This is a genomic window from Priestia sp. SRI_019 (genome assembly GCF_057586255.1).
Genome location: NZ_JBYCZN010000004.1, coordinates 171,188 through 228,858, shown reverse-complemented (window position 1 = coordinate 228,858; position 57,671 = coordinate 171,188). Strand labels below are relative to the sequence as shown.

The window sequence follows — 57,671 nt, the reverse complement described above, 5'->3', positions numbered from 1 at the left end:
AAACGATATCTTAGGAAATGACCCACGCATTCATTTAATTGAACCGTTAGATGTAATTGACTTCCATAACTTCGCTGAGCGCGCTCATATTATTTTGACAGATTCGGGCGGTGTTCAAGAAGAAGCTCCTTCATTAGGCGTACCTGTATTGGTACTTCGTGATACAACAGAGCGACCGGAAGGAATTGAAGCAGGGACGCTCAAACTAGCAGGAACGGAAGAAGAAACAATTTATACGCTAGCAAAAGAGCTGTTAATAGATGAAGACGTATATAAGCAAATGTCACAAGCATCGAATCCTTACGGAGACGGCTTAGCTTCTAAACGTATTTGTGATGCTATTAGCTACTATTTCAACCGCCGTGAAAACAGACCGGAAGCTTTTAATCCGCTTTCGTAAGATTTCTAAACACCTTTCACATGAAAAGTGTCTCTTTGAGACACGATAGTGTGAGAGGTGTTTTTTATGTGGATTAAATGGTTAATGATTAGCTTTATATTAGGAAGCGGGGGAGGACAAATGTCACTCAATCCGACATTTCCTTCTATAAAACAAGAAATGAATCATCAGGAAAAATCAATAATTGTCATGATTGAAAAAGAAAAATTCGCAAAATTTAAAAGTCAGCTACAAAAAAATTATCCTAATATAAAGATTAAGAACGAATTTCATACAGTGTTTACCGGACTTTCATTAAACGGCTCCATCTCGGATTTGGAAAAACTATCTCATAATCCTTCTATTATTGGTTCACATTCTGTTAAAAACTACCAGGTTGCAGAAGAAAATAGCGTAACCTTCATTGGCTCAGAACAGGTAAGGGGCTTATTTGATACTTATAATCAGCGCTTAACAGGAAAAGGAATCAAAGTAGGCGTCATCGATACGGGTGTTGATTATTCTCATCCCGATTTAAAACAAACCTACAGGGGAGGGTATGATGTAATAGATAAAGATTATGAGCCGATGGAAACCACTCGCGAGCAAGGAGAGCCTACTCTGCATGGCACTCATGTAGCTGGTATTATTGCAGCAAATGGAAATATTAAAGGTGTAGCACCTCAAGCGGAGATCTACGCATACCGAGCTCTTGGACCTGGTGGAGCTGGAACGTCTGAAAGTGTTATTCTAGCTATCGAAAAAGCAATTCAAGATGATGTAGATATTATTAATTTATCATTAGGAAATGATGTGAATGGCCCTGATTTACCAACAAGCTTAGCGTTAGATCGAGCTGTTGAAAAAGGAATTGTAACGGTTACATCCAGCGGCAATTCAGGTCCAGGTTTATGGACCGTGGGCTCTCCAGGTACAGCGGGAAAAGCTATTTCTGTTGGCGCTTCTGTTTCCCCGACAACAGTTCAATTTCTAACAATCGGATTTAATAAAGACAAGATTATGATGGCGCCAGTAGAAGGGTCGCGCCCGTGGACGTTTAATCAAACGCTCCGTGTAATAAATGAACAATACTCCAAAGAGCAAAAGCATGCATTGGGTAACGTCATTTTGCTAAAAGCAGAAGGAAATGCCGTTGAAAAAAAGATCAAACAAGCTGAACAGGCAGGCGCAAAAGCCGTTATTTTATATAGTCCGACTGAAAAAAGCATAATCGGTAAACTAAAAGAGTCAGTAAATATTCCAGTGATATGGGTAAGTAAAAAAAGCGGTGATACCATTAATCAACACATTCAGTCTCAACAACCATATTTACGCACTGGCAAGCAAGTGGTGCAAGACTTGCTTACATCTTTCAGTTCAAGAGGGCCTGTAACGACTACTTGGGGAATCAAGCCGGACGTCGTCGCACCTGGTTACTTCATTAATAGTACAGTTCCCGGCGGATATGAACGCATGCATGGCACAAGTATGGCTGCGCCCCATGTAGCTGGAGCGTGCGCTCTTATTTTACAAGCTCACCCGAACTGGTCTCCTGAACAAGTCAAAGCTTCATTGATGAACACAAGTAAAGTAATGCACCAGCTAAACGGTCAAACGTATCGCGTATATGAACAAGGAGCCGGGAGAATTCAACTAGCAAAAGCTGTCACAGCAGACTCTTTATTTTATCCATCTTCTTTATCTTTCGGTATTTTTACGCGCCCATCAAAAAAAGTCTTATCATTTAAAATTGATAACCAGTCTGATAAAGCAAAAACGTATCGCTTAAACGTTCCGAAAAGGGATGAAGGAGTGAACTGGGATATTCCATTACCCGTCACGGTGCAGCCCCATCAGACAAAAGAAATAGCTGTCACTTTATCGGTGCAGCCCCGTTTTAAAAATAAAGGTATATATGACGGATATTTGGAAATAAATGATTCACGTGAAACATTTTCGCTTCCTTATATGTACATGGTTAGCATTCCAGATTATCCTCGTGTCATGGGATTGCAAGTAGCAGCGGAAAAAGAGAAAAATACGTATAGCTATGAACTGTTTTTGCCTGAAGGAGCAGATGAGTTAGGCGTTGCTCTTTTTGATAAGCAGTCTTTACAGTTTATATCGTATTTAGATGTTGACGTTGATGTAGAAAGAGGCATGAGAAAACGAGAAATAACGATTGATGAATCGCTTGTACCGGGGGCGTACCAAATATTTGCATTTGTGAAAAAGCATAGACAAGAGCAGGTTGTACACAGTACAATAACGATTGAATGAACCTCTTTAAATGTTTTCATTTGAAGAGGTTTTATGTGTGGCAGAAATGTGAACAATAAGAAGAGATTGTGAAGTTTTTAGCTTAAACACATTGACATTAAATATACGCTATTGTATGCTTACAGGGAATATAAATGATAAGGTTTTCAACCTGTGAAAACCGTTGATATTTCTGCGTATTTTATTAGCTGTTTTTACCTTTTTTAGCAATTTTTTTTGCCTTTCTATCATATATTGAGCTATAACAACGATAGAGAATTCGGAAAAAAGAAAATTTTGCAAAAGGGGTATGAGCTTATGAAAGATCGCAACCGTCATCCTTTGCAAGCGATGGCATTAGTGTCAATCATTCTATCACAGTTAGCAGGTTCAGTCTTAATTGGCTTATTCTCTGGGAGATGGGCTGATCAATGGCTTGATACCGAACCACTATTTTTGATTTTAGGCCTTCTTTCAGGGCTAGCAGCAGGTGTTTTTATGATGCTGCGGACAGTCCACCATTTTTTTTCAGGAGATTAATAATTCATGCAGGATTTGCAGCACGTTTTTCCAAGACTTCGTTCATACATATTGTATTTGTTAGCATTATACGTTCTCGGCTGGGGATTTACAAGTTATAAGGCTGTTTTTGCAGGTTTAATTTTAGGAACCGCCCTGAGTTTGTATAATTTGTGGAACTTGGTAAGAAAGTTTGAGCAGTTTGGACAGGCGTTGGATGAGGGGAAAAAGCCCCGTTCAATTGGGACTGTTGTAAGATTTGCAACAGCTGCTCTCGCAGTTGTGATTACCATCTCTTATCCAAAAACCTTTCATATTATTAGTGTAGTTGTGGGATTAATGACGTATTATGTTGTCATTATCATAGATTTAGTTGTTCAAAATATGCGTAGAAGATAGAAAGAGAGGTGAACACAGTTGGGTCATGAATCACCAACTATAGAGTTTCTAGGCCTTACTTTTAGTCAAAGTAACTTGCTTATGGTTACCGTAGCTTCTGTTATTGTATTCTTAATTGCAGTTTTATGTACTCGTACTCTTGCTATGAAGCCAAGCGGTGCACAAAACTTTATTGAATGGGTCTTAGATTTTGTTAAAGGACTCGTTAATAGCAATATGGATTGGAAAACAGGTGGCCGCTTTTTGACGCTAGGTGTAACTTTACTTATGTACATTTTTGTGTCAAATATGTTGGGTCTTCCATTTGCCATCGTGATTGACCATAACTTATGGTGGAAATCGCCAACCGCTGATCCAGCAATTACGCTGACGTTAGCCGTTATGGTAGTTGTACTATCACATTATTATGGTATTAAAATGCGAGGTTTCTCTGCATACACGAAAGATTACTTCAAGCCAATGGCATTTTTATTCCCGCTTAAGATTATCGAGGAGTTTGCCAATACGTTAACGCTTGGCCTTCGTCTTTACGGTAATATTTATGCTGGGGAAATTTTGTTAAGCTTGCTAGCTGGTTTAGCAACAACAGGCTTCTTAGGTACAATTGGAGCTGCTATTCCAATGCTTTTATGGCAAGGATTTAGTATTTTTGTAGGCGCAATTCAGGCCTTCATTTTCACAATGTTAACGATGGTTTATTTATCTCACAAAGTGAGTAGCGACCATTAATTTATAAAGCTTTGTTCAAGTAATACCCAATTTGGACAAAACAAAACTTAGTTAAACAAAATCATATATATTAAGGGAGGACTTTATAAAATGGGTTTAATAGCATCTGCAATTGCGATTGGTTTAGCGGCACTAGGTGCTGGTATTGGTAACGGTCTTATCGTTTCTAAGACGATTGAAGGCACAGCTCGCCAACCAGAAGCACGTGGTACATTAACTTCAATGATGTTCGTTGGGGTTGCCTTAGTTGAGGCGCTTCCAATTATCGCCGTAGTTATTGCATTCATGGTACAAGGTAAATAATAATGTGTTACATGTGGCGAAGATCATTCAAAAGAACCTTCGCCATTACTTTATGTCTTTAATAAGTAAATTATATATGTGGAGTCTCTGAAGGGAGTGAACATGGCCGTGTCGAACATGTTTGTGTTAGGAGCAGCAGGCATTAATGGTGGAGATATTCTTTTCCAATTAGTGATGTTCCTTATCCTACTTGCGTTACTTCAAAAATTCGCGTTTGGTCCTGTAATGGGAATCATGAAAAAACGTGAAGAGCATATTGCCGGTGAGATTGATGAAGCAGAAAAGCAAAATGAGGAAGCGAAGAAGCTTGTTGAAGAGCAGCGTGAAATCTTAAAGCAATCTCGTCAAGAAGTGCAAGTAATGATGGAAAACGCTAGAAAGTCTGCAGAAGATAAAAAAGAAGAAATCATTGCGGCAGCACGCGAAGAGTCTGAGCGTCTAAAAGCTGCAGCAAAACAAGAAATCGAACAGCAAAAAGATCAAGCAGTTGCTGCGTTACGTGAGCAAGTTGCTTCATTATCTGTTTTAATTGCGTCGAAAGTTATTGAAAAAGAACTTTCTGAACAAGATCAAGAGAAGTTAATTCATGAATATATCCAAGAAGTAGGGGATGTACGATGAGTCAACCAGCTGTAGCCAAGCGCTATGCACTAGCTCTTTTTCAATTAGCAACAGAAAAACAGATGATCGATGAAATGCAAGACCAGCTACAAATCGTTGAAGAGGTGTTTGCTAAAACACCTGAATTAATGGATGTATTAACTCATCCAAAAATTACAATTGAGCGAAAAAAACAGTTTGTAAGTGAGGCATTTGCTGAACTTTCATCAACTGTTCAACATACGGTTCTTCTATTATTAGAGCGTCACCGCATTCAAATTGTTAGCGAAATGGTACAAGAGTATCGTTTCCTAGCGAACGAAGTACGTGGCGTGGCAGATGCAACTGTTTATTCTGTCAAACCTTTAAGTGCAGATGAGAAAAGAGCAATCTCGCAATCATTTGCTTCTAAAGTTGGAAAACATACGTTAAATATTTCAAATATAGTAGATAAAAGCCTAATCGGCGGCGTGAAGCTTCGCATTGGTAATCGTATCTATGATGGCAGCATTAGCAGCAAATTAGAAACGATCCAACGAGGACTTCTTGCACACAGATCGTAGATAGGGGTGAAATTCATGAGCATCAAAGCTGAAGAAATTAGTGCGCTGATCAAGCAGCAAATTGAAAACTATCAGTCTGAGATTAAAGTGAGTGATGTAGGTACTGTTATCCAAGTTGGGGACGGTATCGCACGTGCTCATGGCCTCGACAATGTCATGGCTGGAGAACTGGTTGAATTTTCAAATGGTGTCATGGGAATGGCACAAAACTTAGAAGAAAACAATGTAGGTATCATTATTTTAGGACCATATACGGAAATTCGTGAAGGTGACGAAGTTCGCCGTACAGGACGCATCATGGAAGTTCCAGTAGGGGAGCAGTTAATCGGTCGTGTTGTTAACTCATTAGGTCAGCCAGTAGACGGATTAGGCCCAGTAGAAACAACAAAAACACGTCCAATTGAAGGTGCTGCACCTGGCGTTATGGATCGTAAATCAGTACATGAGCCGCTTCAAACAGGTATCAAGGCGATTGACGCACTTGTGCCGATCGGTCGTGGACAGCGTGAGTTAATTATCGGTGACCGTCAAACGGGTAAAACATCGGTAGCAATCGATACAATCTTAAACCAAAAAGATCAAGATATGGTATGTATCTATGTAGCGATTGGCCAAAAAGAATCAACAGTTCGTAACGTAGTAGAGACATTACGTAAACACGGTGCTCTAGATTACACAATCGTTGTAACAGCATCAGCTTCACAACCAGCTCCACTATTATTCTTAGCGCCATACGCTGGGGTAACAATGGGTGAAGAGTTTATGTATAACGGTAAGCACGTACTTGTTATTTACGATGACTTAACAAAACAAGCATCAGCTTATCGTGAACTTTCATTACTATTACGCCGTCCTCCAGGTCGTGAAGCGTATCCAGGGGATGTATTCTACCTGCACTCTCGTTTATTAGAGCGTGCGGCAAAGTTATCGGACGCAAAAGGTGGAGGTTCATTAACAGCTCTTCCATTTATTGAAACGCAAGCAGGAGACGTATCTGCTTATATCCCAACGAACGTAATTTCGATTACAGACGGACAAATTTTCTTACAGTCAGATCTATTCTTCTCAGGCGTACGTCCTGCGATTAATGCTGGTCTTTCTGTATCACGTGTAGGGGGATCTGCACAAATTAAAGCGATGAAAAAGGTAGCAGGTACACTGCGTCTAGACCTTGCATCTTATCGTGAGCTTGAATCGTTTGCTCAGTTCGGTTCTGATCTTGACCAAGCAACTCAAGCAAAATTAAATCGAGGAGCGCGTACAGTTGAAATCTTAAAACAAGGTTTACACAAACCGCTTCGCGTAGAAAAGCAAGTAGCTGTGCTTTACGCATTAACAAAAGGTTTCTTAGATGATGTTCCAGTATCAGATATTACACGCTTTGAAGACGAGTACTTAACATGGTTAGAATCAAACCGTAAAGAAGTACTTGAATCAATCCGTACAACTGGTGGCCTTCCTGAAGCTGGCGTATTCGAATCAGCACTTGAAGAATTCAAGAAAACATTTATTGCATCTGAATAATATATTGTCAGCATGGTATGTTAAGACAATCTTTCAATAAGGTGAAGGTGAACATTTGTTCACCTTTCATACCACGTGATCTTCTAAAACAAGGTGGTGAAACCTTTGGCATCATTACGTGATATACAAACTCGAATCACATCGACGAAAAAAACGAGCCAGATTACGAAAGCAATGGAAATGGTTTCAGCTGCAAAGCTGAATAGAGCGGAACAAAATGCAAAATCGTTTGTTCCATACATGGAAAAAATTCAAGAGGTAGTCTCAAGCGTAGCCCTAGGCAGCAGAGGCGCTTCACATCCAATGTTAACTGCGCGCAGCGTGAAGAAGACTGGTTATATCGTAATCACTTCAGATCGCGGTCTAGCAGGAGCATATAACAGTAATATTTTGCGAAAAGTATCTCAAGCTATTGAAGAACGCCATCAATCACCTGATGAATACGGTGTGATTGCAATTGGACGAGTAGGGAGAGATTTCTTCGTAAAACGCGGTATTCCGGTTTTGCTTGAAATCACAGGCCTAGCAGATCAGCCAGCTTTTGCTGACATTCAAGGAATCGCTTCACAAACAGTTCAAATGTTTGCGGACGGTACGTTTGATGAACTTTACTTATACTACAATCACTTTATCAATACGATTTCACAAGAAGTGACGGAGAAGAAGCTATTGCCTCTAACAGATCTTCAACCTTCTGGTAAACTTGTTGGTTATGAATTTGAACCATCACAAGAAGAGATTTTAGAAGTATTACTTCCTCAGTATGCAGAGAGTTTAATTTACGGCGGCCTGCTTGATGGAAAAGCAAGTGAGCATGCTGCTCGTATGACAGCGATGAAAAGTGCAACAGACAACGCAAAAGATCTTATCAACAATCTTACATTGTCATATAACCGTGCACGTCAAGCGGCAATTACCCAGGAAATTACGGAAATTGTTGGCGGAGCGGCAGCGTTAGAATAGAAAGTTTAATGGAAAAGCAAGTTAGGAGGGAACACGATGACAAAAGGACGCGTTACTCAAATCATGGGTCCGGTTGTAGACGTAAAGTTTGACAACGGACACCTTCCGGCAATTTATAACGCCCTTAAAATTTCACATAAACCGAGCAGTGCAAGTGAAGTTGCAATCGAATTAACATTAGAAGTTGCGATTCACTTAGGTGATAACACAGTTCGTACAGTAGCAATGTCATCCACTGACGGCTTAGTTCGTGGATTAGAAGTAGAAGATACAGGTGCAGCAATCTCAGTACCAGTTGGTGACGTTACGTTAGGTCGTGTATTTAACGTATTAGGTGAAAAAATCGACTTAGACGCCCCAATCGATGCAGGTGCACGTCGTGATCCAATCCACCGTCAAGCACCAAAGTTCGAAAATCTATCTACACAAGCTGAAATTCTTGAAACAGGTATTAAAGTAGTAGACTTATTAGCTCCTTACATTAAAGGTGGAAAAATCGGTCTATTCGGTGGTGCCGGTGTAGGTAAAACAGTATTAATTCAAGAATTAATCAATAACATTGCTCAAGAGCACGGCGGTATTTCAGTATTCGCTGGTGTAGGTGAGCGTACGCGTGAAGGTAATGACTTATACCATGAAATGACAGATTCTGGTGTTATTAAGAAGACGGCTATGGTATTTGGACAAATGAATGAGCCACCTGGTGCACGTCAACGTGTTGCATTAACAGGATTAACAATGGCAGAATACTTCCGTGACGAACAAGGTCAAGACGTATTATTCTTTATTGATAATATCTTCCGTTTCACACAAGCGGGTTCAGAAGTATCAGCATTACTTGGCCGTATGCCATCAGCAGTAGGTTATCAGCCAACATTAGCGACAGAAATGGGTCAGCTTCAAGAGCGTATCACGTCAACAAGCGTAGGTTCTGTAACATCGATTCAAGCGATTTACGTACCAGCCGATGACTATACGGATCCAGCTCCAGCGACAACATTTGCTCACTTAGATGCAACAACAAACTTAGAGCGTAAATTATCAGAGATGGGTATTTACCCTGCGGTAGATCCATTAGCATCTACATCTCGCGCTTTATCTCCTGAAATTGTTGGAGAAGAGCACTATGCAATTGCGCGTCAAGTTCAACAAACGTTACAGCGTTATAAAGAGTTACAAGATATCATTGCAATCCTAGGTATGGATGAGTTATCTGATGAAGATAAACTTGTTGTACAACGTGCTCGTCGCGTTCAATTCTTCTTGTCTCAAAACTTCCACGTAGCAGAACAATTTACAGGTCAAAAAGGTTCTTATGTTCCTGTAAAAGAAACTGTTAAAGGATTTAAAGAGATATTGGAAGGTAAATACGATCATTTACCTGAAGATGCTTTCCGTTTAGTTGGTCGCATTGAAGAAGTTATTGAAAATGCGAAACGTATGGGAGTAGAAGTTTAATTTAAGGGACATAGGAGGTTTTTTAAATGAAGACAATCCATGTCAGTGTAGTGACTCCTGATGGCCCAGTTTACGAATCAGAAGTGGAAATGGTAAGTACCCGAGCACAGAGCGGTGAGCTTGGTATTTTACATGGCCATATTCCGATGGTTGCTCCTTTACAAATTGGAGCCGTCCGCTTGAAGAAAGCAAGCAGTACAGAACTTGTGGCTGTTAGCGGAGGATTTCTTGAAGTAAGACCTGACAAAGTAACAATTCTTGCACAGGCTGCTGAAACAGCTGAAGCGATTGACGTAGCTCGTGCAGAAGAAGCGAAAAAGCGCGCTGAAATGCGCCTTGATAGCAAACAAGACGACGTTGATGTTAAGCGTGCTGAAATTGCCTTAAAACGGGCAGTCAATCGTTTAGATATTAGTCAACGTAAGTTCTAAAAAAAGCCCTCTCAAACGAATGAGAGGGCTTTTTTGCTCTATTATACAAAAGAGGAAGAGCAAATAGCAGTCATCTATGATTATATATTCCATTCAACTAAGCGCATCCATCTTCTTTATTTTGCTCAATAGTGGAAAAGGATCTTAAAATAGGGAATAAAATAAATGTTTTTCATGTTACCGTTTACGAATTTGCATAAGTGTGCTTTAATATGAAAAGAAGAGACGATGATCGTCTCTTCTTTTCATATGGTGTTTAAAAGGAGTGCTTTTATTGTTTGGAGGAATTGAACAGCAAACGTTACTAACCATGATTTCACATTTGATTTTTATTGTGATTACTTGGTATGCTTTGCAAGGCTTTCAAATTGAAAAGCTGATGAAACCTAATCATGTGTTTCAAGCAAAATTAATGCTTATTTTATTGACCATTACGATTTCATCAACAGTAAGTAATTTCTTTTTGGATTATTTATTTTGGTCACAGCGCATTCCCTCATTTTTTCAATGATTGGCCAGCTATGAGTCTATGATAAAATAGACGTTCATTCATTGAAGATATACGAATTTATACGCTAATGTATGTCGCTATGTCTAAATATGACGACCCTTTTCATGTATGTATCATCGCCTTCTGGAAAGACTGGTGAGTACGGAGAGGGAGTGGCGAAATGTTTAAAAAAATTAGTGTCTTTTTGGCTATTTTCATTACTGGCTTATTCGTATATCATGGAAGTTATGTGAGCAATGCCCAAAACAATGAAACTACTATTGAGAAGATTGTTCACACCTTAAATAAGCAGCATGTTTCGTTAACTGAAGTATCGTTGTATGCAAGAGAAGAAGTAAAAGCTGTCACTGACCAAAAAACCTTTGATTCGCAAGCTAAAATTATTAAAAGTAATTTTAGAGGTTTTAAATGGGAAGTGAAGAGGGAAAGAGACCTATGGAAAGCAATAGGTACACGCAAAAGTGAAGATGTGAACGAAGTCATTCTGTTAACTTATGCGATCGATGAACACAGCAATGCGTACATATCGTATCATGTAACGGGACAAGGTTTAAAAGAAAAAAATATGACCCATTTTCAAAATGTATTTCAGACAAATTATGAAAAAATTTTCCTATCAGAACCCATAATTTTCTCTTGTGCAACAGGGGAAATCAATGATAAGATGGAAAGTGTTTTGTCTGTTGAAATTCAAGACCTATTACGAGCTTTCAATGCTAAACCAGTGGAATCTCTAGTGGAAGAGTCATTTACCTCTGTTTCAGCATATACTGGACTGTGGAAAGAAGCTCTTCAAACGAAAAAGCAGGAAATGAACTTACAAATTGCATTACGCAAGACAAGAATGGGCGGTCAAACAACCATAGTTGTTGGCACACCTATCATTACGTCTGAATATTAATATAGAGAAAATGGACGCGGAGGGGAATACCTTGGAAAAAATCATCGTCCGCGGTGGAAATAGATTAAGCGGTACAGTTAAAGTTGAAGGAGCAAAAAACGCCGTTTTACCTATTATCACTGCAACCTTATTAGCTAGTGAAGGAAAAACAATTCTAAATGATGTACCAGCTCTCTCCGATGTATTTACGATTGGCGAAGTTTTAAGACATCTGAATGCAGAAGTAGATTTTGAAACAAATCGTGTAGTTGTAGATGCATCAAGAGAGTTAAAAACAGATGCACCTTTTGAATATGTAAGAAAAATGCGCGCTTCAGTACTTGTAATGGGTCCTTTATTGGCGCGTACAGGTGAGGCTCGTGTAGCTTTACCTGGCGGATGTGCGATTGGATCAAGACCGATTGACCAGCATCTTAAAGGCTTTGAAGCAATGGGTGCTAAAGTTCAAGTAGGAAATGGTTTTATTGATGCAAAAGTTGAAGGAAGACTAAAAGGTGCTAAAATTTATTTAGACTTCCCAAGCGTAGGTGCCACAGAAAATATTATGATGGCAGCAGCATTAGCGGAAGGCACTACAATTATGGAAAACGTAGCAAAAGAACCTGAGATTGTCGACTTAGCAAACTTCTTAAACGCAATGGGCGCTAAAGTTCGCGGTGCAGGAACTGGTACGATCCGTATTGAAGGTGTTAATAAATTATATGGTGCAGAACATGCAATTATTCCAGATCGTATCGAAGCTGGAACATTCATGGTAGCAGCAGCTATTACAGGTGGAAACGTACTTGTACGCGGTGCAGTAGCAGAGCACATCAGTTCACTTGTTGCTAAAATGGAAGAAATGGGTGTTGAAATTACTGAAGAAGGCGACGGCTTACGTGTTGTAGGACCTGAAAAGCTAAAATCAGTAGATATTAAAACAATGCCTCATCCAGGGTTCCCTACGGATATGCAATCTCAAATGATGGCATTATTATTAGCAGCAGAAGGCACAAGTATGATTACAGAAACAGTTTTTGAAAACCGCTTTATGCACGTAGAAGAGTTTCGCCGCATGAACGCTGATATTAAAATTGAAGGGCGCTCTGTTATTATTAACGGACCTTCTCAACTACAAGGCGCTGAGGTAGCAGCAACAGATCTTCGTGCAGCAGCAGCGTTAACATTAGCAGGACTTGTAGCAGACGGCTATACGCGTGTAACGGAATTAAAACACCTTGATCGTGGTTATGTAAATTTCCACAATAAATTAGCCGCTTTAGGCGCTGATATTGAACGTGTAAATGACGAAACAAAGCAAGTAGAACAAACTCAACAGGCTTCAGACGTGAAGTAAATAGGTCACAAAAAAAGCATCTCATAGAGAGATGCTTTTTTTGTCGTTGGACGACCCTTATGGCCGGTTTGCTGTCATAAAAGGTTGTCCACCTCCATACATATGGAATATAGGGATATAGGTGTTCCTTGTCAAAATAATAGATATGGAGGCTAGGCGTTCATGAAACAAGCAAAGCCAATCGTCGTACTAGGAGTCATCTTTTTTTTCGTTGTGTTACTCATCCCAACACTTCTCGTTGTTCCTTTTACTGAAAAGACAGATGGAAAGCTACATGAAAATGTCAAACAGACCCCACAAACCGAAAAACTACAAAAAGTGACAGCGTCTCCTCTTGACGTCAGTGTTTATCGTACGGAAACGAAAAAAGTAGAAAAACTGCCGCTCGAAGACTATCTTGTAGGGGTAGTAGCAGCTGAAATGCCTGCTACTTTTGAGCTTGAAGCACTTAAGGCTCAAAGTTTGGCAGCCAGAACCTATATTGTGCAAACTATGATGAATGGAAATAGTCATCTTCCCCAAGGAGCGGATGTGACTGATACCGTAGAGTACCAAGTATATTTAAATAAAGATGAGCTAAGAAGCAGATGGAACAAAGACTATGATTGGAAAATCAAAAAAATTCAAGAAGCAGTGAAGGACACCCAAGGTCAAATTCTTACGTATAAAAATAAGCCAATTAATGCTACGTTCTTTTCTACCAGCAATGGTTACACTGAAAATTCAGAAGCGTATTGGAAGAATTCCATTCCTTATCTAAAAAGTGTAGCTAGTCCATGGGATAAAAAGTCCCCTGAATTTACAAATCAGAAAGTAATGTCTGTTGCTAGCTTTGAACAGAGGCTTGGAGTGAAATTAACAAACAGTGGATCAGTAGGTGAAATCGTCTCTAGAACGCCGGGGCAGCGAGTAGATTACGTAAAGATAAACGGTAAAGAACTGTCGGGGAAAGATGTTCGGGAAAAACTGGGTTTATCGTCAGCCGACTTTCATTGGACAAAAAAAGGTAATGAAATTGTCATCAATACAAAAGGATATGGACATGGTATTGGGATGAGTCAGTACGGAGCAAATGGTATGGCACTGGAAGGAAAAACGTATAAAGATATTGTTACTCATTATTATACAGGTGTTGCGATTACCCCTAACGATCAGTTTGTTGCACAATTGACAGCTAAACGCTAATTCAAAGACCCTTATAGCAGGGTCTTTTTTTATGGTTTTCACTTTTTTTAAATAAAATGTATATTTTAGATTCATCTGTTGAAAAATAATCGAAAAAAATTTTTTATCGCTGTGTATATATTCATTCAATTGTGTTCAGACTGATTGCTGAGGTGATGATATATGAGAGAGGAAGAAAAGAAACGTACTTCTCCAAAATCGAAAGTTCAAAAATTAGTTAGAAAGCGTTGGGTGTTCCCGGCTATCTATTTAGCGAGTGCAGCAATTATTCTTACAGCAGTCCTTTGGTTTCAAGCTAATGGAAACGATATTAGCAAAGAAGACAAAAGCGGCTATAGCCAAGACGGTACGGCTTATCGAGACGACGCTGTAGAGGTAAATGCTTCGCTTGAAAATTTAAAAATGCCAGTTGCTAGTGAAGCATTAGCTGTCGTGAAAAAGCCTTTCTACGACGATCAAGCATCTGAAAAACAGCAAGAAGAAGCACTAGTTTTCTACAACAATACGTATCATCCAAACACAGGTGTTGACTTAGCTGTTAAGGGAGATAAATCATTTGATGTTGTAGCAGCAGCTAGCGGTACAGTAACAAAAGCAACAAAAGATCCTTTACTAGGTTATGTAGTAGAAATTGATCACAAAGATGGTTTAGTAACACAGTATCAATCTCTTGAGAAAGCTGATGTAGAAGTAGGAGATATTGTTAAACAAGGCCAAACGATCGCAAAAGCTGGAAAAAGCTTATATAATCAAGAAGCAAAAACACATGTGCATTTTGAAGTTCGTAAAGATGGTGTAGCGATTAATCCAAGCAGTTATTTTGGAAAATCTGTTAGTTCTATCAAAGAAGTCAAAGCAGCTGAAGTGACAGAACCAAAAGACGACTCTTCTTCTGAAGAATCAAAGGATAGCGAAAAGTCATCTGATGAAAAGACTAAAGAAGATAAAGATTCAAAACAACCTTCAACAGATACGTCTAAACCAAATGCATAAGGCAAGACCATAAATACGAAAAGAAGCTGGATAAAATCGAGCTTCTTTTTTTATGAATTTTTCTAAAATGAGATGCATTATGTTAAAAAAGTAAATAAAAAACACTAAATTTTCAAAAAAATATAAGAAATCACTTGTCCTTACTGACTTTTCTAGCATATATCTGCACACAAGCTAATAAACTGTTACAAACCTATAAAGAGAATGTTAGAAAAGGGATAATATATACATTCCCTTGGATACTTCTCATATCCAATTTGGGGAGGGCGAGTAGTGTGCACGATTACATCAAAGAGAGAACTATCAAGATTGGAAAGTATATTGTAGAAACAAAGAAAACAGTTCGTGTAATTGCGAAAGAATTTGGCGTTTCGAAAAGTACTGTCCATAAAGATTTAACAGAGCGTCTACCAGAAATAAATCCTGAGTTAGCAAATGAAGTAAAAGAAATTCTTGATTACCATAAATCTATTCGGCATTTGCGTGGAGGAGAAGCAACAAAATTAAAGTACAAAAAGGAAGAAGAAACTGTAAAATGAAAAAATGCCCAATATTGCCTTTTTTATAGAGGTAGTATAGGGCATTTTATTTTTTGGATAAAATAGGTATATAATAAATATTTTTGCTAATAACAACATACATATACAAATTGTGATAAAATAGTAAATTAGGAAAAAAGAATGGTTATCATGCAAAGATATGTAAATAGAAGGAGGATTTAAGGTATGTTAGCAAAAGACATTGGTATCGATTTAGGTACAGCTAACGTCTTAATTCACGTTAAAGGCAAAGGAATTGTGTTAAATGAACCGTCTGTTGTGGCGATTGATAAAAATACAAATAGAGTGCTAGCAGTAGGGGAAGAAGCGAGACGTATGGTAGGAAGAACGCCCAGTAATATTATTGCCATTCGTCCCTTAAAAGATGGTGTTATCGCTGACTTCGAAATAACAGAGTCTATGCTCAAACACTTTATTAACAAATTAAATGTAAAAGGTTTTTTATCCAAGCCTCGCATTTTAATTTGTTGTCCAACAAATATTACTTCTGTTGAACAAAAAGCAATTCGCGAAGCTGCTGAAAAGAGCGGTGGGAAAACCATTTATTTGGAAGAAGAACCAAAAGTCGCGGCTATTGGCGCTGGAATGGATATCTTTCAGCCGAGCGGAAATATGGTCGTAGATATTGGTGGAGGTACAACCGATGTGGCCGTCCTTTCAATGGGCGATATCGTAACAGCAGCTTCTATTAAGATGGCTGGTGATCGTTTTGATGCCGAAATTTTGCAGTACATTAAGCAAAAATATAAGCTCTTAATTGGAGAGCGTACAGCAGAAGAAATTAAAGTGAAAATTGGTACGGTGTTTCCTAAAGCGCGTAATGAAGAGCTAGACATTCGAGGGCGAGACATGGTTTCAGGCCTACCACGTACGGTTACTGTTTATTCTGAAGAAGTAGAGGAGGCACTTAGAGAGTCTGTCAGCGTCATTGTACAAGCTTCGAAAAGTGTATTAGAGCGTACACCTCCCGAACTTTCTGCCGATATTATAGACAGAGGCGTTATTTTAACTGGCGGTGGAGCATTGCTTCACGGTATGGATCAGCTGTTAGCGGAAGAATTAAAGGTGCCTGTGCTAATTGCAGAAAATCCAATGGGTTGTGTAGCTGTTGGAACAGGTATTATGCTCGATAATATTGATAAACTATCTCGTCGCAATATTGTTTAAATAAATGAAGACTCCTCTATTGGCTCGTTTCATACAGAGGAGTCTCTTCTTTTATCTATTATACTCTGTGAACTAGCTCTAACGAACAACGTTTACTTGTAAGGAGGATGAAGTATGTTTAAAGGGTTTTACACGGCAGCAGCCGGTATGCTGTCTCAACAGCGTCAAACTGACTTATTAACGAATAACATAGCAAATGCTAATACGCCAGGATTTAAAGCAGATCAAGGTACGTTAAAGGCATTTCCTGATATGTTGCTGCAGCGAATGGAATCTGAAGATTTACCTACTGAACGTAGCATCTCTGTTCAGAACAAAAAAGACATAGGTGCGATTAATACAGGCGTGTATATGCAAGAAACAGTTCCAAATTTTACACAAGGTGATCTTCAGCAAACATCTCAATCAACTGATATTGCATTGATGGAGCAAAATATGCCTACAAAAGAGGGCGGACTATTTTTTGTGGTACAAAGCCCTGATAATACGCCTCAATACACAAGAAACAGTAATTTTACATTAGATCAGGAAGGTTTTTTAACTACGTCTACCGGAGCTTATGTATTAAATACAAATAATCAACCGATTCAACTAAAAAGTGAAAACTTTACAGTTGATTCACAAGGTAACGTAACAGAAAATAATCAGCAGGTTGCACAAATCGATATTGCTTATGCTAGTGATTTACAAACGATTAAAAAGACAGGGAATGGATTGTATGAAACGCTGAACAATCAGTCTTTGCCTTCAGCAAGGAATAACCCAGGCATTTCTTATCAGTTAAAGCAAGGATTTGTTGAACGTTCCAATGTAGATGCTGCTCAAAGTATGACTGATTTACTAACGGCTTACAGAGCTTTTGAGGCAAATCAAAAAATAATGCAAGCTTACGATAGGAGCATGGATAAAGCGGCAAATGAAATTGGGCGTGTGCGCTAAAAGTAACAGGGGAGATGAGAAGGATGAACCGTACAATGATAACAGCGGCCAATACGATGGGACAGCTGCAGCAGCAGCTTGATGTCATTGGTCATAATCTATCTAATACAAATACGACAGGATATAAAGCGAGAGATGCTTCATTTAATGATATGCTGTATCAACAAGTAAACAATCAAGAAGACAAGGGAACAGAAAAGCGGCTTACGCCAGCCGGAATTCGGCAAGGCACAGGAGCTTATTTAGATCAAACGAGCCTGAATATGACGCAGGGTGCTTTTCAGAATACAGATAAACTATTAGATGTAGCTGCATCTAATCCAAACGTTTATTTTCAAGTTGCCGTAAAAGATTCCCAACAGCCTGTACAATATACGCGAGATGGTTCTTTTCATCTTAGCCCCGAAGGCCCGAACAATGTTAAATTAGTAAACGGTTCTGGTCAGGATGTGCTGGGGGAAAATGGTCAAGCTATTATTTTCAGTAACGCGCTCAAAGATATACAAATTGATGGAAGTGGAACGATAACGGTTACTACGAATACGGGCGTTGACCAGTTTACCCTTGGGTTAACAAATGTCCAAAAACCGCAGGTGCTAGAAGCTAAAGGAGAAAATCTATTTGCCTTTCCAGCAGGGATGAACCAACCGAATATGTTTACAGATTTGACTGGAAAACCTCGAGAAACAGCAGGCGTAGAGCAAGGAAAACTGGAACAGTCAAATGTAGATTTGAGCAAAGAACTCACTGATATGTCCATTGCTCAACGTGCGTATCAATTTAATTCCCGCTCTATTTCAATTGCAGATCAAATGATGGGCTTGGTTAATGGAATCAGAGCTTAAGCAAGTAGTTGCTTCTCAATTGAGCATTCTGTATATTGATAATAGTATCGTATGTTACATGCGGTTTGAAAGGAGACTTATTTATGCTTGATATTGAACAAATTAAAGAAATTATTCCACACCGATATCCATTTTTATTGGTCGATCGTATTTTAGAAGTGGAAGAGGGAAAAAAAGCAGTTGGTTTAAAAAACGTATCTGCCAATGAAGAATTTTTTAACGGGCATTTCCCTGACTATCCTGTGATGCCAGGGGTTTTAATTGTAGAAGCTTTGGCTCAGGTAGGAGCAGTAGCTATGCTAAAAAAAGAAGAAAATCAAGGACGTTTAGCATTTTTTGCAGGCATTGACAACTGCCGTTTTAAAAAGCAAGTAAGACCTGGTGATCAACTGCGTTTAGAGGTTGAAATTGTACGTGCGCGTGGATCTATTGGCAAAGGAAAAGGTATCGCAACTGTAGATGGAGAGTTAGTCTGCGAAACAGATATTATGTTTGCTTTAGGCGATAAAAAAGAATAGTACATAAGAGCTGCTGATGCAGCTTTTTTTATTGGCGCTGCAAAGCAGAAAAAAGTTTCCTTAATAAAGGTATAATATCCGTTAGCAACTCTTTTTGAAGTGTTGGTGACAGAGATGAAAATTGTAAGAGCACATGTTTCAATAAGGGCTGTTTATCTATGAGGGTTAAAATGGTATCGTCTTGTGAATCCGATTCACATTTTCTTGTTAAGTAAAGAAGTTGGAAGTCATGTAAATGATCTTGTTTATAAGAGGAAGGCTCAATAAGTTGGTCCAGCGTAATTTGAAAACAATTACATAGAGATAAAAAATCAAAAATGGAAGGCGTTTGTTTCGAACATTCCCATTTTGAAATAGTTGTACGAGAAACATTCAACTGATTTGCTAATTCTTCTTGTGAAAATCCTCCTTTTAGTCTGAACTGTTTAATTCTTTCTCCAAAATCCTTCATATGCATCACCTGATTTCGTAAAGATAAATATATGTCTTATTGTTCGAATGTAGTTCATATTCTTTATAACATGCTGAATTCGCACAATATGAAACATATACACTTTACCTTCTGCAATAAAGGGAATAAAACCTGTTTTTATTTCTTTTTTTTCTCTAAAAAGATTCATTTTTCTGCATGGATATAAAAAAAAGAACAAAAATAAAGGTTTTTATAGTAAAAAAATCCTATTTTTTGTTCGGTATATTGAAAAAAATGGTTGAATAACGGGGAAAAATGCATTAATATACGAATTACAAAGAAAAAGGAGTGAAAAAATGACAAATTTTTATTTGAAAAGGCAAGGCGCTCGCATAAGAGATAATCGTTTCAAACGTTCTAGTTGTGCTCATTTATTTTTAGGAAAAAAAGAAAGGTACCTCTCCAGTGAGTTCTCTTTTCTTTACCCTTCTCATGGACCAACGAAAAAGACCGCAAACAATAATCCTCTCTTTTAAACCCAGACACCTTGAGATGACTTGACTTATTTTTTAGATGTACTTTTTATCGGTCTGTTTCGAAGCTGCAGTTTGAACTGTTGAAGTAAATCTTGACCTGATAACCCTTGGTTAATTAAATCCTCTAAGAGCATTTCAGCATAATGAAGTCTCCGTTCTTTTAAAACACCTTTCATCAACAAACTAATACGATTTTCACCAATTGAAGTAATGGAAGCCACGGTAGCTATAAAGGTAGCCGGATCATTTGTTTCTTTCGTAATTTTAGCTTCTACCGTCATTTTTTGTTTATCTTTCAACAAAACATGAAATTCATCGTACCATTTCTTATCGATAACTGCTTCTAAAATCCAGTTATTTTCGCCGTCTTCTTTATTAATAATAAGGCCATTAGTGAGTGAGACAGACTGACGCTTTTCTTGATCATCAACAAATTGAAATGACACAAGTTTAAATGTTTTCATTGATGTTTCCTCCTTTACGTAAATAGTAGGTTATCCATATTATAACATGAATGAGCTTAAAGATTCCCATTATTCAATCAGTTGGAGTGGTAGACTATGATTAACCATATTGTTCTTGTAGGAAGACTGACAAAAAAGCCTGAGCTTAGATATACCCATGAAGGGATTGCAGTATCTACTATTACTTTAGCAATTAATCGAACGTTTCGAAATGTTGAAGGTGAATATGATGCTGATTTTGTCAACATTACTCTGTGGAGAAAAAATGCAGAAAATACGGCTGCTTACTGTGATAAAGGAGCGGTTGTAGGTGTAGTGGGGCGTGTACAAACGCGCACATTTGAAAATAATCTTCAGCAACGAGTATATATGACCGACGTTGTGGCTGATGCTGTTAAGTTTTTAAGTGGAAAGCCATCCGATTCTTCTTCATTTGATTCAAATCAGCAAGAAGAATGAAGTTATCTAGCATGAAAGGGGGTGATTAGTTCGGCTAAGGTTCTAAGTCCTCTTATCTATCATAATAGAAGATAGATCCTCTTTAAGAGCAACAAGGCTCTTTCTATATTCTCAAGAGAGAAAATTAAAGTATTTACTATCCCCGAACTATTCCTCTATTTCAGCCGTTAAATCATTTAACGGTTTTTTTCTGTATATAAGAGATTGAGACGTAACTGAATCAATGCAATCTAAAGACAAACAAATGGGGTGAGCTAGTATAGGTCACTTGTTACACCACTGTTGATTTCCGTGCAAGACTTCGCTTTTCGCAGACGGCCGATGAGCCTCCTCGTCACTTGCGCACGGTCTCAGCTATTCTGCTTTTCTCGCAGGAGTCTTCGCTTTGCCCTCCACTCAACAGCTAGAAAACCTACGTCCACCCTACCAATGAAAAGATCCGAACGAGTTTGATTCTCCATCAAGAATCAAACTCGTTCGGATCTTCCTTTAACTAACATAATTTTGTTTCAGCTTTTATCAATTATTTAGAAAATCTTTTTGCACCTAAGTAGCGCTTGCTCCAGTAGCTGTTATCTAGGCTTGCAATGGTTACACCCGTAGAAGATCCAGCATGAATAAATTGACGATTACCAAGGTAAATGCCCATATGCGTAGGACCGCTAGAATATGTATTAAAAAATACTAAGTCTCCAGGCTGTGGATTACTGACAGATGTTGATACACTCCAATAACCAGCCGTCGTATAGCGCGTTGTAGAAATTTGTTGTTTCGTTACGTAATAAATGAATCCGCTGCAGTCAAAACCAGAAGGAGTCGTGCCACCCCATTTGTAAGGAACACCTATATAACGTTTTGCATCTGAAATCATTTGCGATACATTTAATTTTCCGTTAGAAGTTGAAGGTGTGGATGTACTTGTTTTTGTTGTTGTTGGCGTAGTTGTTTGGCTACTTTTTGATATCTTTAATTGTTGATTTACATAAATCGTATTAGACGTTAATCCGTTTATTTGTTTTAGCTCACTGACGCTTATGTGAAATGTCGAAGCTATTTTAGATAAGCTATCTCCACGCTGAACTTTGTAAGTTCCGTTTGCATCCTTAGAAGGAGTTTCTGCTGGTTTACTCGTAGTTGGAGTCGGTGCGCTATTGCTTCCATTTACTTTTAACGTTTGGTTAATATAAATAATGTTAGAAGAAAGAGCGTTTAAACGTTTTAATTCTTCTACGCTCATATTAAAACGAGTAGCAACTTTCCAAAGGGTATCGCCGCTTTGAACTTTATAGGTCGAACCAGTAGCAGGAGCTGAAGGCTTTTCTTCCTTATTAGATGGTTGAGAGGTTGAAGCAGAAGGAATCGATAACGTTTGTCCTATGTGAATTGTATTTGAAGATAACTTATTTACGCTTTTTAAAGCGTCTACCGTTGTATGGTATTTGGTAGATAATGACCAAAGTGTATCTCCAGCTTTCACTTGAACAGTTGAAGCAGATGCTTCAGCTGAAGCTTGATATAAGAATGTCCCGCCAACAATGGCGCCTAGAGATAAAGCGAGCTGCCTTTTTTTCATTAATAAATCCCCCTAATTATGTAAATGTTTCGTGTTTATTTTTCCAATATGTCTATTAAATTACAAAAATATTATATGTATAAATATGCTGGAATTTAAAGAGAAAGTAAAGGGTCTTTTTCGCTATAAAAATACCTTTTTATTCAAAAAACGCTATTTATTGCGCTTTTTGTATCTTTATCAGTAGCTGTAGAATGATTTACACTTATTTTTTTGTGTCGAATGATCTAATAAAAAAAGAGGACAAGTAAAAAAGTCCTCTTTTTAGTAACGCTGTAACACATTTTATAATTTTTCTTATTCATTTCTGTATGCAAGAAGCTCTTGTAGTTCGTTATTAGAAAGTTCTGTTACCCATTGATCTCCTTGGATGAGTTCATTGTTTAGATGTTGTTTTTGATTGATCACTTCATCAATTTTTTCTTCAATCGTTCCTCTTGTAATAAACTTATGAACATGAACAAATTTATTCTGCCCAATTCGATGGGCGCGATCGGTTGCTTGGTTTTCAACGGCTGGGTTCCACCATCGGTCAAAATGAATAACGTGATTTGCAGCTGTTAAATTCAATCCAGTTCCACCTGCGCGAAGAGAAAGGATAAAGATGGCTTTTTTCCTTGCTTGAAATTGAGCAACCATTTCATCTCTTTGTTCTTTCGACAAACTTCCGTGGAGGAATAAAACCGGCTCGTTGATTTCTTTTTCTAAGGTTCTTTGCAGCATGAGTCCTGTTTCAATATATTGAGTAAAGATTAAACAGCTTTCTTGCTGTGTGCGAATGCTCTCTACGAGTTCAATAATTTTTTCACTCTTATGAGATCGCCTTACCGTTTGTTTAGCTGGACTTTCCTTTAAGTACAAAGCTGGATGATTGCATAATAATTTTAGCTTATTTAGTGTTTGCAAAATCATGCCTTTTCGTTCAAATCCTGTTTTTTCCTCTGTTTCTTGAAGCATTCCTTGAACTAGCTCCTGGTAAAGTGAAGCTTGTTCCGCTGTGAGCGGGATATATTCTTTTTGTTCTTGTTTATCAGGCAGCGAGCGGGCAATGTTTTTATCTTGTTTTGTTCTTCTCAATAAGAAAGGTTGAATGAGTGCTTTAAGCTCAACAGTTCGTTCAGGTTTCTCGCCTTTTTCAATGCCTGCTACAAATCGGTTTTTAAATGAATTGATTGTTCCTAAGTAACCAGGATTGATGAATTCAAATAATGACCATAGTTCCAGCAGACGGTTTTCAATTGGAGTTCCAGTAAGCGCAATTTTGTGTCTTCCTTGCAGCTGACGGATGGCTCTCGCCTGTTTAGTCTGCGGGTTTTTAACATGTTGTGCTTCGTCTAAGGAAATGCTGTTCCACATAAATCCTTTCAGCAATTCGACATCCAAAAGAGCAACTTGATAAGTCGTGATCACAACGTCAGTACTTTCACATATTTTCTCAAATGCGTATCCGTTGGTTCTTTTCGGCCCGTAATGAACATGAACACGAAGAGAAGGGGCAAATTTCTGTAATTCTTTTTCCCAGTTTCCAATTAAAGAAGTTGGGCAAACGATAAGAGAAGGAGAGCTGTGTAACGGATGAATATTTGTTAAATAACTAATTAATTGAATAGTTTTACCTAGCCCCATGTCATCTGCTAGACATCCTCCTAAGTTAAACTTTCTTAGAAACATGAGCCAATTCAAACCTTGCTGCTGATAAGGTCTTAATGCACCTTTGAATTCAGAGGAAGGCAGCACTTCCGGCAGCCGTTCTAAATCCGTTAAGGATGTAATAAATGATTGAAAGGAAGCGGGGAGTTGGAACTCAACTTTTACCTCTTCTTCATCAGTTTTACTGTCTGCCATGTAGGTTAGCTTCGTTTTTAAAATTTCATGAATGGAGACGCCTTTTTTACTAGCTTCTTTAACAATTTTCTGCGCTTGTTTAATTAATCTAGAATCCAGTTGAATCCACTGTCCGTTAATAGATAATAATCGGCGTTTTTGTTCGACTAATTTCCGAAACTCTTCTTCTGAGAAAGTTTGATCACCAATAGAAAATGACCAGCGGAAGCTGCTGATAGCTTGTTTACCAAACAATGCAGATGAAGTATTTTCTATAGCGCCAGATACTTTGATGGTGGCTTTTTTTAATGATTCCCACCAGCTTGGCAAATGGATAGAGACACCTTGTTTAATCAATGCTGCACTATCTTGAGTTAGAAATTCCCATACTTCCTCGTCTGTTAGAACAGACTGAATAAACGCTCCTTTTTGGTATAAAGTAGGAGCCAATGCTTTCCATCGTTCGTGTTCGTAAGCGATATATGATTCGTAGTGGTTCCACTCTTTAGGAAGCGTTCTTCCCAGTACAAAAGGTTCTTTGGCTTCATCGTGGGGAATCACGAATGTTTCAGCTGTCCATACATCTCCATCGGTAGCTGGCTCTACAATACGCAATGAAAGGTCAAAGGGAGGATTATAGCTCTCGCCTTCTATGCTTATTAAAAAGTCCTTTCCTTCTTTTTTTAGTAGGCTCTCTTTAATTTGTGCTCGCCACTCTTGCTCATCAGCTTGTGAAAGCGATCCAGTCATTTGTTTTTTAAAAGGAAGAGAATGAAATTTCCCTTGGATAATCCTCTTTGTCATATCGACTGCAATTTGCTGATAAGCTTCCGCTGAAGCGGACAAAGCCGGTTTCAACACATGCTGTTGAATAGGTGATTGTATGAAAGTGAACATTTGCCATGCAGAAAGAAGAATTCCTTTTTTTCCATTAATCTCAACCTGTGTAGCTTCGCTTCCGTAATAGGTCTGTTCATGCCATAGAAACAGCGCATCTTTCCATGTATCAGGGAGCAAAATTTGGCCGCTAGGTGATACACAGTAGAGAAAAAAGTCACCGTGTACAGGTTCGACTTCAAGTGTTAAATGAAACAAATCAAACATTCAGTAAATCTCCTTTTTCTAATAGTTGTTGAAACGCGCGCTGTTTCTTCGTTTTTATCGCTAATTCTTCTATATAATGTTCCCATAGTAGAGAGCGATTCATTTGTAGATAAAGTCTCTTTAATTCTTGTAAGTATATATAGGCTTCTTGATAACTGCTTTTCTTTTTTTCATAAATTAGCTTTGAAATCATTTGATGGTAAAGAGGAATAACCAGCTTTTCATCTTTTTGTTTTAAGGCTTCTATCGTTTGCTCATCATATTTGATACTGTCATATTGAAGAAGCACCTGTAATTCAACCCACTTTTTCAATTGGTCAGAAGCATATAGAAAATCACTGTATTCAATAAAACTATAGGGAAGTAACGTTTGCAATGCTTCAGTATACAAAGTTTGATCGTTCGTTAAGTCTTTATAGTGCTGAAATAAATTTACAATCATGGAGACCATGTTTCGGCTTCCTTGATAAGTAGTCGGAACGGTGCGTACGTAATCTCCTATATAGACCATTATATAAGAGCCCCACTGAGCAAAGCGGCCAGTTTCTTTTTCGTGCAATAAATCATTTAACCAAGGAATAAGATAGGGAATCATTTGTAAGGTTTCATCGCTCAAACGTTCTTTTGCTTCGTCATCTTTTTCTTGAAGGAATAAAAGATAGGAAAGAGCTGTATTGTTTATAAAAGAACCGTGCTTGACTTTTAATTCGCGTTCCTCAGTTTTTCGCCACTTTTCTAACGTGAAGACTTTTTGCCAAATAACGCGATAAATCTCAATACGTTCATATTGTAAAGGCATATCTTTATGCAATAATTCTCGGATGTATGGAATGCTGTCCTCCATAATAGATAATGCATCTCCATCGTATTTCGTTTGCTTTAATGAATCAGCGGTAGCATAAATTTCATTTGTTATTTTGTAGACGTGACTATATACAAATGATTCCTCGATGTTAGTAGAAAGCTGATGTGCCTGTAATTGAGCTGATAGTTTATAGAATGTATGAACCGCTCCATACATACAAAATAAAGCATAAAGCAATGGGTGCTCAGGAGCCTTTTTCACTAAAGCACGGTAATAGTACTGATAATATTCATGATAAATGGAACGGTCATTTTCGTTCCGCCCCTGCATAAAAAGCGTATACTGCTCCTCAAAAGTTTGTCTCCACTCTTGAAAAGTTGTCTTCGGCTTTTTTAACACTTGTTTGGCAGATAGCATAGTCAAAGCTGCTTTTCCATGGTTTCGCCATTCTTTGAATAGGGGCGCAAGCGGTTCTATTAATGAATACATATAAAAAAACGCTGCAAAGCAGTGTTCACAAAATCCGTTATGCTGACAAGAACAGGTACTTTCAGGGAGCAACTGCTTGTTTAGTTCAACATAAAACGAATCAATTTTAATGTTTAATATCTGTTCGTCATTGTGCAAAATGAAGAATGAATGGGTACGGTAAAGGTCTAGTCCTGCTTGTGCATTCGTACGATAGCGTGCATCACTGTACGGGAAATGATGTATAAATTGGTGCTGTAAGTGATCTGAAAACGAACTCATAATCCCATTCCTTTCTATATATAAGTGGAGCATAAAATTATATTTATAAGTGATTAATTTTCTTTTCATTATAAATGATAAAAATAGAATTATACAAAATCTTTTGTTATGATAAAGCAGAATCCAACATGACTCTTTATAAAAAGAAATGGATTCCACATGACTTTGTGTACATACTCAATCGCAGACTTACTATACTATAACCAATAAGCACGATTGACATTGACAGGAGGAAAAGTAAGTGAAAATTCGTAAAGCTATTATTCCAGCAGCTGGATTAGGGACACGCTTTTTGCCGGCTACAAAAGCGCAGCCTAAAGAAATGCTGCCAATTGTAGATAAACCAACGATTCAATACATTGTGGAAGAAGCAGTAGCATCAGGTATTGAAGATATTTTAATTGTAAGCGGTCGCGGAAAACGAGCAATCGAAGACCATTTTGATAAATCATATGAGTTAGAAGAAACATTAGCCGCAAAGGAAAAGTGGGACATGCTCGAGGAAGTGCAGGGGATTTCGAATTTGGCTAATGTTCACTACATTCGTCAAAAGGAACCTAAAGGATTAGGTCATGCCATTCACTGTGCAAGAAGTTTTATCGGAGATGAACCTTTTGCTGTTATGCTAGGCGACGATGTAGTTCAATCAGAAACCCCTTGTTTGAAACAGTTAATGGACGTATACGAAAAATATGAATGCGCTGTAGTTGGTGTACAAGAGGTGCCTAGAAAAGAAACTTCAAAGTACGGAATTGTAGGTCCTAAAGGAGAGCCTCTTGAAAAAGGATTATTAGACGTAGAAACGCTCGTTGAAAAACCGAATCCAGAAGAGGCCCCTTCAGGCTATGCAATTATGGGACGCTATATTTTAACACCGGAAATTTTTGATATCTTAAGCAGAGAAGAGATTGGTGCAGGAGGAGAAATTCAATTAACAGATGCTATTTTACGCCTGAATGAATTTCAACGTGTTCTTGCTTATTATTTCGAAGGAAAACGTTATGATGTTGGAGATAAATTTGGGTTCATTAAAGCAACGATTGATTTAGCTCTGCAAAGAGAACCGCTGCGAGAAGAGTTAGTGAGCTATTTTAGAGAAATTGTCGAAAAAGAAGGGCATATGTAAAATATATTTACTGGGGGAACTATTGGGAATCAAGGAGATTTTCAATAGTTCTTTTGGGTTAGAGCTCTTTGTACAAAAGATGGTTATATCGTTTATTGATGAATTCTCATAAAATGTTACATAATAATAAGTAAAAGAAATTATTTCATGTTTTTATATAAATGCTATCATGAAATGACATTTTTCGATATAATATCAGATAGGTTTTATTTATTAAGCATGTCATATAAAGGAGATTTTCTGCAATGACAAAGAAATTGTGTGTAGTTGGTTTAGGATATATAGGTTTACCGACAGCTGTTATGTTTGCCAATCACGGCTTATATGTACATGGTGTCGACGTAAATGAAAAAGCAGTAGAATTAATTAAAAATAAGCAACTTCATATAGAAGAAAACGGCTTACAAGAACGTTTAGAATCAGCAGTTGACAACGGCCACTTTACGGTAGGCACAACAGCTGAAGAGGCGGATATTTTTATTATTGCTGTACCATCACCAATTAATGAAGATAAAACGGCAAACTTGAACTATGTTCGAGAAGCGACAAAATCGATTGTTCCTTACGTTCGTAAAGGAAATTTAGTAATTTTAGAATCCACAGTTCCTCCGCGTACAGTAGAAGACGTTATGCTACCTGTGCTAAAAGAAACTGGTTTAGAATTAGGCAGGGAGTTATTTGTTTCTCATTCACCTGAACGCGTTATTCCAGGAAAAGTATTTGAGGAACTAGTAAATAATGACCGTATTGTCGGTGGTATTAACGAAGAGTCTAGTCGTTTGACTGTTGAGCTTTATAAAACATTTGTAAAAGGAAATATTCACGTAACGGATGCTACTACAGCTGAAATGGTGAAAGTAATCGAAAACACATATCGTGATGTGAACATTGCGTTTGCAAATGAGCTGGCAAAAATCAGTGAAAAAATTGGTGTAAATGCGTGGGAAGCGATCAAGTTAGCGAACTATCATCCACGTGTAAACATTCATTTACCAGGTCCTGGTGTAGGCGGCCACTGTATTGCTGTTGACCCTTGGTTCTTAACGGAGCTTCAGCCAGAACTGGCAAAAATTATTTCTCTTTCTCGTCATACAAATGATTCAATGCCTGAATATACAGCATTGAAAACGAAAAGCCTACTAGATGAAAAGGGCATTCAGCATGGACGTGTAGCTGTTTTAGGTTTAGCTTTTAAAGGAAATATTGACGATATGCGTGAAAGTCCATCAACAGATGTACTTCATCATTTAGAAAAGCTGGGCGTCGATTACACAGCATTTGATCCTCATATCAAAGAGAATAAAATCGAACGTCAGACGCAAAGTTTGGATGAAGCTGTTGCACATGCGGATGTGATTCTTATTTTAACAGATCATAATGAGTTCAAAGAGCTTCTTCCATCAGCTGTTGAAAATCACATGCGTACAAAAGTTATTTTTGATACGAAAAACTGCATTCAGCGTGATCAATGGAAAGCAGCAGGCTTTGACGTAGTGTTACTTGGTGATTCAAAAGTTTCTACTTTATAAAAAGACGGGCTGAACAGCCTGTCTTTCGTTTGTAAAAAACTAAAAAATCAACATACGGGTGATTTAATGAAGGAAAACATCTTAGGAATAGACGTTTGTAGCGACACGTACGATGAGCTAGCGGTAAAGTTACTTCAGGATATAGATAAAGGCCGAAAATCATTTATTGTAGCAATCAACCCTGAAAAAATTATGAAAGCACAAGAAGACAGGGAATTAAAGTCACTATTAAATCAAGCGACTTATCAAATTCCAGATGGAATCGGTGTGATTTTAGCTTCAAAGCTCAAAAAGGGACGTATTCGTGAGCGTGTAACGGGTATTGATATGATGCTGAAGCTGTGTAAAGAAGCAACGAATAACGGTAAAAGAATTTTTTTATACGGAGCCAAGCCTGGAATTGCAGATGAAGCCAAAGCTAAGTTGGAAGAGATGTTTCCAGGGATTTTAATTGTTGGAACATTAAATGGCTATGAAAAAAATGAAGAAGTCATTGAACGTACGATTAATGATTCAGGAGCAGAAATTGTTTTTGTGGCTTTAGGCAGTCCAGCCCAAGAAAATTGGATTATTGCTCATAAAGAGAAACTTAATCCTTCTGTTTATCAAGGCGTAGGGGGCTCGTTCGATGTTATTTCAGGACGATTGAACCGAGCACCTGCTGTTTTTCAAAAGTTTGGTTTAGAGTGGCTTTATCGACTGTTAAAAGAACCATGGAGATGGAAGCGTCAGTTAGAATTACCTAGGTTTCTTCTTCGAGTGTTAAGAGGTTAAAAAAGCATGCGGATATAATCCGCATGCTTTTTATTTTTAGATATCTTCTTTCTTGTTTTGCTGCTTGATTTCATCCGTTAGTTCGTGCAAGCTTTGTCTCACATTTCCTTTTCCGGAAAAATTTTCAATCAATTCCTTCACATCTATACCTGAGGATGCTTTCAGCGATTCTTGAAGAGAAGACATTAAGTTTGTTGCATAGCCAGTCACTTTATTAGCTCCGCTGTTTTCACCGTTGCTTCCTGTATCCACAACTGTAATTTTGTCGATATTTGCTAAAGGACTTGCAACTTGTTTTGCATATTCAGGAAGCATCTTGATAATCATATCTAAAATAGCCGCTTGACCGAACTGCTCGAATGCTTCAGCTACTTTTTGTTTAGCTTCAGCTTCAGCTAAACCTTTTAAGCGGATAATCTCAGCTTCAGATTCACCTTGGGCACGCTGAGCTTCAGCCTTTGCTAAACCATCAATTCGAACGCGTTCAGCTTCAGCTTTAGCCATTGCTTCAATTCGATATTTGTTGGCGTCTGCTTCAGCAAGCTGTTTGGCTTTTTCAGCTTCTGCGGATTGCTCAACAGAGTAACGATCTGCATCTGCTTTCTTTTTTACTTCAGAATCGTATTGACGCTCACGACGAAGAATTTCTTTTTCTTCTAATTCAATTTGTTTCTGACGTTCAATGATGCGGATTTGCATTTCTTGTTCTGTTACATCTTGTTTCGCGCGAGCTGTTTCTAGATCATATGCTTGGTCAGCACGAGCTTTGGCAATATCTTGTTCGCGACGATATTCAGCGGTTTTTAACTGATTCATTTTTTCAGCTTCCGCGATTTCTGTATTTCGCTCAAGCTCCGCTTTTTGGGCATCTTTATGAGCCTCAGCACGCTTGATTCTTGTTTCTTTTTCAGCTTCCGCTGTTGCAATGTCAGCATCTCGCTTAACTTGAGCAATACGAGGTTTTCCTAGAGATTCTAGATAGCCGTTCTTATCCCGAACGTCTTTAATTGTAAACGATACAATAATTAATCCCATTTTAGCTAGATCTTGTGAAGCTACGCGCTGCACTTCTTGAGAGAATTTTTCACGGTTTTTATAAATTTCTTCTACCGTCATAGACCCAAGAATCGAGCGAAGGTGACCTTCTAAGACTTCTCTAGCTTCGGTTTCGCGATCTTCTTTTGCTTTGCCTAAAAACTGCTCAGCGGCCGTTGCAATTTCTGAAATAGAACCTCCAATTTTGATGATTGATACCCCATCAGCCATAACAGGAACACCTTGTTCTGTATATACTTCAGGTGTAGATACTTCCAGTTTGCTTGACAGTAAGCTCAGAGGCTCAGCCTGCTGAAAAACTGGCAGCACAAACGTACCGCCTCCGCGAACAATTTTAATGCGGTTTCCGGATTCGTCGACGTGCACGTTTTTACTTCCCAGATAGCTTCCTGTTACAATTAACGCTTCATCTGGACCTGCTGTACGGTATTTTGTAATAAATACGGCAATCAGCGCAATTAATAAAAAAACAACAATTCCAACGACAATTAATATAGGTGTTGAAAACATAAAACTCCCCCTAATACTATTTATAATGAGTGATTGGTCATAACTTCTTCATAAATCACAACGAGTGCGTTGCCCCTTTGTATATCTACAACAATCACTTTGCTGCCTAAAGGTATAGCAGTGTTTTTAAAGCTGGCAGCGGGTTTGGAAATAGTGCCGCTAACCCCTTCGATAAATACTTCTCCATAACCATCTGCAGGAACGGAAGTAATAATGGTACCAAGTCTTCCTTTTAACGAATCTTCAGTAAAAGCAAGAGACTCTTCAGCCGATGATAAAGGAATCAATACAAAAACGTTGAGCAAAATAACGAGTAGAAGGGCAATAAGAGCGGAAATCGAAATAATCCAATAATTTTGCAATGACGTATAGGCGAACAAATATCCACTAGCACTAAAGAATGTTAAAAAAGAAAAAAGAAGAGTGGGGTTAAAAAAAGGTATCGCTTCAGATAATCCATCTAACAAATCGCTAAATAAAATGTATAAGAAGGTGAGACTTCCGCAGATAATTAATCCATACAAATACACTGTTTGAACAGATAGACCGAACATAGTTCATTCAACACCCCCTTTATGTAAGATGATTAATGCTGTTTCTACTATGTATTACGAACCGTATCGAAAAAAAGTTTCATTTTTTTTGATAAAATTCCTTTTTTTGTTTAATTTTATCTCTATCCATTTCACTATATTTTAACTTTTAAATGATATAAGATAAGGACAACGATTCAGTGAATGTGGTTTGAAGTAGTGGACATGCATAGGTCAAAAGTTTGTTCATATAATGAGTGGGGCCATGTGAAATAAAAATAAAGGTTTAAATATGCTTAATAAAAAGGAAAAAGAGTTAGAGATGACGAATAAATTAGACGAAAAGGGGGGAGTTCGTTTATATTTTAATAAAGTATAGTAAAGAAAATGTTCTACATAAAATAACCACATAAGAATAAAGTAAATCAGCTGTTTATACACCAAAAAATACAGTTCTTTTCTATTGATAGTTTGTAAATGTGCTAATTTTTGAGAATAAATTTCTATTTAAGTAGTAGAATCATTGTGATATAATCCATTTTGGGAATAAGTAAGTAATTATTGTTATACGCAATTTGAAATACTATCCAATTATATAAAGTTGGATACATTTTTTATGGTTTTGGTTAACATAAACCTGAGGAGGGTCTCCATGCTATATTTGACCTTGTTTATTTGTTTTATTACATCTATTCTGATCACTCCGCTGGTTAAGAAGCTGGCGTTTAAAATAGGTGCAACGGATAAACCAAATCAACGAAAAGTTCATCAAAAAATTATGCCTCGCCTTGGAGGTTTGGCGATATTTTTTAGTTTTCTTATTGGATACCTCGTTTTACAGCCTGACAGTAAATATGCGCTGCCGATTTTAATCGGAAGCATCATTATCATCATTACCGGTGTGTTAGATGATATGATTGAGCTATCCGCTAAAATCAAATTAGGCGGTCAGCTAGTAGCGACATTAATTGTTGTTGTATACGGTGGAGTCCAAATTGACTTCATTAACTTGCCGTTTGGCGGAAAATTAGAATTCGGAATGTTAAGTATTCCAATTACGGTATTATGGATTGTAGGAATTACCAATGCTATTAATTTAATTGATGGATTGGATGGATTAGCTGCCGGCGTTTCCTCTATTGTATTGATTACCATCTCGGGTATGGCTATTATGATGGGCAATGTGTTTGTGACAAGCATGGGTTTCATCGTATTGGGAAGTACGCTCGGATTTTTGTTTTACAACTTTCACCCCGCTAAGATTTTTATGGGGGATACAGGAGCATTATTTTTAGGCTATATGATTTCTGTATTGTCTCTGTTAGGATTTAAAAATGTAGCGGTTATTTCCTTCATTGTTCCAGTTATTATTTTAGGGGTACCAATTTCAGATACGTTCTTTGCTATTATTCGCCGAATCGTAAAAAATCAACCGCTATCGGCTCCTGATAAATCTCATTTGCATCATTGCTTGTTGCGCTTAGGGTACAGCCATAGACAAACGGTTTTAATTATTTACGGAATGAGTGCGATATTTGGTTTAGCGGCAGTTATCTTCTCAAAGGTACAAACAATGTGGGGGTCTTTTCTTGTACTAGCTATCCTCCTTGTAGCGATTGAAATTATCGTTGAAAAGATAGGACTAGTTGATAAGACATATAGGCCAATTCTCAACATGGTTCGTGGACTTCGTTTAAAAAATTAATTAAAAAGACCTCTTGGATATCCAAGAGGTCTCTTTAATTATTCTGTTGTATCTGAAGTTGATTCAATGCCTAAATGCTTGCGGAGCTTTTCACTTACTTTTTCCACTGAATCATTGTCTAGTTTAAAGTAGTACACGCCGTTAATTTTTTCATCGCTGCCGTCTAAGTTAATGGTTTCGATGTCTACTTTTTTCGAAGCATAATCATAAAACGAAAGCATTTCACCGAACATTAAATTCGTTTTCATATTATCGCCAACAGCTTCGATAAGATTGCCATATTTATTTAGTGATCCAATGGAAGCAGCTTTTTTAATCATGGCTTCAATCAACTGCTGTTGTCTTTTTCCTCGCTCAATATCGTTGTCTTGTTTTCGTGTTCGAGCAACAGCTAACGCTTCTTCGCCATTTAAATGTTGATTTCCTGGTTTTAAGACAATAGCATTATGACGATCTTTTGAGTCCTTTTCACTCATCGCATAAGGTACATCAAAATCGATTCCCCCAAGTGAGTCTACAATGTCTGTGAAAGCTTTAAAATTCACTTTAACATAGTAATCAACAGGGACATTAAACAGCTGTTCTACCGTTTCTACCGTTGCTTTTGGACCTCCGTACGCATGCGCATGAGTAATTTTATCTTTTTTGTTCACTTCAGGTATATAAACCCGCGAATCTCGAGGTATGCTTACAAGCTTTACGGTTTTATTTGTTTCGTTAAAGGTCGCCAAAATCAAAGCATCTGTACGGGCTGATTTTCCGAACTTCCTGGTTTCACTATCATCTACGCCCATAAATAAAATGGATATATCATCTTTTTTGGGATCGATTTTACGATCACGCATAGGAGAGTTATCCCGTTCTCCGAGTCCTTCATAAGAATCAGAAGCTACTGTTTTAGCTTTAACAAATAAATAAGAACCATAAGCGGTTGCAGAAAGCCCTAAAATAAGGATAGGTAACAGAAAAAATGTAAAAAGCCTTCGTTTTCTTTTCCGTTTGTTTACTCTTTTTTGAAAACGTCTATATTGAGCCATACGGTTTCTCCTTTTATTCGTATATTCGAACACTTATTGTGATACTTAGTATGTGTTATAAATTGGAATGTATGAATCAAACTCGTTAAAGCTATACGTCTTTACGAGGTTTTTACTCATTGACAAGTAGCGCAACCATCAGAATAGTTGCGCTATCTATCAATTGTACAATGTTTTTTAATAAGAGTAAATAATTCATTCTACATCTTCTTCTAAATAGGTCGTCTCACCTGCTCGGATATCTGCTTGGCCGTTTGTTAGCTCAGTCATCCATTCAGTAAATGCTTCTGTTTGAGCTTCTTCTACAAATGTTTCAATCTCTACCATGTCTGCGTAGTGGATTTCTTTTAATAGATAAACGGAACTGCGAAGCTCATTTTCTAATTTTCCAAGCCATGTATAGTCAACGGTTGTATGCATAACCGCCATGAGAGTTCGTTTGACTGTACCTAATTCATTTAACGCTTCGGAAACGGATTTTCCATACGCGCGCACCAAGCCACCTGCGCCCAATTTAATGCCTCCGAAATAGCGCGTAACGACGACCACCGTATCTTTTAAGCCTCTCTTTTTAAGCACTTCTAACATCGGTACGCCTGCTGTTCCACTTGGTTCTCCATCATCGTTTGCTTTTTGAAATTGATCTCGTTCTCCTATTAGGTAAGCTGAACAGTTATGAGTAGCATTCCAGTGCTGTTTTTTAATGTCTTGAATAAATTGCTGAGCTTCTTCCTCAGTTGTTACACGTTTCATATGACAAATGAATCTAGATTTTTGAATAGTGATTTCATGTGAACCTTCTTGTTTTACGGTATAATATTGTGATAACAATCAAAAAATCCTCCTTAGCGTTATAAATAGAAGAAAAACGGGTATTTACGTACTGTTTACTTGCTATTAGTATAAAATGTTTATGAAAAGACATCAATTAATCAAATTCAATATCACTTGAACAAGCTATACAGAATATACGTTATAATAAAAGAGTGTGCAGACTTGTATAGCTAAATAATGAAATGATTTAAACAGGCAGTTAGTCACTGTTGAAGAGTGAGCGTAAATGGTAATCTATTCAAATAACGCGAGTCAAGCGTCGATTGATGTCGAGTTTGAGGGTACTAAAAACAACCGTTACTTTTTGGATATAAAAAGTCAGATAGGGAGAAAATATGGATCTTATCCTCACAATTCAGATAGGTCATACGAATACTATATATAGCATGAACGTATAGACATTTCTCCGAATGTGAGTATAGTTTGGGGTGAGTAAATGTCGAAACATAAATTAACAAGCAAGGCACTTGATGAAATTTTTGAGAAGATTATTGGCACAGTGGGAGATAGTAAAAATGAAGTCTATCGCCTTTCTGAAGATGCCAGACAAGAATATCAGCAAATTAAAGAAGAGTTAGAAGTGTTAAAAGGAAAAGTTCTTGAGACGATAGAGCAAGGCGATAAATTAGAAACTCAGGCAAGGTTGGCTCGAAAGCGTTTGTCTGATGTGAGCCGACATTTTCAAATTTATTCAGAGCCTGAAGTAAAAGACGCTTATGAAAAAGCACACGAATTACAAACCAAGCTGCTGATGAATCAGCAAAGCGAATATCAGCTGCGTAATCGTCGAGATGAACTAGAAAGACGCTTGCTTACATTGGAAGAAACGATTAAACGTGCAGATCACCTAGTAGGTCAAATTTCCGTTGTGTTAAATTATTTAACAAGTGATTTAAAACAAGTAGGGGAAATAGTAGAAGATGCTATTCAAAAAGAGTATTTTGGCTTTCGGATTATTGAAGCTCAGGAAGAGGAACGAAAACGTTTGTCAAGAGAGATCCATGACGGCCCAGCTCAAATGCTTGCAAATGTTATGATGAGATCGGAATTAATTGACCGAATTTACCGGGAACGTAGTGCAAAAGAAGCGATGGAAGAAATTCGAGATTTACGAAAAATGGTTCGTTCTGCCCTATACGAAGTGCGTCGAATTATATATGATTTAAGACCGATGGCACTTGACGACTTAGGTCTAATTCCGACGCTGCGTAAATATCTTGATACAATCGAAGATTATAACGAAGGCAAGCCTCGGATTACGTTTATTTCCATTGGACAAGAGAAGCGAACTGCTTCAAAATTAGAAGTAGCGCTGTTTCGTCTAGTGCAAGAAGCTGTAACGAACGCATTAAAACATGCAGACGCGACGGAAATCCAAGTGAAGATAGAGTTCAACAATGAACACGCTATTTTGCTTGTCAAAGATGACGGCTGCGGTTTTAATCAAGAAGAGAAAAAAGAGAATTCGTTCGGCTTAATAGGAATGAAAGAGCGTGTTGATTTGTTAGATGGGACTATTTCTGTTCATTCGAAAATTAACCAAGGCACGCTTGTTATGATTAAAGTACCGATTATAGCCGCTTAAAAAGGCAGAGATATGTATATAAATAGGGGTCAGTATAGAGTAAAACATTTGTTGTTCGATTTGGGGAGGAATCAAACATGCAGACAAGAATTATCATAATCGACGATCACCAATTATTCCGTGAAGGAGTAAAAAGAATTTTAGATTTCGAAAAAGATTTTGAAGTAGTTGCAGAAGGTGACGACGGTAGCGAAGTTATTGACCTTGTAGAAGAACATCAACCTGATGTTGTAATCATGGATATTAACATGCCGGCTGTAAATGGTGTAGAAGCTACGAAAAAGCTTGTAGAAGTAAATCCGGACGCTAAAGTTATTATCTTATCTATCCATGATGATGAGACATATGTAACTCATGCCTTACAAACAGGTGCACGAGGCTATCTGCTAAAAGAAATGGATGCGGATGCGTTAATTGAGGCGGTGAAAGTAGTTGCAGAAGGTGGTTCATATTTACACCCTAAAGTAACACATAGTTTAGTAAAAGAGTACCGTCGACTAGCAGCTCAAGGACAATCGTCTTCTTATCCGCACGAACCAATTGAGATTCGCCGTCCACTACATTTGTTAACACGTCGTGAGTGCGAAGTGCTACAACTGTTAGCTGATGGTAAAAGTAACCGAGGAATCGGAGAAGCATTATATATTAGTGAAAAAACCGTTAAAAACCATGTAAGTAATATTTTACAAAAAATGAATGTAAATGATCGTACTCAAGCTGTTGTTGTGGCAATTAAAAACGGCTGGGTAGAAGTAAGGTAAGTCCAAAAGTCTGATATACCGCTAGGTATATCGGACTTTTTTTTTCTTTTTATAACTTTTTTTGAAATTGTGGGTAAAAAGTCATGTTTAATGAGAGAGGAAAACAACCGATAAGTTAAAGGTAGAAAATATCTTTTAGGAAGGCGAAGGGTGATACCTTTGTGCATTTACTTGTCCTTCAACTTCACTTAAGCAGAAAGGAAATCTTAAGGATCCTACAACCTTCGAAGAAAGCATCCATACCTCCAACCAACGTTCATCAAGTTGATGCATGCTCTTGTAAAAGAAGGTCTTTAATACATTCAGATACATATGAGGCCGTAGAAGAATTTATTCGAACCTCAACTGGTGTCCTTTAAAAATTTAAAAGCTAGCTTTTAGTGAAATAAATAGAAAACGGATTTAAAGAAGACAAGAAGGTGATGAAGCTGAATTTTATAACGGAAGAATTAATCTATCATAAATCTCCGCAAGAGCTAACAGCTATGATGTATGAAAAATTTATTCAAAATATTGATGAAGCTGTTATAGCAATTCAACACAGCGATTATTTTATAGCGAATGAAAAAATTAAACAGTGCAACGATATTTTATATCGGCTAGGAATTGGCTTAACATATCAAGCAGGTATCATTGCAGAGCAGTTAGCTACTCTTTACAACTATATGTCTGAGCGATTAATTATGGCTAATTTAAAAAAAGATACGTTTATTTTATGTGAAGTTCAACAAATGATGAAGAAGCTTTCTAACGTTTGGAATGAAGTATTAAAAGCAACGCCTAAAGTTACCTCTACGCCCCGAAAAATATGAACAGCATATAAGTATCACTCTTAGCTAGAGGATAATCATTATATCCACGCATCGGATGCCTCTCGAAACTTTCACCTAATCAAGCTGGCGCATCTAAAAGTCTAAATTGAATGAAGTGTATGCTAACAGAGAAAGGAGAGATACATAGTGGAGGTACAGCGAATTAACGGTCTTTCTTCTTCAGTGAATCTCATTAGAGAAAAAGAAGTAAGTGGTTCGGGTTCATTTACAGGAGTAATGGCCAAGAAACAAAAAGAACTAACCAATGAACATTTAACTCAAGTGATAAATAAAATTGAAGAACAGGGAAAGCAGTTAGTGAAAAATCAAACTATTGATTCTTTGCGGAAATACAAGACGCTTGTGAAGCAGTTTATGAACGAAGTCGTTAAAAATGGTTTTGAACTGCATGAAGAAAGAGGGTTTAATCATAGAGGAACGACTAAAGTATATAAATTAGTGAAAGAAGTGGATACAAAACTAGTTGACTTGACAAATGATATCCTTCAAAAAGAAAAAAACAGTTTAAATTTACTCAAGCGGGTTGGAGAAATTCAAGGTTTGTTAATTAATATGTATACGTGAGGGAACCTTTACTAAGAGGTAAACCTCTCGTTACATGCATTTTAATCCTAAATGTTGTAGAATAGAGTGAAATTATTTTATATAACAAAGGATGGATCCCTATCTTATGAAAACAGCAATTATTACAGATAGTACCGCCTATATATCAGAGGAAATTCGATCAAACTATCATATACATATGGTACCGCTAAGCGTTATTTTTGGTGAAGAAACATATCGTGAAGAAGTAGATATGACTGCCGATCAATATTTTGAAAAAATTAAAGAAGCAAAAAATCTTCCAACTACTTCTCAGCCTGCTATCGGAGAATTTGTAGAGTTGTTTGAACAGTTAAAACGAGATCAATTCGACGCTGCTATCGTTATTACGTTATCTAGTGGAATTAGCGGAACGTATCAGGGTGCTTTGACAGCAGGTAGCATGGTAGAAGACTTTGACGTGCACGTATTTGATTCGGAAATCAGCTGTATGGTTCAAGGCTTTTATGCGATTGAAGGAGCCGAGATGGTCCGATTAAATAAACATCCTGACGAAATCATTGCGCGTTTTGAAGAGATGAAACTATCAATGCGTGCGTATTTTATGGTAGATGATTTATCTCACTTGCAGCGTGGAGGTCGCCTAAATGCTGCTCAGGCTATTATCGGAAGTCTGCTTCAAGTAAAGCCCGTGCTCCATTTTGAATCTAAAAAAATTGTTCCGTTTGAAAAAATTCGTACGCGTAAGCGAGCGTTAAAACGAATCACGGAGCTTCTTGATGAGGATGCAAAAGAAAACGTACCTATGAAGGCTGTAGTTATTCATTCTAATCGTGAAAATGAAGCAAAAGAAATTCAACGAGAGTTAGAACAAGAATATCCTTATATTGAATGGAGCCTTTCTTATTTTGGGGCTGTCATTGGCACACATTTAGGTGAAGGTGCCATCGGTATAGGCTGGTATAAAAAGTAACCGAAAACCAAATCATTTGATTTGGTTTTTTTGCAGGAAAAAACATCTTTTTTTGCGTATATAGATGTGTACGATAAACATGGAAAGGAATGAAGATATGCTTTTTACTGTTAAACAAGAATTGCTAGATCCTGTTCAAGTACCTAGCCCATCTGCTTTTCCTCTCTCAAAAATCAATACGTGGAGAACTCCACCTTTAAATCCTTCATACCCTTACTCTTTAGGTCTTCAGCGCTCTCTAAGCGGAAAGCAGCTTCTACTAACTCAGACTCCCTATCCTTTATCTCTCATTCATGAACATTATCTAAACGGATATATTTCCTATCAAAAAGCACTTACCCAGAAAGAAAACGGATATAAATGCAACCGGTGTGGAAGTGATAGCCCCTTTTATTTTGCTTCATTTCCATGCAGTAGATGTCACCAGGAGTGCTACTATTGCCGAGCATGCATTGTAATGGGCAAAGTAAGTGAGTGCACACCCTTTATAAACTGGGAAGGCCCAGCAAGCAATGTCCTGCCAAAAAGCAGCGTGATGAATTGGAAAGGAACGCTGTCTAAAGCTCAAGAACGTGCTTCAAATGAACTCATTCAAGCTATAAAAAAGGATGAAGAGCTGTTAATTTGGGCTGTTTGCGGAGCAGGAAAAACGGAAATTTTATTTAAAGGTATTGAATCAGCGTTGAACAGCGGAAAGAAAGTCTGTATTGCTACTCCAAGAACAGATGTGGTTATTGAGTTAAAGCCAAGAATTCAATCGGCATTTCCGGATATATCTGTGCTGGCTATGTATGGAGGCAGCGAAGACCGTTTTCATGAATCCTCTCTTATTATTTCCACCACTCATCAACTTCTGCATTATTATCAAGCATTCGATGTGCTGATTATTGACGAAGTAGATGCATTCCCGTATTCGACAGAGCCTATGCTGCACTATGCTGTTGCAAAAGCAGCTAAACACGCTGCATCAAAGATTTATTTAACAGCGACTCCAAGTGAATCATTAAAAAAAGAAGTTGAGCAAGGAAAAAAACAAGTAGTTAAAATTCCAGCCCGCTATCACCGAATGCTTATTCCTATTCCTCGGTTTGAATGGTGTGGCAATTGGAAGAAAAAAATGAAAACAGATACTTTGCCTGCTAATGTTGAGAAATGGCTGAAAAAAAGAATAAATGAAGGGAAACAATGCTTTATCTTCGTCCCGCAAATTAAGTGGATTACTCCGATCACAGACATGATTCGAAAGCTGACCGAAAAGGTAGACGGTGTCCATGCTGAAGATTCCCAGCGAAAAGAAAAAGTAATGAAATTTAGAGAAGGACAGCTAGTTATTTTAGTAACGACAACAATATTAGAGCGAGGCGTAACGGTTCCCAACATAGATGTTGCAGTATTGGGAGCAGAAGAAACGATTTTTACTGAAAGTGCTCTGGTCCAAATTTCAGGAAGAGTAGGGAGGAGCGCTCAATTTCCAACAGGAGACGTGGTCTTTTTTCATTATGGGCAGTCTTTGTCTATGCGAAAAGCAAAAGAACATATTGAATATATGAATGCTCTAGCTTATAAGGAAGGGCTGATTGATCAATGACAATATGTCTGATTTGTTTTGAACCTCTTGTCTCTTCTTTCGATTGGAGGTCATTGTTAAAACCTTCTTCAACGGACAGGATTTGCGCTGTTTGCTTGCAAAGATGTCCCATCATCACCAGCAGCATTTGCAGGGGATGCGGCCGTTCTCTTGCAGACCTGGCTCCTTCTCATTATGAGCTAGACACATGTATGGACTGTCAGAAATGGAATGATGCTTCTTTTTTTAACCGTTCTCTTTATACGTACAATGATTTTATGCAAAGCATAATAGAACGTTTTAAATTTCAAGGAGATTATGAAATTATCCAAGCATTCAAAGAGCAGTGGTATAAGTTCTATAAAAAAGAATGTAATCCAAAAGCTATACTAGTTCCTATACCTTTAACGGACGAGAGATTATATGAGAGAGGGTTTAACCAATCTTTAGCGCTAGCTGAACTGATCAGTGACAACATAGAAATGCCTCTTGTTCGCTGTTCAGGAACAAAGCAATCAAAAAAAAATAGGCGAAGTCGGCTGGCAGAAAGGCTGGAATTTAAAGTAGTCGATTCCTCAATGGTTACGAATCAAGAATTTCTCTTGATTGATGACATTTATACAACAGGAGCAACCGTGCGCCAAGCGGCAAATTGCTTGCAGGAAGCTGGTGCACGTTCAGTTCGTTCGCTCACTTTAATTCGTGCATGAAGATGTATAATTTAAAACTTTGACCGATAGTAAAATAAAAAACAAATGAGGAGTTTCGAATATGGGAACGTTAGATAATTGCAGGGAATGCGGTCATTTATTTGTAAAAAATGGATCAATAAACATATGTAAATCGTGTTTTGATAAAGAAGAAGCTCTGTTTCAACGTGTTTCTTCATTCTTGAAGAAAAGAGCAAATCGTACAGCAACGACTCACGAAGTGATGAAAGAAACGGGCGTTTCAGATTCGTTAATTCATCAATTTATTCGACAAGGTCGCTTAGTGCTAACTAATTTTCCAAACATAAGCTATCCATGCATGCAATGCAATGCTCAGATTCGAGAAGGGAAACTTTGCTATTCATGCTCTCAAGAAATTAAACATGGGTTAGAAAAGCATAACCGTGAGATGATTCGTTCAAATGAAGAGCCGACGCGTCCCACCTATCGTTCTAACGAAAGGAAAAAAGAGTAAAAGTATGCTGAGTGTTTGCAGGTTCTCTATCTATAGACCTATGTTTAAGGAGGACTGTGAAAATGGTCTCAACTTCCTTGCCGATGCTAAAGGTTTAGATGGAAATTCCGATATAATGAATAGAGATAACGGATACAAATATAAAAAGAGGTGAGAGAGATGAAGATTAACCCATCGAACTTATTTGGAATAAATCCGTACAAAAAACAATCAGAAAAAACAGAACAGGTCTCTAAAAAGAATCCACAAGATCAGATTCATATTTCATCTGAGGCGAAGAAACTTCAGGGAAATGAACCATCTCCAGAAAGACTTGAAAAATTAGAGAAACTAAAACAGCAAATTAACAGCGGAACGTACGAAATTAACGGAAAAGAAATTGCTAAAAGTATTGTAGATTTCTATAAAAAATAAAAGGACTGACATTGATTGAACGTGCAAGAAATTCAAACGATACTAGAAAAACAAGTAACGCTTCACAAAAGTTTGTCTGTCATTGTTAAAGAGAAAACGAATTTCATTATTAACCAGGATGTAAAGGCATTGACGGCTTCTTTGCAAAAAGAGCAATCTCATATAGCTGCTATTTCTGCACTGGAAACAAAACGTATAGAAGTGATGGAAAAAAGCGGAAATGCTGCTCGCTCCATTGAAGAAATAGCAGGCTCATTCTCTGAATACTCCATCTTGATACCCTTTCAAAAACAACTAATAGATATAATTCAAGATATAAAGTATGCAAATGACTTGAACAATCAGCTGCTTACACAGTCTTTGCAGTTGATTCATACCGAACTAGACCTTCTTGTTCCATCGAAACGAGAGGATTCGTTCAATTACACAAAAACAAATAATAGATCGTTTCAGTCCAACTCTATTTTTAATTCGAAGGCATAAAGAACGGAGGAAAGCAGAATGAGTTCAACATTTCATGGTTTGCAGGTGGCTAAACGAGGAATGGATGCCCAACAAGCGGCTCTTTACACGATTGGCCATAACGTATCTAATGCAAATACGCCGGGCTATACGCGTCAGCGAGTAAGTTTAGAAACGTTCCCAGCTTATCCAGCCCCAGGGATGAATCAGACTGGAACTGCGGGTCAAATAGGAATGGGAGTAGAAGCCAGCACGGTAGAGCGAATACGGGATACATTTTTAGATACTCAGTATCGAGATGAAACCATTAAAGTGGGGTATTGGGATGCACGCGCTGGTGCTCTTGAAAAAATGGAGGAAATTATGAATGAACCTACTGAAGATGGACTTTCAGCTGTTTTTAATCAATTTTTTGAGTCCATTCAAGATGTAGCTTCACACCCTTCTGAAGCAGGAGCCAGGTCTGTTATGATTGAACGAGCTGAAGCAGTAGGCGATACCTTCTCTTATTTATCTACTTCTCTAAAAACGATTCAAGGCGATTTACAAAACGAGCGTGACGTAGCCGTAACACAAGTGAATTCTTTGCTAGAGCAAATAAATAACGTGAACCAACAAATACAAAAGGTAGAACCGAATGGCTATTTGCCTAATGATTTGTATGATGAAAGAGATCGGTTGCTAGATGAGATCTCTAAATTTATGCCGGTTTCTTTAGAGTATACAAAAAGCAGCGGGAACGCTTCTGCAACGTCAGAAGGAGTGGTAACAGTTCAGCTTCAAGCGTCTCAAGGGCCTATTACTCTTTTAGATGGGAAAACTCATCAAGTAAATGCCATCAGTTTGGCAACAAATCAAGATTCCTATGTGACGGAAATTCATATAGGGGATGAGATACGGAACCCTGAGTCATTTCCTCAAGGAAAACTTAAAGGGTTAATTGAGGCTTCTGGATATATAGATAATAGTGGTAATAAAACAGGTGTTTACGCTTCAATGATTGATGATTTAGATGAAATGGCATATGAGTTTGTGAACTGGTTTAATGATAAGCACCAACAAGGTGTCACGCTAGATGGTGAAACTGGTATGTCCTTTTTTAATGAGATTTCTCAGAGAGAAGGGGCTGCAACTGAAATTGTTATTGCTGATAAAATTAAACAAAACACAAACAATATTGCTGCTGCTTCGGCCTCCTCTGGAGATGATGGAACTGGCCGCAAAGGAGATGGACAAAATGCTCAGCTATTGTCTCAATTTCGTCAAAAGGTGCTTATTAATTCCGGGAATCAAGCTGTTTCCCTAGATGGCTTTTATCAATCTGTTATTGGCCAAATGTCAGTAGATGCCCAACAAGCCAACCGCTTAAAAAGTAATTCAGAAACCCTTCAGGGAGCTGTAGAGCAAAGGCGACAGTCTATCAGTGCAGTTTCATTAGATGAAGAGATGACCAATATGATTCAGTTTCAGCATGCTTATAACGCTAGTGCCCGTATGGTGACTATGATTGATGAAATGCTTGATAAAATTGTAAACGGTCTTGGAACTGGAGGAAGGTAAAGATGCGCGTCACACAAGGAATGTTAGCGGCTAATTCGTTAAAACAGATTAGCAATAGCTATAATAAGCTGGAAACACTTCAAAACCAATTATCAACGGGAAAGAAAATTACTCGTCCTTCCGATGACCCGGTAGTGGCTACTAAAGGAATGGCTTATCGTTCGAATCTTTCTGAAGTAAATCAATATAAACGTAATTTAACAGAGGCACAGTCTTGGTTTGATAGTTCAGAATCAGGACTTGAACAAGTCAACTCCATTCTTCAGCGCACTAAAGAGCTGGTCGTGCAAGGGTTAAACGGTACGAATGAAAGTGATGACCGCCAAGCGATTGCACGTGAAATTGAACAGTTAAAGCTGGATTATATGCAAGTAGGCAATACGCAGGTGGCAGGAAACTATATCTTTAACGGTGTAAATGTAGGAGCAGCGCCTATAAGTGAGAGTGCAAGCGGTATAATAGAATCGAACATTAACCTGGATCCTTTTTCAGTTGAAGTATCAAAAGGTATCCAGCTGAGAGTCAATATTCATCCTGAAAACATTTTTGGACAAGGTGCATTCGACTTAATGAACAATGTTCAAACAGCCTTTGAACAAAACGATGTCAACTCACTAAAAGATCTCTCTACACAGGTAGATACGCAGCTGTCTACGCTATTAGCAGAGCGATCTGAATTGGGAGCAAGGAGCAATCGGCTTGAGCTGATCGAAAACCGCCTTGATTCACAGGAAATTACAGCTACTAAGATGCTTTCAAATAATGAAGATGCAGATATTGAAAAAGTCATTACGGATTTAACCGTACAAGAAAGCGTGCATCGTGCTGCTTTAGGAGTAGGGGCTCAAATTATTCAGCCTACGCTGCTAGATTTCTTGCGTTAAAAAGTTCCTTCTAAACAGAAGGAGCTTTTTTACAATGAAAAAAGATAACAAGAAAAAATCAATTAGCAAAGGTGTGATGAGATGAAAATTTCAACAAGCTACCATGGAGATATAGAAATAGATAATCAGCAAACACTGACATTCAATCAAGGGATTCCAGGTTTTTTGGAAGAAACTGAATTCGTTATTTTACCACTTCCCGAAGCCGAAGCTTTCCAAGTTCTGCAGTCTATTCAAACCAAAGAATTAGCTTTTATTATCACGGATCCATTTCAGTTTTTTTTAGATTATGATTTTCAACTAGAACCTCAGGAAATCGAAAAGCTTCAATTACAACAAGCGGAAGATGCAGCTGTTTACGTATTGCTTACGATGTCAGATTCTGTGGAAAATATAACGGCTAATTTGCAGGCTCCTGTTATTATTAATACAAAGCAACAGCTTGCTAAGCAAGTGATTTTAATGAATACAGCTTACGAAACGAAGCACAGGTTATTTGAGTAAGAGGAATAGATAAGGAGTGAGTCCATGCTTGTTTTAACACGAAAGTTAAATGAAACAATCAAAATAGGTGATGAAATTGAAGTGACCGTCCTTGCAGTTAATGGTGATCAAGTAAAGTTAGGAATTCAAGCTCCAAAGTCTGTAGATATTCATAGACAAGAGATTTATGAAGAAATACGTAACGAAAATAAAAGTGCTTCTCAAATTACATTACATGCTATTGATATGCTAAAACAATTACCAAAAAAGAAATAAAACGATCAGTTAGAAAATAATCAAAAATATACGGTATAAATAATATCTAAATCGGGAAAGATAAACATATAGTATTCCCCACTATGTCTTAAGCCTTTCTCTTCAAGAGAAAGGCTTCTTTTTTATCAAAAAATTAAACTGAATTTCTGTTTTTTTCCTTTTTATCGTGTATCATTAAATTTATTAAGTATAATTCAAATAAATTTAACAAAAGAGGAGAAGAGTAAATGAGTGATGTTCAAGAGTATCATGATTTATTAAAAGAAGCAGAAGATGTGGTTGTCAGCGCTTTAGCTGATACGATGGATTTATATGGGGTCACACCTTCAGTAGGAAGGCTGTATGGCATGCTTTATTTTATGGATGAGCCGGTTACGTTAGATCAAATGAGTGAAGAATTGGGTATGAGTAAACCAACGATGAGTACATCCATTCGTTCACTGCAAAATATTGATATGGTCCACAAAGTGTGGAAAAAAGGTGTTCGAAAAGACTTATATGAAGCAGAAAAAGATTTTTCTAAGTCCTTTTTTTCATTTTTCTGTAAGAAGTGGCAAAGAGAAATTTCAGTTAATTTAGAGGCAATCGAAGAAGCGGAAAACAAGCTGCAGCTTCTCTTAAATGATGAAGATGTGCCTGAGGAGATCACAGTAAAAGCAAAGCGTAATTTAGCGCAGATTATAGAGTCCAAACATTATTATCATTTCTTGAAAAAAGTAGTGAAAGTTTTTGACGACCGAAGAATCATCGATATTTTAAATGAAGAATTAGCGAAAGAGTAAATAAAAAAGGCTGTTGAAAAATCAACAGCCTTTTTATCATTTTTATACGGTTAATGGTGTAGCTTCAAAACAGCGGTTATAAATCCATTCGTAACTTTTTACAGTTAAATCACGAGGGTTACCAACCGTTTGTGGATCATTAAATGCTTCTTGAGCTAAGCGAGAAACTGCTTCTCTTGGAACACCTTGTTCTTCTAGAGAAGGGATTTGTACATCTTTAACTAGTTGATATACTTCACGAACAGCTGCTTGAGCTGCTTCTTCAAGCGTTAATTCATGTGTATTAACTCCTAAAGCTTGAGCTATGCGCGCAAATTTTTCAGGCTCGCCCATCCAGTTATATTCCATTACAGGACCTAGCATAGCTGCTACGCAAGGGCCATGGGCAATTGGATAAATGCCTCCTAATGTTTGTGCCATCGCGTGAGCTGCTCCTGCAGATTCACTTCCATATGAAAGGCCAGCAAGCATAGCTGCATGCGCCATTCCATAGCGTGCTTCGATGTCCTGTCCATTTGCAACTGCACGTCGTAAGTATTTTCCAACGTACTCAATAGCCAATAAAGCAACAGAGTCTGTCATTGGTTGTGCAAAGTGACATGTATAACATTCAATTGCATGAGCTAATGCGTCAATTCCTGTACCGGCCGTAATATGTGAAGGCATAGATACGTGCAGTTCTGGATCAATAATTGTTAAGTGAGCAGCAATTAAAGGTCCACCTGTATTAAACTTAAACTCACGAACAGGATCTGTAATAACAGCCCATTGTGTGACTTCACTTCCTGTACCCGCAGTTGTAGGAATAGTTGTTAAAGGAGGGATACGTTTTGTTAAAGGTTTTTTTCCTTCAGCTGCTTCATAATCTAAGACGGGAGCATTATGAGCTACTTCTACACCAATAGCTTTTGCCGTATCCATTGAGCTTCCGCCTCCAACAGCTACTAGTCCGTTGCATTCATTTTCTTTGTACATTTTTGTGCCGTCTGCTACTACGTGAATAGAAGGGTTGGCTTCTACTTGGTCAAATAAAACAACGTCTACGTCCGCTTCTTTTAAACTAGCGATTACAGGGTCTGCTAAACCTACTTTTTTTACACCAGGATCTGTTACTAGTAAAACCTTAGATACACCTAGGTTTTTTACTTCTTCTCCAGTATGCTTAACAGCACCAATTCCATGTTTTACAACCGTTGGCATCTCAAAACTTTTTAAACGTTCCATTCTTTCAAATCGCATAAACATCTTTACATTCCCCCTTGAATTTTATTGAAACCAGCGCATTGGCTGTGGATTTGTATTCGTATAAATATGTTTAATTTCCGTATATTCTTCTAGCCCAATGTGGCTAAGCTCTCTTCCAATCCCAGATTGCTTATATCCTCCCCAAGGAGCCTGCGGGAAGTAGGGATGATAATCGTTAATCCAAGTTGTTCCCATACGGAGGGCTTTCACTACACGTTCAGCTCGATTCATATCACTTGTCCAAACAGCTCCAGCTAATCCATAGATTGTATCGTTAGCAAGTGCGACTGCTTCTTCTTCAGTGCTGAAGCGCTCAATTGTCATAATCGGACCGAATGACTCTTCTTGGACAACTTTCATATCTCCATGACAGTCTGTAAAAATAGTTGGTTCAATGAATAAACCTTTTTGTAAAGACTCTTGAGTTGGACGCTTGCCTCCTAAAACAAGAGAAGCACCTTCTTGTTTGCCAAGCTCAATATAATATTCCACTTTAGCTAGATGTTCTTTTGAGATAACGGGTCCCATTTGAGTGGCTTCGTGCATGCCGTCCCCTAGCTTAATTTTTTTTGCTTGTTCAATAACCGCTGAAACAAATTTATCGTGAATATCATCTTGAACGAGTAATCTCGCACCAGCTGAACAAACTTGACCAGCATGAAAGAAGACCGCATTTAATGCATAGTCAACCGCAGTGTCAAAGTCAGCGTCAGCAAAGACGATATTCGGATTTTTCCCACCGAGTTCAAGAGCGATTTTTTTGAAGTTGCCTGCGGCAGCCTGCATGACTTTACGTCCAGATACACCGCCACCTGTAAAGGAAACTAAATCTACTAAGTGACTTTCTGCCATTTCTTGTCCAACCGTCGCACCCGGGCCGAGTACAATGTTAATGACGCCTGCTGGAAAGCCAACTCTTTCAAAAATTTTCATCATATGAATAGTTGTTAAAGGGGTGATTTCGCTTGGTTTAATAACAATTGTATTCCCAGAAGCAAGTGCCGGAGCCAATTTCCAAGAGGCTTGCAATAAAGGGTAATTCCAAGGAGTAATTTGGCTGCATACACCTACAGGTTCGCGGACAACGCGGCTAACAGAATCGGGATTAGGTGACTCAATCATTTGTCCACCATCTTTATCTGCTAATCCAGCATAGTATTGAAAGACATCAGCAATCCCATCCATGTCTGCCAGGCTTTCAACGAGGGTTTTTCCAGTATTTAAGGTTTCAAGTTTAGCGAGTTCTTCACGATCATTACGAATTTCTTCCGCTACTTTAAATAGTAAAGAACCTCTTTGGGCCGCTGTAAATTTAGACCATTCACCTGCATCAAAAGCTTTTCTAGCTGCTTCAATAGCTTCTACAGTATCAGCACGATTTCCTTCTGTAACGACAGCGATAACCTCTTGATTAAAGGGGTTTATAATCTCTCTTTTTTCGCCGCTGCGTGCTTCAACCCATTGGCCGTTTATGTGCATTTTCTCAAGCGTAAGTGTTTGTTCCAATAGCATCGACCTCCAAATAATAGAATTTGTTAAATTTATATTTAACGTTCTTAACAATTCGAATTATAGCATCGGCTATTTAATTTAGTCAAATACAAAAAATTTAAATGTTCTGAATTTAAATTGATTTTCTTCTCTAATTAAGAACTTATTATTCGGATATTAAGAAAAAATTTAACAAAAAGTAATTAAAAAATACTGATTGCTATGCCCCTTGATACAAAAGGTTTTTTTATGTATGAGCTATGAGAATATTATTCTTTTTTTATATGAAAACACTTAAACTTTTTTGACAATATCCTAAACATTCAGATATATTAACCATAGTACGATATCTGCTTGCATACAAACCTTGAGAGACAAAGGATTTTGAATGTAGAAATTAAGAAAGAAGTTTAGAGAGAGGATGAAAACAATTATGATTTCTTAGCAAAATAATAAAAAAGGTCAATTTAAATTATTTTAATATAATTATATAAACGTAATTTCTCCCCTTCGTATTGGTATTTATAATCCAACTATTTATATTTTATTCTAAAAAAATCTATTTTTAGGTTTAATTGTATGCTGGTAGGAAAAAGGAATAGAGGACAATTATGTCTTTAGATTTCTTTATCAATTTAAAGGATGTGAGACGATGCAAAATGCTAAAAAGCCATTTCGTTCAGACACACAACAAGCCAGGCCTGAAAAGTCGAATGAGACTTCTGACTTTTCAGGGAAATCAAACAGGAACAACCGTCTACTAACCCCCTTATGGACAACTATTATAGGATTTTCCATCTTTATGGTTGTCGCATTTATCTATTCTCTCTATAATCCAGATCTCTATTGGCCAGGCCTCATTTTAATGTTCATTATGTATGGTGTTATTTATTTTATTGGTGCTCGAGCCGCTGCAAGTAAAAAAGGAAAATCAGATGATATGCTTGTTGCAGGAAGATCTATGCCGCTATGGATTTCAATGTTCACAATGACCGCTACTTGGGTAGGTGGAGGGTATATTGCTGGAACGGCCGAAACCGTTTATTCCTCAGGGCTGACTTGGACCCAAGCACCATGGTGTTATTCAATCAGCTTAATTTTAGGCGGTATCTTTTTTGCTAGAAAGATGAGAAGGTTTGAGTTTATGACAATGCTCGATCCTCTAGAATCTCGTTTCGGTAAGAAAATGGCTACGGTTCTTTATTTTCCAGCTATACTAGGAGAGCTGTTTTGGAGCGCAGCTATCTTAACTGCTTTAGGAACAACATTCGGTGTGATTTTAGGCCTCAGTTTTTCAATTTCCATCATTCTTTCCGCACTTATTGCCATTGCATACACCGTGATCGGCGGCTTGTGGGCAGTAGCACATACCGATATCTTACAGCTTTCTATTATGTTTTTAGGATTATTTCTGGTGCTTCCCTTTGCATTTTCGAATACGGGAGGGGTGGGAGCCGTTTTTTCTACTTATTCAGAAGGTATGACTGGTTCTCTTCATTTATTTCCTCCACTAAAAGGCTGGGAAGATCCAAAATGGGGAAATACATATTGGCAATGGTGGGATAGCACATTTTTACTTATTTTTGGTGGCATTCCATGGCAAATTTATTTTCAGCGCGTGTTATCTGCTAAAAATGAAAAAGCAGCAATGTGGCTATCTATTACAGCCGGCATCTTTTGCGCGTTAGCGGCCTTACCTCCAACTTTAATAGGGATGATAGGTTATAGTGCAGACTGGGCTTCATTTGGAGCGTCAAGCCCTGAGAGCGCGTCTATGATTTTAACATACGTATTTAAATATCTAACGCCTGATTTAGTAGGAGCGATTGCGCTTGGAGGACTAGCTGCTGCCGTCATGGCTGCAGTAGCGGCTTCGTTACTTTCAGCTTCGGGGATGGCAGCCTGGAACGTGTATCGTCCGATTGTAAAACCAAATGCGACACAGGCGCAGTTAGATAAAGTTATTAAACGTTCTATCATTATCATTGGCACGGGAGCAACTCTAATTGCTTTAAACTCTGAGAGTGTCTACTCTTTATGGTATTTATCAGGGGACCTCGTGTATTGCATACTTTTTCCGCAGTTGGTTTGTGCTTTATTCTTTAAAGGAGCTAACTGGTACGGATCTTTGGCTGGGTTTATTGTGTCTCTTGTTCTTCGAATCGGTGGAGGAGAACCGCTGCTTCATTTAAAAGCGCTGCTTCCATATCCGATGATTGAAGACGGAGTGGTCATGTTTCCGTTTCGTACATTTGCGATGATAGGCGGGTTGTTAACTATTTTTATCGTTTCTTACGCGACGCGACGTATTTGCCCTCCTCAGCCGCTTCGAAATCTTCATCGTGACATATCGGTTGAGAAATAATCAAAAGAGGCTGGGACAAAAGTATTTTCGTTATAAAAAGATCCGAACGATGAATCGAGATTCTTAATAGAGAATCCAAATCGTTCGGATTTTTTCATATTTATAGTGAATATAAGTTTCATGTATGTAGATGCTTCTAGCTGTTGATTGGAGGGCAAGGCGAAAACTTTTGCAGAAAGCGAGCCTTGCACAAAAATCGACAGCGGTGTAACAAGCAGTCCAGCTCATTGATCCCATTTGTTCGTCTTTAGAGTAGATTAATTTAGTTATGTCTTAATCTCTGTGTTATAAAAAACAAAATAAAAAAAGCCGCAGATGCGGCTTTTTTATTTTGCAATATTTTCTGACTCGGAAAATTGATCGTCAGGTCGCTTGTTGTTTGTTTTTTTGATGAACGAGTATGAAAGAAGAACCACAGCGGTTAATCCAAGGGTTAAGAAAAACTGTGAGCGCATCGAATCAATAAATGCCATTGATAAGAAGATCACGGTAATAACAGCAATTGTTACGTATGTTAAATACGGGAACAACCACATTTTCATCCCTTTAATTGGCTGGTTGGCTCGATTCATTTTCTTACGCAGGCGTAAGTGAGAAATAGCGATAGCTAAATATACAATAAGAGCAATGGCTCCTGATGCATTAACTAAGAATAAAAAGAGTTTATCCGGCGAAACGAAGCTAAAGATAGCACATACATATGCGGCAGCTGTGCTAATCCATACAGCTCTTGCCGGCACGCCTGATTTGCTTACTTTTGCTAAAGCGCGAGGAGCTTGTCCTTTTTCAGCTAATGATAAAATCATTCGTGAGTTCGTATACAAAGCAGAGTTCAAGCAAGACAAAACGGATACTAATACGACTAAATTCATAATTTGTGCAGCAGCTGGAATATTGACCATTTCTAACATTGTTACATATGGACTTTTTAGTAAATCAGCTGAGTTCCAAGGTAAAAGAGTTACTAAAATAGCAACTGAACCAATATAGAAAATTAAAATTCGCCATACGACACTGCGAATAGCAGTTGTGATAGCTTTTGCTGGATTTTCTGATTCACTAGCTGCAATAGCCGCAATTTCAGCTCCAAAATAAGAGAAAATAACGGTAATAACTCCTAAAAAGATAGAGTTCGTACCTTTTGGCATAAAGCCTCCGTGGCCCGTTAAATTAGCTAGGCCAGGTGAAGATGTACCTGGGATCAATCCGAAAATAATAGCTAAACCGATTCCCATAAAAGCAACGATTGCCACAATTTTAATCATAGCAAACCAATATTCAAATTCTCCAAATGATTTGACAGAGAACAAGTTTGTTAAAGTTAATGCAAAGGTTAAGATTAAGCTTAAAAGCCAAATTGGTACGGAAGGGAGCCATTCATGAACAATTGCTCCTCCTGCAGTGGCTTCAATCGCAATTACAATTAGCCAGAAAAACCAGTAAAGCCATCCAACAGCATAACCTGCCCACGCGCCAATTCCTTGCTGAGCATATGTTGCGAATGAGCCTTTATCTGGGTTTACCATAGCCATTTCACCGAGCATACGCATCAATAGAACGACTAGCAGTCCGGCTGCTGCATATGAAACTACTGCTGCTGGGCCTGTTGCGTTAATAACGGATCCGCTTCCTACAAACAAGCCGGCTCCGATAATACCTGCAATGGAAATCATGGAAACGTGACGTTGCTTTAACTTTCCGTGTGATTCTGTTTTGTTTCCCATCGTATTCACTCCTTTAAAATTATCGAAAGACTATTAGAAAATAAAGTAAATTCTGAAAATATAAATAGAAATTCCTCCCCTTACCTTTATAATAAGCAAGAAGTGTGCCAATTATCAAATTCCTATAAAAATCGACTTTAAGTTACTAAAATTGACGTATTTTAAGTCAAAAAAGACTTGATTTATTCACCATAGACTTATTTTCCATTTGGGATGTCGGGTATATACGTACATTTTATACAAGTTTTCGACATACATCTTATTTATCTTATATGATAAAAGAGAAATCGGTATTATATTCCAAGAAGAATGTTTGAGAGGGTGCGTGTGTTTGAGAAAATTTATAGCTGTTATTTTTCTATTTATTATCCTTTTAGTTGGGGTGTATTTTTTCATTAGTCCAGTCAGAAATATTGAAAAACTTGATCAGACTGCTTCATTATCTTCACTGGCACAAGAAAAGTCCGCTCATGCGACGTCGCTAGAACTGAACGGAGGCTCTCCTGTTTTAGGATACCGATTAAGCGAGAGCGATGTTAATGATTATTTGCGCAGCTACCTTTACGAAAATGATAAAACGGTTGACGGAGCAGAAGCCGAGTTGCTTCCAGAACATATAAAATTTTATGTTAATAAACATGTAGTATCTTTTATGGAATCACAGTTTGTAGTTGACGTAACACCAAATGCCGAAAATGGAAAGCTTGTTTTAAAGGTGAATAGCGTGCATCTAGGAAGAATGCCGCTTCCGATGTCTCTTGTATGGGATCGCTTAAATATTGATAAGGCTTCTGATGTCACGGTCGATAAAGAAATGAATGAAATTACTCTGCTCAATAATTTGCCAGATTCCATTTCGTTTGAGCAAGCAGATACAACGGATGAATATATAAATTTATCTGCCTCTGTAACCATTGATTCGTTACGAGATATTATAAATCTAGCGCCGTACCTTATTCCTAAGGATATTCAAAGAAATTTATCCCAGAAACTGAACTTGTTTGGCCAATAATAAAAAGCTCACTTATTATAGAAAAATAAGTGAGCTTTTTCTATCTTGCACCATTTGACCTATGAAAAAAATGTTTGTTTTACCGATACAAAATAAAGAAGTGTTGAACCTATGAACGAATAAGAAAATCCGAAAAAATGTACTCATATTTTATGGCTAACAGTTGATGAATAGATGAATAAAAAACGGTGGTGATGCTAAGTGGTAAGAGTAAGTGGGTTAGCAAGCGGAATGGATATTGATCAAATCGTTAGTGATTTAATGAAGGCTGAACGAATGCCTATCGATAAAATGAAAAAACAAAAGCAAACGTTAGAGTGGCAGCGAGATGATTATCGCTCAATGAACTTGCTGTTATCAGACTTTAATAATCTCGCTTTTAATATGACCTTGCAGTCTTCTTATTCGTCTAAAACGGTATCTTCAGCAGATGAAACGAAAGTAAAAGCAGCAGCTACTTCCTCAGCAGCAAATGCTTCTTATACTCTTTCAAACGTGACAATGGCGACTGCTGCGCAGAGTATTAGCGTTAACAGTATTGCTTCTAGTATTGATCCGACGAAAAGCTTGTGGTCTCAACGGGATTCGATGGGAACAGGAGTGTGGACTAAAAAAACAATTGATCAAGCTGCTATAGCGTTAAGTGCTGATACTAGTACAGTAAAACTAGCCAAAGGGTCTCTTTCTGAAGGGAATACTCTGCAGTCTATCTCTGTTACCACCGGAGGTGTGACTAACAGTTATAGCGTGAGAATAGGAACTGAGGCAGGAACAGTAGATCCTAATGAAGTATTTATTAACGCAGACACAGGGGAAATGACGTTTGGTACCACGTTAACAAGCGGAAGCACAATTGAAGCGTTCTCGTATCAGCAAAATGTATTGAACTTTTCTATTACAACTTATGACAGCAATGGAAAAGCCACAGGAGACGGTCCAAACGGCAGCAGTGAATTTGAATTTGATGGTTCTACATCCTTAAACACGATTCTTACACAAATCAGCAATTCAAAAGTAGGCATTTCAGCCTTTTTCGATGAAGGAACGAATAAAGTTGTCATGACTCGTAAAGATACGGGAGATTTATCTTCGGCTGATAGTTTGGATGGTTCAAGTGGTTCAAACATGGTTTTTTCAGGAGGATTTTTGACGGGCTTTTTACAGCTCGCTGGTGATGCCAAAGGAACAGACGCAAAATTTACGCTGAACGGTCTAGAAACAACTCGTAAGTCCAATACATTTACAACGGGAGGCGTTACCTATACCCTTCAAAACAATTTCACAGGAGATGTGCGCGTTAACGTAAGCAATGATACGCAAAAAGTATTTGATACAATTAAAGATTTCGTGACCAAATACAATGAACTGATTGAGAAAATTAATGGAAAGATTACGGAAGAAAGAGACCGGAAC

At 37.9% G+C, this 57,671-nt stretch carries 57 protein-coding genes (2 of these 57 running past the window's edge); 45 read left to right on the top strand and 12 right to left on the bottom strand.

Features of this window, described 5'->3' with window-relative positions:
- The 22 genes from wecB to fabZ all read left to right on the top strand — a co-directional run.
- A protein-coding gene (gene wecB, locus AC2YJL_RS22065) for a non-hydrolyzing UDP-N-acetylglucosamine 2-epimerase (RefSeq protein ID WP_016765923.1) crosses the window boundary here: on the top strand, positions 1 to 400 show its end. Its footprint begins 752 nt before the window's first position; only the last 400 of its 1,152 coding nucleotides appear in the window; the start codon falls outside the window, past its left edge; the stop codon is at positions 398 to 400.
- Between the two features lie 66 nt (positions 401 to 466).
- Entirely contained in the window at positions 467 to 2,659 is a 2,193-nt protein-coding gene (locus AC2YJL_RS22060; protein WP_251568946.1) for a S8 family serine peptidase, read from the top strand.
- A 297-nt stretch (positions 2,660 to 2,956) separates the two neighbouring features.
- Positions 2,957 to 3,178: an AtpZ/AtpI family protein gene (locus tag AC2YJL_RS22055; RefSeq protein WP_013085464.1), complete on the top strand. Its 222-nt coding sequence runs from the start codon at positions 2,957 to 2,959 to the stop codon at positions 3,176 to 3,178.
- A 6-nt stretch (positions 3,179 to 3,184) separates the two neighbouring features.
- A complete protein-coding gene (locus AC2YJL_RS22050) occupies positions 3,185 to 3,556 on the top strand; it encodes an ATP synthase subunit I (RefSeq protein ID WP_013059806.1) in 372 nt (123 codons plus the stop codon).
- A gap of 18 nt (positions 3,557 to 3,574) precedes the next feature.
- Positions 3,575 to 4,285 (top strand): F0F1 ATP synthase subunit A, encoded by a 711-nt coding sequence (gene atpB / locus AC2YJL_RS22045; protein ID WP_013059805.1) that lies wholly within the window; start codon positions 3,575 to 3,577, stop codon positions 4,283 to 4,285.
- Positions 4,286 to 4,375: 90 nt separating this feature from the next.
- Positions 4,376 to 4,588 (top strand): F0F1 ATP synthase subunit C, encoded by a 213-nt coding sequence (atpE, locus tag AC2YJL_RS22040; RefSeq protein ID WP_013059804.1) that lies wholly within the window; start codon positions 4,376 to 4,378, stop codon positions 4,586 to 4,588.
- A 102-nt stretch (positions 4,589 to 4,690) separates the two neighbouring features.
- Complete coding sequence (locus tag AC2YJL_RS22035; protein ID WP_013085463.1) at positions 4,691 to 5,209, top strand: F0F1 ATP synthase subunit B; 519 nt, start codon at positions 4,691 to 4,693, stop codon at positions 5,207 to 5,209.
- Positions 5,206 to 5,751: a F0F1 ATP synthase subunit delta gene (locus AC2YJL_RS22030; protein ID WP_230933803.1), complete on the top strand. Its 546-nt coding sequence runs from the start codon at positions 5,206 to 5,208 to the stop codon at positions 5,749 to 5,751. The genes AC2YJL_RS22035 and AC2YJL_RS22030 overlap by 4 nt, the downstream gene beginning before the upstream one ends.
- Before the next feature lie 15 nt (positions 5,752 to 5,766).
- Positions 5,767 to 7,275, top strand: a complete 1,509-nt coding sequence (gene atpA / locus AC2YJL_RS22025) for a F0F1 ATP synthase subunit alpha (RefSeq protein ID WP_013085461.1) — start codon at positions 5,767 to 5,769, stop codon at positions 7,273 to 7,275.
- Between the two features lie 105 nt (positions 7,276 to 7,380).
- Positions 7,381 to 8,238: a F0F1 ATP synthase subunit gamma gene (locus AC2YJL_RS22020; protein ID WP_013059800.1), complete on the top strand. Its 858-nt coding sequence runs from the start codon at positions 7,381 to 7,383 to the stop codon at positions 8,236 to 8,238.
- A 36-nt stretch (positions 8,239 to 8,274) separates the two neighbouring features.
- A complete protein-coding gene (atpD, locus tag AC2YJL_RS22015; RefSeq protein ID WP_013059799.1) occupies positions 8,275 to 9,696 on the top strand; it encodes a F0F1 ATP synthase subunit beta in 1,422 nt (473 codons plus the stop codon).
- A 26-nt stretch (positions 9,697 to 9,722) separates the two neighbouring features.
- On the top strand, positions 9,723 to 10,127 hold the full coding sequence (locus AC2YJL_RS22010; protein ID WP_028411988.1) for a F0F1 ATP synthase subunit epsilon: 405 nt from the start codon (positions 9,723 to 9,725) through the stop codon (positions 10,125 to 10,127).
- A 274-nt stretch (positions 10,128 to 10,401) separates the two neighbouring features.
- Positions 10,402 to 10,638 (top strand): DUF1146 family protein, encoded by a 237-nt coding sequence (locus AC2YJL_RS22005; protein ID WP_013059797.1) that lies wholly within the window; start codon positions 10,402 to 10,404, stop codon positions 10,636 to 10,638.
- Between the two features lie 160 nt (positions 10,639 to 10,798).
- On the top strand, positions 10,799 to 11,539 hold the full coding sequence (locus AC2YJL_RS22000) for a YwmB family TATA-box binding protein (protein ID WP_230933802.1): 741 nt from the start codon (positions 10,799 to 10,801) through the stop codon (positions 11,537 to 11,539).
- 31 nt (positions 11,540 to 11,570) lie between these two features.
- Positions 11,571 to 12,875, top strand: a complete 1,305-nt coding sequence (gene murA, locus AC2YJL_RS21995) for a UDP-N-acetylglucosamine 1-carboxyvinyltransferase (RefSeq protein ID WP_013059795.1) — start codon at positions 11,571 to 11,573, stop codon at positions 12,873 to 12,875.
- 162 nt (positions 12,876 to 13,037) lie between these two features.
- A complete protein-coding gene (gene spoIID / locus AC2YJL_RS21990) occupies positions 13,038 to 14,060 on the top strand; it encodes a stage II sporulation protein D (RefSeq protein ID WP_195695684.1) in 1,023 nt (340 codons plus the stop codon).
- 162 nt (positions 14,061 to 14,222) lie between these two features.
- Positions 14,223 to 15,053, top strand: a complete 831-nt coding sequence (spoIIQ, locus tag AC2YJL_RS21985) for a stage II sporulation protein SpoIIQ (RefSeq protein WP_251568947.1) — start codon at positions 14,223 to 14,225, stop codon at positions 15,051 to 15,053.
- Positions 15,054 to 15,328: 275 nt separating this feature from the next.
- Positions 15,329 to 15,592, top strand: coding sequence for a sporulation transcriptional regulator SpoIIID (gene spoIIID / locus AC2YJL_RS21980; RefSeq protein WP_013059792.1), 264 nt, complete (start codon positions 15,329 to 15,331; stop codon positions 15,590 to 15,592).
- 186 nt (positions 15,593 to 15,778) lie between these two features.
- Complete coding sequence (gene mreB / locus AC2YJL_RS21975; RefSeq protein WP_013059791.1) at positions 15,779 to 16,780, top strand: rod shape-determining protein; 1,002 nt, start codon at positions 15,779 to 15,781, stop codon at positions 16,778 to 16,780.
- 114 nt (positions 16,781 to 16,894) lie between these two features.
- Entirely contained in the window at positions 16,895 to 17,719 is an 825-nt protein-coding gene (locus tag AC2YJL_RS21970) for a flagellar hook-basal body protein (RefSeq protein ID WP_028409694.1), read from the top strand.
- Between the two features lie 23 nt (positions 17,720 to 17,742).
- Complete coding sequence (locus AC2YJL_RS21965) at positions 17,743 to 18,564, top strand: flagellar hook-basal body protein (RefSeq protein WP_195695686.1); 822 nt, start codon at positions 17,743 to 17,745, stop codon at positions 18,562 to 18,564.
- An 83-nt stretch (positions 18,565 to 18,647) separates the two neighbouring features.
- Complete coding sequence (fabZ, locus tag AC2YJL_RS21960; RefSeq protein ID WP_013059788.1) at positions 18,648 to 19,082, top strand: 3-hydroxyacyl-ACP dehydratase FabZ; 435 nt, start codon at positions 18,648 to 18,650, stop codon at positions 19,080 to 19,082.
- 28 nt (positions 19,083 to 19,110) lie between these two features.
- Here the strand turns inward: fabZ and AC2YJL_RS21955 are convergent, their stop codons facing one another.
- Together AC2YJL_RS21955 and AC2YJL_RS21950 are read right to left on the bottom strand one after the other, a co-directional pair.
- A complete protein-coding gene (locus tag AC2YJL_RS21955; protein ID WP_195695687.1) occupies positions 19,111 to 19,533 on the bottom strand; it encodes a helix-turn-helix domain-containing protein in 423 nt (140 codons plus the stop codon).
- A gap of 523 nt (positions 19,534 to 20,056) precedes the next feature.
- Positions 20,057 to 20,494: a YwpF family protein gene (locus AC2YJL_RS21950; protein WP_193426642.1), complete on the bottom strand. Its 438-nt coding sequence runs from the start codon at positions 20,492 to 20,494 to the stop codon at positions 20,057 to 20,059.
- Positions 20,495 to 20,590: 96 nt separating this feature from the next.
- Between AC2YJL_RS21950 and ssb the strand changes: the two genes are divergently transcribed.
- Positions 20,591 to 20,953 (top strand): single-stranded DNA-binding protein, encoded by a 363-nt coding sequence (ssb, locus tag AC2YJL_RS21945; RefSeq protein ID WP_136790294.1) that lies wholly within the window; start codon positions 20,591 to 20,593, stop codon positions 20,951 to 20,953.
- A 523-nt stretch (positions 20,954 to 21,476) separates the two neighbouring features.
- On the opposite strand, the gene AC2YJL_RS21940 is transcribed toward ssb, so the two are convergent.
- The 3 genes from AC2YJL_RS21940 to AC2YJL_RS21930 all read right to left on the bottom strand — a co-directional run bounded on the left by AC2YJL_RS21940 (position 21,477) and on the right by AC2YJL_RS21930 (position 27,009).
- Positions 21,477 to 22,526 carry a C40 family peptidase gene (locus tag AC2YJL_RS21940; RefSeq protein WP_195695688.1) on the bottom strand — a complete coding sequence of 350 codons (1,050 nt, stop codon included), beginning with the start codon at positions 22,524 to 22,526 and terminating at the stop codon, positions 21,477 to 21,479.
- A gap of 297 nt (positions 22,527 to 22,823) precedes the next feature.
- Positions 22,824 to 25,454 carry a DEAD/DEAH box helicase gene (locus tag AC2YJL_RS21935; RefSeq protein WP_195695689.1) on the bottom strand — a complete coding sequence of 877 codons (2,631 nt, stop codon included), beginning with the start codon at positions 25,452 to 25,454 and terminating at the stop codon, positions 22,824 to 22,826.
- Positions 25,447 to 27,009 (bottom strand): replication initiation protein, encoded by a 1,563-nt coding sequence (locus AC2YJL_RS21930; protein ID WP_251568948.1) that lies wholly within the window; start codon positions 27,007 to 27,009, stop codon positions 25,447 to 25,449. The genes AC2YJL_RS21935 and AC2YJL_RS21930 overlap by 8 nt, the downstream gene beginning before the upstream one ends.
- Positions 27,010 to 27,250: 241 nt before the next feature.
- Between AC2YJL_RS21930 and galU the strand changes: the two genes are divergently transcribed.
- The 3 genes from galU to AC2YJL_RS21915 all read left to right on the top strand — a co-directional run bounded on the left by galU (position 27,251) and on the right by AC2YJL_RS21915 (position 30,438).
- Positions 27,251 to 28,135 carry a UTP--glucose-1-phosphate uridylyltransferase GalU gene (galU, locus tag AC2YJL_RS21925; RefSeq protein WP_029319374.1) on the top strand — a complete coding sequence of 295 codons (885 nt, stop codon included), beginning with the start codon at positions 27,251 to 27,253 and terminating at the stop codon, positions 28,133 to 28,135.
- Positions 28,136 to 28,380: 245 nt separating this feature from the next.
- A complete protein-coding gene (locus AC2YJL_RS21920) occupies positions 28,381 to 29,664 on the top strand; it encodes a nucleotide sugar dehydrogenase (protein ID WP_195695691.1) in 1,284 nt (427 codons plus the stop codon).
- A 66-nt stretch (positions 29,665 to 29,730) separates the two neighbouring features.
- Complete coding sequence (locus AC2YJL_RS21915; protein WP_013059779.1) at positions 29,731 to 30,438, top strand: WecB/TagA/CpsF family glycosyltransferase; 708 nt, start codon at positions 29,731 to 29,733, stop codon at positions 30,436 to 30,438.
- A 36-nt stretch (positions 30,439 to 30,474) separates the two neighbouring features.
- Here AC2YJL_RS21915 and floT read toward each other — a convergent pair whose 3' ends face one another.
- Complete coding sequence (gene floT, locus AC2YJL_RS21910) at positions 30,475 to 32,004, bottom strand: flotillin lipid rafts scaffold protein FloT (RefSeq protein WP_251568949.1); 1,530 nt, start codon at positions 32,002 to 32,004, stop codon at positions 30,475 to 30,477.
- A 20-nt stretch (positions 32,005 to 32,024) separates the two neighbouring features.
- On the bottom strand, positions 32,025 to 32,558 hold the full coding sequence (locus AC2YJL_RS21905; RefSeq protein WP_195695693.1) for an NfeD family protein: 534 nt from the start codon (positions 32,556 to 32,558) through the stop codon (positions 32,025 to 32,027).
- Between the two features lie 631 nt (positions 32,559 to 33,189).
- Here AC2YJL_RS21905 and AC2YJL_RS21900 point away from each other — a divergent pair.
- Entirely contained in the window at positions 33,190 to 34,242 is a 1,053-nt protein-coding gene (locus AC2YJL_RS21900; protein ID WP_013059776.1) for a glycosyltransferase family 4 protein, read from the top strand.
- A gap of 38 nt (positions 34,243 to 34,280) precedes the next feature.
- On the opposite strand, the gene AC2YJL_RS21895 is transcribed toward AC2YJL_RS21900, so the two are convergent.
- The gene (locus AC2YJL_RS21895; protein WP_045293761.1) at positions 34,281 to 35,279 is read right to left on the bottom strand and encodes an LCP family protein; all 999 of its coding nucleotides are present in this window, start codon (positions 35,277 to 35,279) and stop codon (positions 34,281 to 34,283) included.
- A gap of 195 nt (positions 35,280 to 35,474) precedes the next feature.
- The gene (locus tag AC2YJL_RS21890) at positions 35,475 to 36,110 is read right to left on the bottom strand and encodes a YigZ family protein (RefSeq protein WP_013085443.1); all 636 of its coding nucleotides are present in this window, start codon (positions 36,108 to 36,110) and stop codon (positions 35,475 to 35,477) included.
- A 439-nt stretch (positions 36,111 to 36,549) separates the two neighbouring features.
- On the opposite strand from AC2YJL_RS21890, the gene AC2YJL_RS21885 reads away from it, so the two are divergent.
- The 15 genes from AC2YJL_RS21885 (at position 36,550) to cudC (ending at position 48,421) form a co-directional block, all read left to right on the top strand.
- The gene (locus AC2YJL_RS21885) at positions 36,550 to 37,698 is read left to right on the top strand and encodes a sensor histidine kinase (RefSeq protein WP_013059773.1); all 1,149 of its coding nucleotides are present in this window, start codon (positions 36,550 to 36,552) and stop codon (positions 37,696 to 37,698) included.
- Positions 37,699 to 37,775: 77 nt separating this feature from the next.
- The gene (locus AC2YJL_RS21880) at positions 37,776 to 38,459 is read left to right on the top strand and encodes a response regulator (RefSeq protein ID WP_013059772.1); all 684 of its coding nucleotides are present in this window, start codon (positions 37,776 to 37,778) and stop codon (positions 38,457 to 38,459) included.
- Between the two features lie 422 nt (positions 38,460 to 38,881).
- Complete coding sequence (fliS, locus tag AC2YJL_RS21875) at positions 38,882 to 39,271, top strand: flagellar export chaperone FliS (protein ID WP_195696993.1); 390 nt, start codon at positions 38,882 to 38,884, stop codon at positions 39,269 to 39,271.
- Between the two features lie 147 nt (positions 39,272 to 39,418).
- A complete protein-coding gene (locus AC2YJL_RS21870; protein ID WP_028409681.1) occupies positions 39,419 to 39,856 on the top strand; it encodes a YaaR family protein in 438 nt (145 codons plus the stop codon).
- A gap of 106 nt (positions 39,857 to 39,962) precedes the next feature.
- On the top strand, positions 39,963 to 40,808 hold the full coding sequence (locus AC2YJL_RS21865; RefSeq protein ID WP_050690870.1) for a DegV family protein: 846 nt from the start codon (positions 39,963 to 39,965) through the stop codon (positions 40,806 to 40,808).
- A 79-nt stretch (positions 40,809 to 40,887) separates the two neighbouring features.
- Positions 40,888 to 42,396 carry an ATP-dependent helicase ComFA gene (locus AC2YJL_RS21860; RefSeq protein WP_251568952.1) on the top strand — a complete coding sequence of 503 codons (1,509 nt, stop codon included), beginning with the start codon at positions 40,888 to 40,890 and terminating at the stop codon, positions 42,394 to 42,396.
- A gap of 53 nt (positions 42,397 to 42,449) precedes the next feature.
- Positions 42,450 to 43,085, top strand: coding sequence for a ComF family protein (locus AC2YJL_RS21855; protein WP_230933797.1), 636 nt, complete (start codon positions 42,450 to 42,452; stop codon positions 43,083 to 43,085).
- Positions 43,086 to 43,146: 61 nt separating this feature from the next.
- Positions 43,147 to 43,560: a TIGR03826 family flagellar region protein gene (locus AC2YJL_RS21850; protein WP_050690872.1), complete on the top strand. Its 414-nt coding sequence runs from the start codon at positions 43,147 to 43,149 to the stop codon at positions 43,558 to 43,560.
- A gap of 159 nt (positions 43,561 to 43,719) precedes the next feature.
- Positions 43,720 to 43,974 (top strand): flagellar biosynthesis anti-sigma factor FlgM, encoded by a 255-nt coding sequence (gene flgM, locus AC2YJL_RS21845; protein ID WP_014457790.1) that lies wholly within the window; start codon positions 43,720 to 43,722, stop codon positions 43,972 to 43,974.
- Positions 43,975 to 43,995: 21 nt separating this feature from the next.
- Positions 43,996 to 44,457 carry a flagellar protein FlgN gene (locus tag AC2YJL_RS21840; RefSeq protein WP_251568977.1) on the top strand — a complete coding sequence of 154 codons (462 nt, stop codon included), beginning with the start codon at positions 43,996 to 43,998 and terminating at the stop codon, positions 44,455 to 44,457.
- A gap of 18 nt (positions 44,458 to 44,475) precedes the next feature.
- Complete coding sequence (gene flgK / locus AC2YJL_RS21835; RefSeq protein WP_251568953.1) at positions 44,476 to 45,996, top strand: flagellar hook-associated protein FlgK; 1,521 nt, start codon at positions 44,476 to 44,478, stop codon at positions 45,994 to 45,996.
- Positions 45,997 to 45,998: 2 nt separating this feature from the next.
- Positions 45,999 to 46,880 carry a flagellar hook-associated protein FlgL gene (gene flgL / locus AC2YJL_RS21830; RefSeq protein WP_195695696.1) on the top strand — a complete coding sequence of 294 codons (882 nt, stop codon included), beginning with the start codon at positions 45,999 to 46,001 and terminating at the stop codon, positions 46,878 to 46,880.
- A gap of 81 nt (positions 46,881 to 46,961) precedes the next feature.
- Positions 46,962 to 47,384 carry a flagellar assembly protein FliW gene (gene fliW / locus AC2YJL_RS21825; protein WP_050690875.1) on the top strand — a complete coding sequence of 141 codons (423 nt, stop codon included), beginning with the start codon at positions 46,962 to 46,964 and terminating at the stop codon, positions 47,382 to 47,384.
- Between the two features lie 24 nt (positions 47,385 to 47,408).
- Positions 47,409 to 47,639, top strand: a complete 231-nt coding sequence (csrA, locus tag AC2YJL_RS21820; protein ID WP_013085431.1) for a carbon storage regulator CsrA — start codon at positions 47,409 to 47,411, stop codon at positions 47,637 to 47,639.
- 227 nt (positions 47,640 to 47,866) lie between these two features.
- Positions 47,867 to 48,421, top strand: coding sequence for a choline uptake/conversion transcriptional regulator CudC (gene cudC / locus AC2YJL_RS21815; protein WP_195695697.1), 555 nt, complete (start codon positions 47,867 to 47,869; stop codon positions 48,419 to 48,421).
- Positions 48,422 to 48,463: 42 nt separating this feature from the next.
- Here the strand turns inward: cudC and gbsB are convergent, their stop codons facing one another.
- Positions 48,464 to 49,666, bottom strand: coding sequence for a choline dehydrogenase (gbsB, locus tag AC2YJL_RS21810; RefSeq protein ID WP_251568954.1), 1,203 nt, complete (start codon positions 49,664 to 49,666; stop codon positions 48,464 to 48,466).
- A 21-nt stretch (positions 49,667 to 49,687) separates the two neighbouring features.
- Positions 49,688 to 51,178: a betaine-aldehyde dehydrogenase gene (betB, locus tag AC2YJL_RS21805; RefSeq protein WP_251568955.1), complete on the bottom strand. Its 1,491-nt coding sequence runs from the start codon at positions 51,176 to 51,178 to the stop codon at positions 49,688 to 49,690.
- A 631-nt stretch (positions 51,179 to 51,809) separates the two neighbouring features.
- Between betB and AC2YJL_RS21800 the strand changes: the two genes are divergently transcribed.
- Complete coding sequence (locus AC2YJL_RS21800) at positions 51,810 to 53,522, top strand: high affinity choline transporter 1 (protein ID WP_230933794.1); 1,713 nt, start codon at positions 51,810 to 51,812, stop codon at positions 53,520 to 53,522.
- A 326-nt stretch (positions 53,523 to 53,848) separates the two neighbouring features.
- Here the strand turns inward: AC2YJL_RS21800 and AC2YJL_RS21795 are convergent, their stop codons facing one another.
- Entirely contained in the window at positions 53,849 to 55,246 is a 1,398-nt protein-coding gene (locus AC2YJL_RS21795) for an amino acid permease (protein ID WP_195695701.1), read from the bottom strand.
- Positions 55,247 to 55,577: 331 nt separating this feature from the next.
- On the opposite strand from AC2YJL_RS21795, the gene AC2YJL_RS21790 reads away from it, so the two are divergent.
- Both AC2YJL_RS21790 and fliD read left to right on the top strand, forming a co-directional pair.
- Entirely contained in the window at positions 55,578 to 56,258 is a 681-nt protein-coding gene (locus tag AC2YJL_RS21790) for a hypothetical protein (protein WP_285852921.1), read from the top strand.
- Positions 56,259 to 56,459: 201 nt separating this feature from the next.
- Positions 56,460 to 57,671: the 5' portion of a flagellar filament capping protein FliD gene (fliD, locus tag AC2YJL_RS21785; RefSeq protein ID WP_251568957.1), read on the top strand. It continues 588 nt past the right edge of the window; 1,212 of the gene's 1,800 nt are visible here — the first part of the coding sequence; its start codon is at positions 56,460 to 56,462; its stop codon lies beyond the right edge, outside the window.

What these genes read in the sequence shown, in the direction of transcription:
- AC2YJL_RS22060 (WP_251568946.1), top strand. Translation starts at nt 467, where the DNA reads ATGTGGATTAAATGGTTAATGATTAGCTTTATATTAGGAAGCGGGGGA.
- AC2YJL_RS22055 (WP_013085464.1), top strand. Translation starts at nt 2,957, where the DNA reads ATGAAAGATCGCAACCGTCATCCTTTGCAAGCGATGGCATTAGTGTCA.
- AC2YJL_RS22050 (WP_013059806.1), top strand. Translation starts at nt 3,185, where the DNA reads ATGCAGGATTTGCAGCACGTTTTTCCAAGACTTCGTTCATACATATTG.
- atpE (WP_013059804.1), top strand. Translation starts at nt 4,376, where the DNA reads ATGGGTTTAATAGCATCTGCAATTGCGATTGGTTTAGCGGCACTAGGT.
- AC2YJL_RS22035 (WP_013085463.1), top strand. Translation starts at nt 4,691, where the DNA reads ATGGCCGTGTCGAACATGTTTGTGTTAGGAGCAGCAGGCATTAATGGT.
- AC2YJL_RS22030 (WP_230933803.1), top strand. Translation starts at nt 5,206, where the DNA reads ATGAGTCAACCAGCTGTAGCCAAGCGCTATGCACTAGCTCTTTTTCAA.
- atpA (WP_013085461.1), top strand. Translation starts at nt 5,767, where the DNA reads ATGAGCATCAAAGCTGAAGAAATTAGTGCGCTGATCAAGCAGCAAATT.
- atpD (WP_013059799.1), top strand. Translation starts at nt 8,275, where the DNA reads ATGACAAAAGGACGCGTTACTCAAATCATGGGTCCGGTTGTAGACGTA.
- AC2YJL_RS22010 (WP_028411988.1), top strand. Translation starts at nt 9,723, where the DNA reads ATGAAGACAATCCATGTCAGTGTAGTGACTCCTGATGGCCCAGTTTAC.
- AC2YJL_RS22000 (WP_230933802.1), top strand. Translation starts at nt 10,799, where the DNA reads ATGTTTAAAAAAATTAGTGTCTTTTTGGCTATTTTCATTACTGGCTTA.
- spoIID (WP_195695684.1), top strand. Translation starts at nt 13,038, where the DNA reads ATGAAACAAGCAAAGCCAATCGTCGTACTAGGAGTCATCTTTTTTTTC.
- spoIIQ (WP_251568947.1), top strand. Translation starts at nt 14,223, where the DNA reads ATGAGAGAGGAAGAAAAGAAACGTACTTCTCCAAAATCGAAAGTTCAA.
- mreB (WP_013059791.1), top strand. Translation starts at nt 15,779, where the DNA reads ATGTTAGCAAAAGACATTGGTATCGATTTAGGTACAGCTAACGTCTTA.
- AC2YJL_RS21970 (WP_028409694.1), top strand. Translation starts at nt 16,895, where the DNA reads ATGTTTAAAGGGTTTTACACGGCAGCAGCCGGTATGCTGTCTCAACAG.
- AC2YJL_RS21965 (WP_195695686.1), top strand. Translation starts at nt 17,743, where the DNA reads ATGAACCGTACAATGATAACAGCGGCCAATACGATGGGACAGCTGCAG.
- fabZ (WP_013059788.1), top strand. Translation starts at nt 18,648, where the DNA reads ATGCTTGATATTGAACAAATTAAAGAAATTATTCCACACCGATATCCA.
- AC2YJL_RS21955 (WP_195695687.1), bottom strand. Translation starts at nt 19,533, where the DNA reads ATGAAGGATTTTGGAGAAAGAATTAAACAGTTCAGACTAAAAGGAGGA.
- AC2YJL_RS21950 (WP_193426642.1), bottom strand. Translation starts at nt 20,494, where the DNA reads ATGAAAACATTTAAACTTGTGTCATTTCAATTTGTTGATGATCAAGAA.
- ssb (WP_136790294.1), top strand. Translation starts at nt 20,591, where the DNA reads ATGATTAACCATATTGTTCTTGTAGGAAGACTGACAAAAAAGCCTGAG.
- AC2YJL_RS21940 (WP_195695688.1), bottom strand. Translation starts at nt 22,526, where the DNA reads ATGAAAAAAAGGCAGCTCGCTTTATCTCTAGGCGCCATTGTTGGCGGG.
- AC2YJL_RS21935 (WP_195695689.1), bottom strand. Translation starts at nt 25,454, where the DNA reads ATGTTTGATTTGTTTCATTTAACACTTGAAGTCGAACCTGTACACGGT.
- AC2YJL_RS21930 (WP_251568948.1), bottom strand. Translation starts at nt 27,009, where the DNA reads ATGAGTTCGTTTTCAGATCACTTACAGCACCAATTTATACATCATTTC.
- AC2YJL_RS21920 (WP_195695691.1), top strand. Translation starts at nt 28,381, where the DNA reads ATGACAAAGAAATTGTGTGTAGTTGGTTTAGGATATATAGGTTTACCG.
- AC2YJL_RS21915 (WP_013059779.1), top strand. Translation starts at nt 29,731, where the DNA reads ATGAAGGAAAACATCTTAGGAATAGACGTTTGTAGCGACACGTACGAT.
- floT (WP_251568949.1), bottom strand. Translation starts at nt 32,004, where the DNA reads ATGTTTTCAACACCTATATTAATTGTCGTTGGAATTGTTGTTTTTTTA.
- AC2YJL_RS21905 (WP_195695693.1), bottom strand. Translation starts at nt 32,558, where the DNA reads ATGTTCGGTCTATCTGTTCAAACAGTGTATTTGTATGGATTAATTATC.
- AC2YJL_RS21900 (WP_013059776.1), top strand. Translation starts at nt 33,190, where the DNA reads ATGCTATATTTGACCTTGTTTATTTGTTTTATTACATCTATTCTGATC.
- AC2YJL_RS21895 (WP_045293761.1), bottom strand. Translation starts at nt 35,279, where the DNA reads ATGGCTCAATATAGACGTTTTCAAAAAAGAGTAAACAAACGGAAAAGA.
- AC2YJL_RS21885 (WP_013059773.1), top strand. Translation starts at nt 36,550, where the DNA reads ATGTCGAAACATAAATTAACAAGCAAGGCACTTGATGAAATTTTTGAG.
- AC2YJL_RS21880 (WP_013059772.1), top strand. Translation starts at nt 37,776, where the DNA reads ATGCAGACAAGAATTATCATAATCGACGATCACCAATTATTCCGTGAA.
- fliS (WP_195696993.1), top strand. Translation starts at nt 38,882, where the DNA reads ATGAAGCTGAATTTTATAACGGAAGAATTAATCTATCATAAATCTCCG.
- AC2YJL_RS21865 (WP_050690870.1), top strand. Translation starts at nt 39,963, where the DNA reads ATGAAAACAGCAATTATTACAGATAGTACCGCCTATATATCAGAGGAA.
- AC2YJL_RS21860 (WP_251568952.1), top strand. Translation starts at nt 40,888, where the DNA reads ATGGAAAGGAATGAAGATATGCTTTTTACTGTTAAACAAGAATTGCTA.
- AC2YJL_RS21850 (WP_050690872.1), top strand. Translation starts at nt 43,147, where the DNA reads ATGGGAACGTTAGATAATTGCAGGGAATGCGGTCATTTATTTGTAAAA.
- flgM (WP_014457790.1), top strand. Translation starts at nt 43,720, where the DNA reads ATGAAGATTAACCCATCGAACTTATTTGGAATAAATCCGTACAAAAAA.
- flgK (WP_251568953.1), top strand. Translation starts at nt 44,476, where the DNA reads ATGAGTTCAACATTTCATGGTTTGCAGGTGGCTAAACGAGGAATGGAT.
- flgL (WP_195695696.1), top strand. Translation starts at nt 45,999, where the DNA reads ATGCGCGTCACACAAGGAATGTTAGCGGCTAATTCGTTAAAACAGATT.
- fliW (WP_050690875.1), top strand. Translation starts at nt 46,962, where the DNA reads ATGAAAATTTCAACAAGCTACCATGGAGATATAGAAATAGATAATCAG.
- csrA (WP_013085431.1), top strand. Translation starts at nt 47,409, where the DNA reads ATGCTTGTTTTAACACGAAAGTTAAATGAAACAATCAAAATAGGTGAT.
- cudC (WP_195695697.1), top strand. Translation starts at nt 47,867, where the DNA reads ATGAGTGATGTTCAAGAGTATCATGATTTATTAAAAGAAGCAGAAGAT.
- gbsB (WP_251568954.1), bottom strand. Translation starts at nt 49,666, where the DNA reads ATGTTTATGCGATTTGAAAGAATGGAACGTTTAAAAAGTTTTGAGATG.
- betB (WP_251568955.1), bottom strand. Translation starts at nt 51,178, where the DNA reads ATGCTATTGGAACAAACACTTACGCTTGAGAAAATGCACATAAACGGC.
- AC2YJL_RS21800 (WP_230933794.1), top strand. Translation starts at nt 51,810, where the DNA reads ATGCAAAATGCTAAAAAGCCATTTCGTTCAGACACACAACAAGCCAGG.
- AC2YJL_RS21795 (WP_195695701.1), bottom strand. Translation starts at nt 55,246, where the DNA reads ATGGGAAACAAAACAGAATCACACGGAAAGTTAAAGCAACGTCACGTT.